The sequence below is a fragment of the Petralouisia muris genome (assembly GCF_004793545.1).
GTDB classification, from domain to species: Bacteria; Bacillota; Clostridia; order Lachnospirales; family Lachnospiraceae; genus Petralouisia; species Petralouisia muris.
Map to the genome: position 1 here is coordinate 1 of NZ_SRYA01000041.1, position 43263 is coordinate 43263.

The following is a 43263-nucleotide window of genomic DNA, read 5'->3' on the forward strand; positions in this document are numbered from 1 at the left end:
AAAGATGGAAGGAAGAGATGGATTGTCCTGTATGGATTTTTGAAGGTATATGAAAGTAAGAGAATAATCCTCGATAGCTCAATGGTAGAGCACGCGGCTGTTAACCGCGGGGTTGTAGGTTCGAGCCCTACTCGGGGAGTTAAATATAAGTTTGCACGCGATAGTGTTTGCAGACTTTTTTGTTATATAGAATTTCAGGATAGTTAGGAAGTGTAGCAGTTGAAAGTACCTCAATTTAATTTAAAATGCTTAAAATCTTCAAGAGGTGGAGTTTGCCTTATGGGATTTGGAGTTATTATGATGGGATTTGGAATTTATCGCGGGGAGATATCCGTAGTATTAGAAAAAGCAGTAAATATTTGTATGGAGTGTATTGGAATTGGATAACGGTAAAGAGACAAATGAATGGAAACGTCACAAAATTCAGGTGCTTTGGGCATTGCTTACCAATAGTTATCTGATTGGTTTTTTCCAGGGCAGGATATATCGAGGAAAATTAAAGAATTTCTGTGTTCCGGGACTGAACTGCTATTCCTGTCCGGGAGCTATTGGTGCCTGTCCGATCGGGGCAATGCAGGCGGTAATCGGAAGCTGGAATTTTAAGTTTGCATTTTATGTAGCAGGATTTTTGATGTTTACAGGCGCATTGATGGGTAGGTTTGTCTGCGGTTGGCTCTGTCCTTTTGGGCTGATTCAGGATTTACTGCATAAAATTCCTTTTTATAAAAAAGTGGAAACATTTAAAGGGGATAAGTTGCTTCGGAAGCTGAAGTATGTGATTTTTACATTATTTGTAATATTCCTACCTATGCTTTGCGTTGATGTTTTGGGACAAGGAGCGCCTTATTTTTGCAAGCTGATTTGTCCGGCAGGTACATTAGAAGGTGGAATTCCTCTGGTATTTCTGAACAAATCCATGCAAAGCGCTGTTGGCTGGTTGTATGCCTGGAAAAATGTGCTGCTGACACTGATGATTTTTTTGTCTGTTATGATTTATCGTCCATTTTGTAAGTACATATGTCCCCTGGGGGCAATTTATTCTGTCTTTAATTCTACCTCTGTGTTTCGGTATCAGGTGGATAGAGAAGTCTGCACGGATTGCGGCATCTGTGCAAAAGCTTGTAAAATGCAAATCAATCCCGCAAAGAACGCCAACCATCCGGAATGTATTCGCTGCGGTGTGTGCAAAAAAGCCTGTCCTGTAAAGGCAATTAACTAGAGTATAATTTTTTATGAAAAGTTTAGTAAAAAAATGCTTGCATTTTGTAGAGAATTGTGATAATATTAATCCGTCGCTGAGATAACAGCGTGAGGGTAATAGAAGTTAGAATGGAAGTCAGGCTCCTTGGTCAAGCGGTTAAGACATCGCCCTTTCACGGCGGTAACACGGGTTCGATTCCCGTAGGAGTCAGTTCATAGTTAATAATATGCCGATGTGGCTCAATTGGCAGAGCAGCTGATTTGTAATCAGCAGGTTATCGGTTCGAGTCCGATCATCGGCTTGTGTTGATTCAATCAACTTGGACCTTTAGCTCAGTTGGTTAGAGCAACCGGCTCATAACCGGTCGGTCCTGGGTTCGAGTCCCCGAAGGTCCACGATATTAACTATGAGGTAATGGCCTAGTGGCTCAGTTGGTTAGAGCGCCGCCCTGTCACGGCGGAGGTCGAGGGTTCGAGTCCCTTCTGGGTCGTTTACATTCAGCATATCTCGTTAATATTGATTTTGTGCTGAATGTGCAAAACATATATGGGATCTTAGCTCAGCTGGGAGAGCATCTGCCTTACAAGCAGAGGGTCACAGGTTCGAGCCCTGTAGGTCCCATTTGTGTCGGCGTGGCGGAACTGGCAGACGCGCAGGACTTAAAATCCTGTGGTGGCGACATCGTACCGGTTCGATTCCGGTCGCCGGCATTAGGTGAATGAAAATATTAGATAGTATCAGCAGATATAGTTCATCGGTAGAACGCCAGCTTCCCAAGCTGGAGAGGCGGGTTCGATTCCCGTTATCTGCTTTACAGGTAGGAGCCGTAGACTTAAGGATTTTTTAGTAAAATCACAGGTTTAGGGCTTTTTTAGACTATCTGTGATTTTTTATTTTTGCTTGATTTAAAAGGAGGAATTTAAAATGGTGAAGCACATCGTAATGTTTAAATTGAAAGAGACAGATGGAAAAAGTGCAATGGAGAATGCAAAAGAGGCACAGGCACGGGCGGAACAATTAGAGGATGCAATACCGTCCCTTGAAAAAATAGAAGCAGTATGCAATGCCCCTCAAGCGGACGAGAGCAATTATGAATTGGCTTTGATTTGTGATTTTAAGGATATGGAAGCTTTAAATGCATATCAGACACATCCGGCACATTTAAAATTCGGAGAATTTGTGAGTCAGATCAAAGAGAGCCGGACATGTATTGATTATGAATATTAATGTATTGAAGATTTTGGGTCAATAGACTGATGCCTATACGGCTTCTTTCCGAATCCGGATAGGCTCAGGTTTCTTTGAAATAAATGAAAAAAGTGTCTGCCAGAAGCAGCCAATTGGCCCGGAAAAGCTGCATGACCTGCCAGTATCCCATGCCTCGAAGCTGATATTCCTCTACCAGTTCAAATTTGGCAGAAAGGCTTCTCACATCTTCAAACCATACCTCATGGGTCAATCCTTCTGAAATATATTGAAAATAAGGCGACTGAGCCGTTTCATCAAATTGTATGAAAGCATTTTGTTCGATGGCGATCTGAATGGCCTGAACATTGCCAATGGTAGCGGCTTTGGAAGTGCCCGATATAAAAGGAAGTGTCCAGTCATATCCGTAATTGGGAATACCCAAATTAATTTTAGAAGCAGGTATTTTTGTCAAAGCGTATTCTACCACTTCCCGAACTTTATTTAGCGGCGCCACTGCCATAGGAGGACCATAAGTGTATCCCCATTCGTATGTCATTAGGAGGACAGAATCAGCCGCTTCTCCTAAGAGACCGTAATCTTTTCCCTCATAGAGCAGCCCGATTTGATTGTCTGAGGTTTTAGGAGCCAGTGCAACGGATACTGGAAATCCCAGTGCGTTGACGGCTGTCCGTATGTCACGTACAAAATTTACAAAGGGAATTTTGTCCTCAGCGAGAATGTATTCAAAGTCAATGTCTATCCCTTCAAATCCCCGTTCTGTGATCTGAGCAGTGAGGTTGGCAATTAATTGTTGTTTGGCAGTTTCGTTATTTACTATCTGAGAGATCAGGTAATTGCTGAATTGCCCGGTAGGCCCGAAAGGCGTTAATGTCAGGATGGGAGCTGTACCGGAGGCTTTTGCCATAGTAATCATAAAAGTATCATCTAAAAGGGGAGGGATCAATTCTCCTTCTGGGGTAAATCCATAAGAGAAAATAAATAAATCGGAAAGATAAGGCAGGGTTTGCTCCAATACCCATCTGCTGATAAAAGGATAGGCATATCCCCCGGCATATATACTCTTTTTTTCCCGGCCAAGGGAAGTGGGGGCTTCTGCAGACAGAAGAAGAGCCTGGCCGATTGCCAGCGGATAAGGATAGGGAAGTTGGTTATTGTAGATGATGGATTGGGCTGAAATGCCATATGCGTCGGCAATTGTATCCACTGTATCACCAGGGCGGACAATATAAATTTCCATAGATGCTGAATCCTTTTTTTTTAAGATATGAAAGAAGATATCAAAAAATTCCAAAGGAATATTATCTGGATGGAGGAGGACAGGAAATAGCCTCATGGAAAGATTTATTCTTGTTTTTTCCTATGAAAAATTTATAATAGATAGGAAGAAGTTTTTTGGAAGGAGATGGGGAAATTTATGGAAAAATTACTTTATGGCGCTGCATATTATGAAGAATATCTGCCTTATGACCGACTGGAACAGGATGTGGAAATGATGAAGGCGGCAGGAATTAATGTGGTGCGGATTGCAGAATCTACTTGGAGTACCTGCGAGCCCAAAGAGGGAGTATTTGATTTCTCCCATGTGACCCGGGTGATTGATGCAATGGAGCAGGCGGAGATTGATGTGATTGTGGGAACTCCTACCTATGCAGTGCCGGCCTGGATGGTGAAGAAACATCCAAAGGTTCTGGCGCTAACCAAGACAGGCAGGAATCTGTATGGGCCAAGGCAAAATATGGATATTACCAATACAGATTATCTGTTCTATGCAGAACGTGTAATTCGAAGACTGATGGAGCAAACGGCTCATAGGAAAAATGTCATAGGTTTCCAACTGGATAATGAGACGAAATCTTATGGGACGGCAGGAGAAAATGTCCAGAAAGCTTTTCAAGAGTATCTGAAAAAGGAATTTGAATATGATTTGGATCAGATGAATCATCAATTTGGCCTGGATTATTGGAGCAACCGGGTCAACAGCTGGGAAGAGTTCCCGGATGTGCGGGGAACAATCAATGGCAGCCTGGGCGCAGAATTTCAGAAATTTCAGAGAAAGCTGGTAACGGATTTTTTAAACTGGCAGGCAGAGATTGTGAAAGAATATAAGAGGGAAGATCAGTTTATTACCCATAATTTTGATTTTGAATGGCGGGGATATTCCTATGGGGTTCAGCCGGAAGTCAATCACTTTGAAGCTGCCAAATGTATGACCATTGCAGGGGCGGATATTTATCATCCTTCCCAGGATTTGCTGACAGGGGCGGAGATAGCTTTTGGCGGAGATTTGATCCGTTCTGTAAAAAGAGGAAATTATCTGATCCTGGAAACGGAAGCGCAGGGATTTCCGGGATGGACCCCTTATCCGGGGCAGCTTCGCCTGCAGGCATACAGCCACATCGCTTCCGGGGCCAATAGTGTGATGTATTGGCACTGGCATTCCCTCCATAATGCTGTGGAAACATACTGGAAAGGGCTTTTGAGCCATGATTTTGCAGAAAATGAAGCATATCGGGAGGCAAAAATAATTGGCAGAGAGTTTCGGGAGCTGGGAAGCCATCTGGTAAATCTGCAAAAGCAAAATCGGATTGCAATTTTAGTAAGCAATGAATCCTTAACTGGCCTGGAGTGGTTTCCAATTGATGCAGATCCGGCAAATCCGGGAAAAACCGGCTATAATGATGTGGTGCGCTGGCTGTATCACCGATTGTACCGTATGAATGCAGAGTGTGATTTTATCCATCCGGGTTGTGAGGATTTAGAACAATATGATTTGATTTTCGTGCCGGCACTCTATGCGGCGCCGGAATCCCTGCTGAAGCGGCTCAATGAGTATGTTGCAAAAGGCGGACATTTGCTGGCGACGTTTAAGTCTGGATTTGCTGATGAATATGTGAAGGTGCGTACGCAGGTTCAGCCGGCAGTTCTTGGGGAATGCCTGGGGGTAGAATATCATCAGTTTGCATTTCCCAGTAATGTCAGGCTGAAAAGTGAGTATTATCAGGCGCTGGAGGGACCGGTACATACGTTTATGGAGTTTTTGATTTCCAGGGGCGCCCAGGTGCTGGCTGCCTATGAGCATGAGGGATGGGATGGTTACGGAGCGGTTACTCGTAATCACTACGGAAAAGGGACGGCAACTTATCTGGGATGTATGACGGGAGAGAAAACACTGGATATTATTTTAGAGGATGCGCTGAAATGTGCTGGGATTTCAAGAGCAGCGGAAAGGTTTCCGGTAATTGTAAGGAAGGGCAGAAATGATTTCGGGAAAGAAATAGTGTTTTACCTGAATTATTCTCCCAAGGTACAGAAGGCTGTATGGCAGGGGAAAGATACCATTGATTCCTGTGCAGGAGTGGAAGCGGTGGATCTTATCAGCGGAGTGGAAATCAAGCCGGGAGAGGTATTGGAAATCGCTCCCTGGAACTTGCGGATTCTGGAAAATTCCGGAACGATTCTGTAATAATCAGAGACTTTAAAAAATTGCAGTGAGACAGTTGCAAATTGCCGAAAAAAAGAATAAAATCTAAATAGTATTTGCCAAAAAAGAGAGATTTATGCGAAAAGGACTCAATTGAGAAACGATGTGGAGGAAATGTATCATGGAAATGAGTAAGTTAAATACAGGACTGGTCTATACAAATGAAAAATGTATCGGATGTAATCATTGTATTTCAGCATGTCCGGTTTTTGAAGCAAATTATTCATTGAAGCAGGATGGAAAAGACTTAATTTATGTCAATGGCGAAACCTGCGTCCACTGCGGTGCATGTATTGACGCCTGTCATCATCATGCAAGGGATTTTCGGGATGATACAGAGCAGTTTTTTGAAGATTTGGGAAAAGGAGAGGCCATCAGCCTTTTGGTGGCGCCTGCATTTATTGCTAACTATCCCAGAGAATATGGCAGGGTGCTTGGTTATTTGAAAAGACTTGGGGTGAAGCATGTGATCAGTGTCAGTTTTGGGGCGGATATTACTACCTGGGGGTATCTGAATTATATTACAAAGTATAACTTTACAGGGGGAATTTCCCAGCCGTGTCCGGCGATTGTGGACTATATTGAGAAATATGTTCCTGAGCTGATTCCTAAGATTGTCCCGGTGCACAGTCCGCTGATGTGTGCGGCTGTTTATGCGAAGAAATATATGAAAATGACAGACAAGCTGGCGTTCCTCAGTCCTTGCATTGCAAAGAAATCGGAGATTATGCGTTCGGATAACCGGCAGTATGTTTCCTATAATGTAACTTTTGCTCATCTGATGGACAGGTTAAAGGGCGTCAATCTGTCCGCTTATGATGCTGTGGATGAGTTGGAGTATGGCTTGGGAAGCGTCTACCCCCAGCCGGGAGGCTTGAAGGAGAATGTGGAGCATTTTCTGGGAAAGGACGTGCTGGTCCGGCAGATTGAAGGAGAAAGCCATGCATACCATTTTCTGAAAGAGTACGCCAGAAGAGTGAAAAGCGGCAAACAGCTTCCCTTTATGGTGGACGCCCTGAACTGTTCCAACGGATGTCTGCATGGAACAGGCGTGGAGCCAGAGACGGCAGAAAGTGACGATGTATTGTTTGAGATAAACAATCAGAGGAATAAAGCGAAATCCAGTAAGAGGAATAAGAAGAAAGATAAAACCAGTCCATGGGGAAAATGGATTTCTTATGAGAAACGTCTTGCCAACTTTAATGCGCAGTTTGCAGAATTGAAATTGGAAGATTTTATGTGTAAATATCAGGAGCAAAATAAGTCCGCTTCTGTCAATGACCATCAGTTGGAAGCAGGATTTGAAGAGATGAGGAAGGATACCGCAGAAAAACGTGAAATTGACTGCGGCGCCTGCGGTTATGAAAGCTGCCGTCAAATGGCAGAAGCTATCGCATTGGGACTAAACCGGAAAGAAAACTGTATGCATTATGAGAAACACGCATTACAGGAAGAACAGGAGAGGATGCAGGAGATTGCAGAACAGTTACAGGAGTCCCAGAAGCGAAAACAGGAATTGTATGAGGAAGTGATCAGTGATTTTCAGCAAATCAAAGTTTCCATGCAAGAATTGTCGGAGGGCAACCAGGCTTCAGCGGAGGATTCTACCCGGATTGCCCAGGCAGTGGGTTCGATGTCCGGATTTACGGAAATGCTGCGGCGCTCTATGGGACAGGTGTCGGACGCAGTGCAGGGATATGACGTGATGAATGAGGATATCATTAAAATATCCAATCAGACTGGTATGCTGGCGCTGAACGCCGGAATTGAAGCGGCAAGGAGCGGGGAGGCCGGAAGAGGCTTTGCAGTAATTGCCAACCGTGTGCGGGATTTGTCAGAACAGACCAAGGAAGCCGTTTTGGCCGGTAAGGAACAGAGCGCAATTCTGATTCCTGCGATTCAGAAGCTGGATCAGGAAACCAGTCAGTTTGTGCAGAATATTGAGAGCATCAACGATGGAACCTCTGCCCTTGCAGCAAGCAGTGAACAGATCGCCGCACAGACAGAAATGGTGAACGAGATTGTGAACCGTCTGGCGGAGAAGATGAAAGAGGTTGTGGATTAAGAGGAATTGCATTGTGAGGAACCTAACATGAAAGAAAAACTTTATACCATCCCCATTCAGGACGCATTTGCACAGGATTGTGAATGTCCGGTCTGTGCCATGTACCAGAAATTAGAAGATAATGCCATTCATTATACCATAGGCCCGGGAGCCAGTTACATGGAAGAGGATATCAGGGCTCAGACGGATGAACAGGGCTTCTGCCAAAAACATTTGAAAGACCTGTACGCCTATCCCAATAAAATAGGACTGGCAATGATGCTGAAAACCCATATGGACAAGACCATAAAGGAACTGGAAAAGGCTGCAGAAGCGCCGCTGCCCGGGCCGAATTCCATGTTTAAGAAAAACGCCAAGCCCTCCTCCCCGGTGATTGATTTTATTGAGAAGCAGGAGAAAAAATGCTTTGTGTGCGGATATATTACCCAGACCTTTGAGAGCTATATGATGACAATTTTTTATCTGTATGAACGAGAAGAGGATTTCCGGCAGCAGTTCGCACAGTCTAAGGGATTTTGTACCAGCCATTACAAAAGTCTGTTTTGCCTGGCTCCAAAATATTTGAATAAAAAGTATTTAGAACCATTCCTTCGGAAACTGAATGAAATATATTTGGAGAATTTTAAACGGGTCCGGGATGATGTGGAGTGGTTTATCTGTAAAAACGACTATCGGTATCAGGAGGAGCCCTGGAAAAATGCAAGAGATTCTCTGCAGAGAGCCCTGACAAAAACCGGAAGCATAATTGTTCAGGAGGAAGGGTAAGGAGATACAGAAGAGAAGACTTTCCTGAAAATGATGTTTTTCAGGCCGCAGGAAAGGATGGAAGTTGTCAGGAAAAAGCAGGGATACATATGGTGAAGGCAAGGAACTGTGCAATGTTATTTTATCAGATTGCCCAGTTCCTTTTTAGAAATCACAAGAAAGAAACAGCGATAAAAGCGCTGACAGCATGGTTGAGAGCTTACATGCATCCCGGCTGATTGAGAAGCTGGCGCATCTGGCAGACGCCTTTTTGCTGGGAGCTGATAATTGCATCCAGCACAGGCTTGAGCTGGGGGCAGATATCGTATTGCAATGTAGTTTTGGACATTTCAATGGCGCCCATATGATGGGGGATCATTTCCCGAATAAAATCAGGATTTATCTGATTGGTGTCTGGGGCGCATGACATTCTGGAAAACATATACTGCATAATCTGATCCATTCTGCGCTGATACAGGCATAAATCCTGGCTGCAGTTTTTGCGGAGACCGCAGGAGCATTGGATTTCCTGCATATGTTCAATGCTTTTGGTCTGTTCTGCAATAATATTGCATGCAATCTCCTGTAAGGGAATATAGGTGGTGTATTGCAGCAGGTTCTGTGACATTTCGATGGCTGCCTGGTGATGGGGAATCATCTGCATAATAAAATTGCTGGAAATGCTGCTCACCAGTTCTGCTGAGGTCATTTCCTGAATCATTTCGTCCAGAATACAGTGAAAAGTATTCAGATAATTTTTAGCGACATTGCTTAATTTACATGATGTCTGCATAGGAAAGCTCCTTGTAAATGATATCCGTTACTTTAGTATATGCAGAAAAAGCAGAGTGTTGCGGGAAGGAGAGGGAAAAAGAGGAAGAGAGCTTTAGACGTCATAAGTAAAATGTGTTGGAATAAAATCAGGAGCCAAAGAAACGCTGCCGTTGGCTCCTGATTTTACATTTTATAAAATATTGATTTGCAGTCTGCTTTTTTGCATCTGAGCCAGAGAAATTTTATTCCTCAAGTTCCTTCTTTACCTCATCCACAAGCGCAGCAGTGATAATGGCCATCGAATAAGCTTCATCTGCGGTACATCCTCTGGACAGGTCGTTGATAGGAGAATTCAGACCCAGCAGGATTGGGCCGTAAGCTGCAAAATTACCCATACGCTGTGCAATCTTATAACCAATATTGCCGGCGTTGATATCCGGGAAAATAAATACATTGGCATGTCCGGCCACTTCATCGTCCGGGCACTTGGTACGCGCCACACGGGGCGAAACAGCGGCGTCAAACTGCATTTCGCCGGAAATCGGAAGATCCGGCCGTTTTGCCTTGGATTTGCGGGCAGCGTTGCGCATCTTGTCCACATCTTCTCCTGCACCGGAACCAAGGGTAGAATAGCTTAAGAACGCCACTCTCGGCTCAATACCAAACAACTGGCTGCAGTCTGCAGCTCCGATGGCAATGTCAACCAACTCGTCCTCAGTTGGCTTGATGTTGATGGAGCAGTCAGCCATGGCAATCACTTCATTTTCACCGGTAGCGGAAGGGCGCACCAGAATGAAGCAGGAAGATACGATGTTCTTTCCGGGCCGTGTTTTAATTAGTTGCAGCGCCGGCCTTACGGTGTCTGCGGTGGTGTAAGTTGCCCCTCCTAACAGACAGTCTGCATAGCCCATTTTTACCAGCATTGTGCCGAAATAATTGCCCTGTTTTAAGATTTTGCGGGCTTCTTCCATTTTCATGTTCTTGCTTTTCCTGAGTTCGCACAATGTTTCTGCCATTTCATCAATGCTTTCAAAATTCTCAGGGTCGATGATTTCTGCGCCGCGGATGTTGTAGCCGTATTCCTCAGCGGCGTCCTCTACTTCTGTTTTGCTGCCTACCAGTACGGGAGTCAGGAAATAAGAAGCCAGAAGACGTGACGCTGCCTCTAAAATCCGGGGATCGCTGCCCTCTGTAAATACAATTCTTTTCGGGTTCTTCTTCAGTTTGTCAATCATCATACCAAAACCCTGCATGTTTCTATCCATAGTGTAATTCCTCCTTAAAAAATATTTTAAAATATTACTGATTATTAATGTAACATGTTTTTCAAATTTTTCAACTGCTTTGTGTGTATAAAAACAAATACAGTGCGAAATTTTATGCTTTTTTTAAAAAACATCAGAGATTTTTGAAAAAAATAGGGAATAAGCATGGATTGTCAAAAAATTAACAAGAGAATTTCATAAAAAATTTATATTTTTTTCATTGTATTTTACCGGAAGGATGATTATAATGAATAAAAACTGACTGGTCGGTCAGTAAAGAAAAGAAACAGGAGGATAAAAAAATGCTGTCAAGATTCAGCGTGAAAAAGCCCTACACCGTAGTTGTGGGAATTGTATTGGTGATTATTCTCGGCGTGGTGTCTTTAAGTAAGATGAGTACGGATTTGCTGCCGAGTATAAATCTGCCCTATGCAATTGTAATAACTACATATCCCGGGGCCAGCCCAGAGCAGGTGGAGAATGTGGTAACTCAGCCTGTGGAAGCGGCTATGGCAAGTACTTCAAATATTAAAAATATCAGTTCGAATTCTTCCAATAATATGTCAATGGTAATCCTGGAATTTGAACAGACTGCTAATATGGATTCTATTACAGTGGAAATGCGTGAGAGTTTAGATCAGATCAAAGGATACTGGCCGGATACGGTGGGAAATCCTATCATTATGAAGCTGAATCCGGACATGATGCCCATTATGATTGCGGCTGTGGAAGTGGAAGGGATGGACAGTCTGGCCATCAGCGATTATTCAGAGAAAGAGCTGATTCCGGAACTGGAAAGCGTGGAAGGCGTCGCCTCTGTTACCGGCACAGGATTAATTGAGGAATCTATACGGGTGACCTTAAGCCAGGAGAAGATCGATGCCATTAATGCGAAGATTACTGCGTCTTTGGATGATAAATTTGCAGACGCGGAAGAAGAGATGAATTCTGCGGAAGGCGAAATAAGCAGCGGAAAAGATAAATTAGACAGCGGCAAGCAGGAAATGGCAAATCAGCTCAGCGACGCCCAGAACCAGTTGAATGATAAGAAAATTGAACTGTTTCAGACAGAGACAGATTTGAACAACAAGCTGGAAGAGCTGCGGGAGACAAAGAGCAGTACAGAGCAGGGAATTGAATCTTTAAAGGAACTTAAGAAACAAGTAGATTCTCTGGTGGATGGCAAAAAGAAGCTGACAGACGGAATTGCAGAATTACAGAAACAAATTGAGACGCTGGAGGGTCAGGCAGGCCAGCTTGAGAGCGGTCTTGCCCAGGCACAGGAAGGCTTGGGGCAGATACAGCAGGCCCTGCAGCAGGCCAGAGAGGGTCAGCAGAAGGTACAGCAGGCCCTGCAGCAGGCTCAGGCGGCTCAGCTTCAGGAACAGGCGGCTCAGTTACAGGCTCAGGCAGAGCAGCTTCAGGCTCAGATTGCCCAGTTAGAAGAGCAGCAGAGCCAGCTTCAGGCCCAGATTGCCCAATTGGAGGAGCAGAAAGGGAAGCTGGAGGAAGGTCTGGGACAGATGCGTCAGCAGCTTGCACAGCTTCAGGAACAGCTTACCCAGGTGGAGAACGGTCTTGCAGCAGTGAAAAGTGAACTGGCGGCTCAGGAAGGCAGTACCCTGAAGGCGGATGCTTCCGACAAGCAGCTAGTGTCCTATATTTCCAAATCTATTACCCAGGCAGAACAGGGGCTTGTTCAGATTAATGGGGGAATTGCAGCCATTGAGACAGGTCTGCAGAGCGTGGCAGAAGGAAAGACAACCATTAATGAAACGCTGGCAACGCTGAATCAGAGCCAGATTACCGGCTCTGTGGATATGGGAAGCGCTGCGGCTCAGCTTGCAAGTGGGGAAGAGAAGCTGAAGGAATCGAAAGAAACCTTTGAAGACGCCAAGAAAGAAGCATATGATTCTGCGGATCTGAACAATATTCTTACAATGGAAACCCTGACCAATATCCTGACAGCCCAAAATTTCTCCATGCCTGCCGGTTATATTACCGATGAGGGAGAACGGTATATGGTGCGTGTAGGGGATGCGGTGGACAGCGTGGATGCATTGAAGGATATGGTGCTGATGGATCTTGGCATGGACGGCGTGGATGTAATTCATATGTCGGATGTGGCAGATATTGTGGTTGTGGATAATTCAGAGGAGTCTTACGCCAAATTAAACGGCCAGCCGGGAGTGATGCTGTCCATCGAAAAGCAGACCGGTTATTCCACCGGAGATGTGGCGAAACGAATTTATGATAAATTTGAAAGCATGAAAAAGAGCCATGAGAATTTGGAAGTGTCTGTTTTGATGGATCAGGGCATTTACATAGACATGATTGTGGATTCCGTGGTGAATAACATGATTTTTGGCGCAGGCCTTGCGATTCTTATTCTGCTTTTGTTTTTAAAGGATATCAGACCTACGCTGGTCATTGCAGTGTCCATTCCCATATCAGTAATTTTTGCAGTGGTGCTGATGTATTTCAGCGGCGTTACGCTGAATATGATTTCCCTGTCGGGCCTTGCCCTTGGAATCGGTATGCTGGTGGATAACTCCATTGTGGTAATTGAAAACGTTTACCGTATGAGGAATGAGGGGTTATCTGCCAGGAAAGCAGCTGTGGAAGGGGCCAAGCAGGTGAGCGGGGCCATTGCAGCTTCAACGCTGACTACTGTGTGCGTATTTGCGCCTATTGTATTTACCGAAGGAATTACCCGTCAGCTTTTTGTGGATATGGGACTTACTATTGCCTACTCCCTTCTTGCCAGCCTGCTGATTGCATTGACCTTTGTGCCGATGATGGGGGCAGGGCTGCTGAAAAAGACCAAGGATATCAAGCATCCCTGGTTTGACAGATTCCAGGAAGCGTATGGGGCAGTGCTGGAGAAGCTGCTTCATGTGAAACCGCTGGTGCTGCTGGTGATGGTGGCATTACTCATTGTCAGCGCCAGGGCTTCCATGTCAAAGGGAACTGCATTTATGCCGAATATGGAAAGCACGCAGATGTCCGTAACTATTACGCCGCCGGAGGATGCGGAATTTGAGGATGCCTGCAGGCTGGCGGATGAGGTGACAGAGCAGATCCAGACCATTGAGGATGTGGATTCCATCGGCGCTATGGCAGGGGGAAGCGGCATCGCCGCAAGCATGATGGGAGGCGGAAGCAGTAATGATATCAGCCTTTATATTATTTTAAAAGAAGATAAGAAGTTAACCAACGATGAGATTGCAAAGCAGATTACAGAGTTAACTCAGGATATGGAAGGGGAAATCAGCGTCAGCAGCTCTAATATGGATATGGGAGCGCTGGCAGGAGAGGGAATCTCCATACGGATTAAGGGACGTGACTTGGATAAGCTTCAGGAACTTGCCAAAGAGGTTGCCGGCATTGTGGAAAACGTCGAGGGAACCTCTGAAGTTTCAGACGGTATGGAAGAGACAGAAAAAGAATTCCGTATTACCGTAGACAAGGAAAAGGCGGCAAAATACGGCATGACTGTGGCGCAGATTTATCAGCTTGTGTATGAGCAGATGGAAAATGAAACCTCAGATGACACCATTTCCACAGACATCAAGGATTACGAGGTCTATCTGGAAAGCGTGGAACAAAAGGAGGCTTCCTTAGAATCCCTGAGAAAATTAACTTTTACTTATACGGACAAGGAAGACGGGGAGGAACGGGAGATTTCTGTTTCGGAGGTTGCAGAATTTGAAGAGATGGAAAGCCTTACCTCCATCAGCCGTGACGGCCAGGAACGGTATGTAACGGTAAGCGCTGCCATTGCAGATGGCTATAATGTAGGCCTGGTGGGAAATGATGTGGAGCAGGCCCTGAAGGATTACGAAGCGCCGGAAGGCTATTCCTTAGAGATGACAGGAGAAAATGAAACCATTAATGAGGCGATGGAGCAGCTGATGCTGATGCTGATTCTGGCAATTGCATTTATTTATCTGATTATGGTGGCACAGTTCCAGTCGCTGAAAGCGCCCTTTATTATTTTGTTTACGATACCGCTTGCACTGACCGGAGGATTTCTGGCATTGTTCTTTACAGGCAATGAAATCAGCATTATTTCCATGATTGGATTTATTATGCTGGTGGGAATTATTGTAAACAATGGTATTGTAATGGTGGAATATATCAATCAGCTCAGGAAGGAAGGCATAGAGAAGCGGGAGGCGATTGTAACGGCAGGAAAGACCCGTATGCGGCCGATTCTGATGACAGCCATGACTACGATTCTTGCGATGGTTACCATGGCTTTCGGAAATGACATGGGTTCTGATATGTCAAGGCCCATGGCGATTGTAACCATCGGCGGAATGATTTACGGAACGGTGATGACGCTGGTAGTGGTGCCCTGTATTTATGATTTGTTTTACAGTAATAAGAGCATGGTAGAGGAAGAGATATAATGAAAAAGGGAAACGGTAAAACAGAAGACGCCTGCCTGGAGCTGGAGCAGAAATATCCTCCCAAGGTAAAGGCGATGTATGAGGCGGTGCTGGAGCTGTTTGCTTCCGGGCGGGAGCTTGGCACCCTGAAGGTATCAGAGATTACAGCGCTGGCAGGGATTGGAAAAGGGACTGCCTATGAATATTTCTCCACAAAAGAAGAAATGATTGTGGGCGCCATACAATACGAGGCGGAACGGCATATTTCCACTATTTTTGAATTGATTGAGAACGGGCAGAGTTTTCAGGAAATTATTTTTCAAGGGTTGGAAATGTTGGAGGACACCTGCAAAAAATACGATGGTTTTGTGTTGTTGGAAAAGATTATGCGGGATCGTACCATAACCGGAAGCAGTCTGCTGGATGAACTGGAAAAACGGAAGAAAAACTGCTGTTCGGCAAAGCACCTTACAGATCGGCTGTTTCAGCTTGCGGAGGAAAAAGGCCTGATTCGGGAGAGGAACGCCTTTCAGGTATGGAGCGCCATATTGTCCCAGTTTGCGATTTATGCATTTTATCTGACTCATCCGTCTGTGTTTGACCAGGCAGACCGGGAAGCGGCAAGGAATTTTGTCTATGGAAATATTATAAAGCTTCTGAATTGAAGTCAAATTTTTCGAAAAAAATTTTTCAGGCTACTTGACATTTTTGCCATTAGATTTTACAATGGACGAAAAATCATGTGAAGCAAAGGTAATGAGAAAGAGGAGTACGCAGAAGACTCCTGTCAGAGAGGGAAGCCCACAGGCTGGAAGGCTGCCCTGGGATAAGATCTGCGGAAGGTAGCTTTTGAACCGGAGGACTGAACGGAATCTTTTTCAGTAAGTTTTCCCGGCCCATCCCCGTTACAGGATAGAAAGATATGCTTTTTGACCCGGATAGAGCAATGCGCCGATACAGTATCCTGCTGTTTTGCACAGAGGATATTTACAGGCGGTTTTCCGAAAACAGCATGAATAAAGGTGGTACCGCGATAAGTCGCCCTTTACCGATAAGGTAAAGGGCGTTATTTTTTGAAAAGGAGAACAATTATGAGTAAAGAATTAGCCAAAACTTACGATCCAAAATCCATTGAAGACCGTCTCTACCGCAAATGGGAAGAGAATAAATATTTCCACGCTCAAGTGGACCGCAGCAAAAAGCCTTTCACCATTGTGATGCCTCCGCCCAATATTACCGGACAGCTTCATATGGGACACGCTCTGGACAATACCATGCAGGATATTTTAATCCGTTACAAGAGGATGCAGGGCTACAATGCGCTGTGGCAGCCGGGGACGGATCACGCGTCTATTTCCACGGAAGTAAAGGTGATTGAATCCTTAAAGGCCCAGGGCATTGACAAGAAAGATCTGGGACGGGAAGGATTTTTAGAAAAAGTCTGGGAATGGAAGGAAGAATACGGCGGAAGGATTGTAAAACAGCTAAAAAAAATGGGTTCTTCCGCGGACTGGGACAGAGAGCGTTTTACCATGGACGAGGGATGCTCCCGGGCAGTGCAGGAAGTCTTCATCAAATTATATGAGAAGGGCCTGATTTACAAAGGCTCCCGGATTGTAAACTGGTGTCCGGTATGTAAGACCTCCATTTCTGACGCCGAGGTGGAGCATGAGGAACAGGACGGGTTTTTCTGGCATATTAATTATCCGGTAAAAGGAGAAGAGGGAAGGTTTGTGGAAATTGCCACTACCAGGCCGGAAACCTTGCTGGGGGATACGGCAGTGGCAGTGAATCCTGAGGATGAACGGTATCAGGATATTATCGGCAAGACGCTGATTATTCCACTGGTAGGCCGGGAGATTCCTGTAGTGGCTGACCACTATGTAGATAAGGAATTCGGAACCGGATGCGTAAAAATTACCCCGGCCCATGATCCCAATGACTTCGAGGTGGGCAAGCGCCATAACCTGCCGGAAATCAATGTTTTGAATGATGACGCTACCGTCAATCAAAACGGAGGAAAATACGCAGGGATGGATCGTTACGAAGCCAGAAAACTTATGGTAAAGGAATTGGAGGAACAGGGACTCTTAGTAAAGGTGGTGCCCCACTCCCACAATGTGGGAACCCATGACCGCTGCAATACCACAGTGGAGCCTATGGTAAAACAGCAGTGGTTTGTGAAGATGGATGAACTGATTCAGCCGGCGGCAGAGGCAGTCAGAAAAGGCGATATCAAACTTTTGCCGGAGCGGATGGAAAAGATATATTTTAACTGGACAGATAACATCAGAGACTGGTGCATCTCCAGACAGCTCTGGTGGGGACATCGGATTCCGGCTTATTACTGCGCAGACTGCGGGGAGCTTGTGGTTGCCAGGGAAAATCCGGGAACATGCCCCAAATGCGGCTGCACCCATATGACGCAGGATGAGGATACTCTGGATACTTGGTTTTCTTCTGCATTGTGGCCTTTTTCCACTTTAGGCTGGCCGGATAAGACAGAGGAATTAGACTATTTCTATCCCAATGATGTGCTGGTAACTGGCTATGATATTATTTTCTTCTGGGTCATCCGCATGATTTTTTCCGGGTATGAGCAGATGGGCAGCAAGCCCTTCCACACAGTACTGTTTCATGGGTTGATCCGGGATTCCCAGGGCAGGAAGATGAGCAAGTCCCTGGGAAACGGAATTGATCCCCTGGAAGTCATTGAAAAATACGGCGCAGATGCGCTGCGTCTGACTTTGATTACTGGAAACGCACCAGGAAATGATATGCGATTTTATTGGGAGAGAGTGGAATCTTCCAGGAACTTTGCTAATAAAATATGGAATGCATCCCGTTTTATTATGATGAATCTGGAGGAAGGAAAGCTCAAAGAACCTGATTTGTCTGAGCTGGCAGTGGAAGATCAATGGATTTTATCCAAAGTGAACCAATTGGCGAAAGACGTTACGGAAAATATGGATAAATTTGAGCTTGGAATTGCAGTTCAAAAAGTTTATGATTTTATCTGGGATGAATTCTGTGACTGGTATATAGAAATTGCCAAGACAAGAACCTTTAAGAAAGAAGAGAATCCGGAATCTGCCCAGGTGGCAATGTGGACCCTTAAGACGGTTCTGATTCAGGCATTGAAATTGCTGCACCCCTATATGCCGTTTATTACGGAAGAGATTTTCTGCACGCTTCAGGAAGAAGAGGAAACCATTATGCTGTCTCAGTGGCCCCAGTACAGAGAAGATTGGAAGTTCTCAAAGGCGGAAGAGGCGCTGGAGCATGTAAAGGATCTGGTAAAAGGAATCCGCAATACAAGAGCGGAGATGGAAGTTCCCCCCAGTAAAAAGGCGAAAGTATTTATTGTAACGGAAGAGGCGGCTCTTTCCGATACCTTTGAAACCATGCAGAACGCTTACTGTATGTTAGCCGGAGCCAGTGAGATTCACGTGCAGCAAAACAGGGACGGAATTGGGGAAGATGCGGTTTCTGTGGTAATCCCAGGGGCGGCAGTGTATCTGCCGCTGGAGGATCTGGTGGATTTTGAAAAGGAGAAGGAGCGTCTTCTCAAAGAAAAGGAGCGCCTTGGCAAGGAACTCGCCCGTTCCAGGGGCATGCTGTCAAATGAGAAGTTTATGAGCAAAGCGCCAAAAGAAAAAGTGCAGGAGGAAAAGGAGAAACTGGAAAAATATGAGAAAATGATGGCGCAGGTCCAGGAGCGTTTAGCGCAGATGTCCTAGAACTAAATTCCTGGGAAATATTTATTCCTGTATTTTGAATAAATATGTTGAAATAAGACGCAAAAATTGTTATTATAGTATATATAACTTTATTTCGCAATAAATTCCAGGCAAGGGGGAATCTGTAATGACAGCTTTAACGAAGAATGAACCGCAGGTAAGAGTCAGTCATGACAACATGCAGGCGTATCTATACTTACCGGATCCCGTATTGGAAACTTATGAAGAAAGTGATATCGATGAAGCGCTGCAGAAAAGCGGTGTAGTATATGGGGTTCTGAAAGATAAGATTCAGCAAATGATAGAGAGAAGAATGTACAATCGAGAAGTGCTGATTGCCCAGGGAGATATTCCTAAAGATGGCGTGAATGGTTACTATGAGTACAAATTTGACGTGAATTTCAGCAAGAAGCCGAAAGTGCGTCCTGACGGTTCCGTAGACTATTGGAGCATTAAAATGGTAGAAATTGTTACGGAAGGCCAGGAGATCGCAGTATATCATAAGTCAATTCCCGGGGAAGACGGAATGACGGTAAAAGGAAGGCCGGTGCTGGCTAAGCGGGGAAGAGATCTGGTTCCGTTGCGGGGCAAAGGATTTGAGCGTTCCGAAGACGGTTTGAGTTATACTTCGCTGATGGACGGCAAGATTGAGATGAATAATGATCGTATCACGATTTTGCCGGTATATGAGGTGAACGGCGATGTGGACCTTTCTATCGGGAACATTGATTTCCGCGGGGACGTGATTATTCATGGCGGCATATGCAGCGGAGTATCCGTGAAAGCTACCGGAACTATCACGGTGGACGGCGTTGTAGAAGGCGCAAAGATTGAAGCGGGTAGGGATATTGTACTTAGAAGCGGCGTAATGGGAGCCTCCAGGGCAGTCATTACCACAAGAGGAAACATTTCAGCAAAGTTTTTTGAGTATGCCAGAGTGCATGCCAATGGCTCTATCCAGGCGGATGTGTTTTTGAACTGCCAGGTATCCTGCGGGGAGAACATTCTGCTGGATGGGAAGAAAGCAAGCATTGTAGGCGGAGAAGTAGGTGCCATTCAGGGAATTGTGGTACATACGCTGGGCAGTGACGGGGAGGTCAGAACTCAGGTGAGAATCGGGAATGACGCCTCTGTGAGACGGCGGATTGGCGTACTGCGCAATAAGATTGAAGTAGAAAAGGCAAACCTTGAGAAAATTGAGGATGCCCTGAAGCTTCTGAAAGATTTAAAGAATGATCCCAGAAGGACAGATCTTCTGCGGGTGAAGATCCGGGATACGGCATTGCTGGCAGAGGATACCGCAGAGCTGGAGAAGCTGGAGGATCAGCTGGAACGGGCCAAGGGCGGCAGTATTCGAGTGAACGGTCATGTATATCCAGGAGTGCGGGTTGAGATTGACGATCTGGAGGTACATGTGAAGGAGGAGCAGATCCGTTTGGAATTTATCAGACAGATGGATAAGATTATTATGTGTTCTCTTTAGTGCCCAGGTTAGTATAGCTGGAATATCATGCGGCGGATGTTAGGGAGACGCTGATATCAGCAGAATTGGGAACAACGATAGTTATGTTGCAGCATACAGCAGCCATTTCTTGAAAGAGATGGCTGCTTTTTAGAGCATGTTGGCTGCAGTAAGCGAGGGTACAAGCTGATTTCATCGATTATTGTCGAGCGAAAGTTTTGAAATATAGAAAAAATATCTGGATTTCAGGGATAGGCTATATTATAATGGGTGGAGTACAAAGAGGTGCAGCCAGAAATGAAAACTTATGAGGAAACAGTAAATGGGATTTTGGAAATTCCAAAGTTTACCAGTAAAAATACATTGGATCACACTAGAGAGTTTCTGGGCCGGCTGGGAAATCCCCAGAAAAGATTTAAGGTGATTCATGTGGCGGGAAGCAATGGAAAGGGCAGCGTATGCGCTTTTCTTGCCAGTGTGCTTCAGCAGGCCGGGAAGAAAACAGGACTTTTTACGTCTCCCCATCTGGTAAATATGGAAGAGCGGTTTCAGATTAATGGGAGGCCATGCAATCGGCAGGAATTTGTGCAGGCGGCAGAGAAGGCGGCAGCGGCAGCGGCAGGGATGGTGCAGGACGGCCTGCCTCATCCTACCTTTTTTGAATATGTGTTTGCCGTGGGAATGGTGATTTTCGCAGCGCAGCAGGTAGAATATGCTGTACTGGAAACCGGAATGGGAGGAAGGCTGGATGCTACGAATATTACAGAGCATCCTTTGATTACTGTAATTACCTCTATCAGCCTGGAGCATACAGAAATTTTGGGTGATACATTAGAGAAAATTGCAGCGGAGAAGGCAGGAATTTTAAAGCCGTACGTTCCGGTGGCCTATGATGCTTCTGTGCTGGAGACGGCAGCTGTAATTGAAGAAAAAGCAGATGCTCTGCATTGCCGGAAATATCCGGTCAGGGCTGAGAAAATTAAAATTTTATTAAACACAGGAAAAAAGATTGATTTTTCTTATGATTCTGGTTATGATGTTACTGAACTTTCCATTCCTTTCGGAGCGCCGTATCAGGCAGGAAATGCAGCATTGGCGCTTACAGCATTGGAATATTTAAGGGAGACAGAGGGAATTTCAGAGCAGGCAGTCAGAGCCGGCATGGCCGGGGTAAGCTGGAAGGGCAGAATGCAGGAAGTGCAGCAGGACGTATATTTTGACGGAGCGCATAATCTGTCAGGAATTGAAAGATTTTTGGAAGCGGTGAGGCAGATTACAGAGGAATCTGCTGTTTTGCTGTTTTCTATGGTGAAGGAGAAGGATTATATTCATGCTGCCCAGCTGCTTTTGACAGAAGGAAGCTGGGAGGAAATTGTAATTACAACTGTCCCTGGAACACGGGGAGCTGCCTGCAGGGAGTTAGGCGATGCATTCCGGCAATTTGCCGGAGACAGCCGTGATGTTCCGGATACAGAGGATGGGCGAGAGCGTGTGGTAAGCAGCCCTGTTCCGTCAGCAGAGGGCGGTCAGAACCATTACGTCAAGAGGACAGGGACTGTAAAGATCACAGAGATAGAGGATAGGAAGCAGGCATTTGCACATGCACTGGAAGCCAGAAAGCCAGGGCAGAAGCTTTTTTGTGCAGGGTCTTTGTATCTTATCGGTGAATTGGAGCAGATAACAGGAGGTATGCAGAATGATTAATTTTGAAGAAGAATTGAAGAAATTTAAGCCCAGCCTGGAGGTAGAAGAGGCAGAGGACGCCATATATGACAGGGATTTGACTGATATGACCGATATCATGCAGGAGATTCTCAGGGAAGCAAGGCAGCAGAGATAAGGAAATATATTGAAGATAAGAAAGGAACTCTATGGATTCTTATAATAAAATTATTCGTGTGTCCAATGCATTGTATAATGATGGATTGGAAAAAGCAAAGGTGCGGGATTTGTCTGGTGCAATTCAGTCCCTTCGGAAGAGTCTGCAGTATTATAAAGCCAATACCCAGGCAAGGAATCTGCTGGGGCTGATTTATTACGAAATGGGAGAAGTGGTGGACGCATTAAGCGAGTGGGTCTTAAGCCGCAGCCTGGAGCCCAAAGGAAATCCTGCGGAAAAATATCTGGAAGAAATACAGTCGAACCGTTCCCAGTTAAATGCAGTCAATCAGACCATTAAGAAGTATAATCAGGCTCTTTTATACTGCCAGCAGGACAGCAGAGATCTCGCCATAATACAGTTAAAAAAAGTGCTTTCCATGAACCCGGGACTGGTGAAGGGATATCAGCTTCTGGCGCTGCTTTATATGGAGGAAGGCAAATACGAACTGGCTAGAAAAGAGTTATGGGCTGCTACGGAGATTGACACGAATAACGGCACGACCCTTCGGTATCTTCGGGAAGTAAATATTTGTCTGCAGGAAAGCCACTCAAAGCTTGGGCGCAAGGAGAAAGAGGAGTCCGCTTCTTATCAGAGCGGCAATGATACCATTATACAGCCCACCAATTTCAAAGATAATTCAGCGGTTATGACCATTTTAAATCTTGTGATTGGCGTGGGAATCGGAGTGCTGATTACCTGTTTTCTGGTTATTCCCGGAATCCAGCAGAATGCTGTGTCCCAGGCTAAGAAGGCGGAGCTGGAGGCAAATGATTCTTTAACCACCCGCAATCAGGAGATTAAGAGCCTGGAGAATCAGATTCAAGAATTGGAGAAACAGATCAAGGAGCAGGAGAATGATTCTAAGGACGCCCAGAAAATTGTGGACAGTTATGAACAGTTGATTGTGGCCTATGATGCCTTTGCCCAGCAGAATATTCAGGGGGCAGGAGATACCATTGCCAATGTGGATCCCAAGCTGCTGGGGACTCAGGCTAAGGCAATCTATGACAGTTTAAATACTCAGGTGAATGAACAGTATATCAATGCAGTTTATGCACAGGCAGAGCAGGATTACCGCAGCAATCGTTTCCCGGAGGCTGTTACAGGTCTGGAAAAGGTAGTGCAGGCAGAAGAAGATTATAATGATGGATACGCCATTTATTATCTTGCCCAGTCTTACCGCCAGACCGGAGATATGGAGAATGCACAGAAGTATTATCAAAGAATGGTGGAGCTTCATCCGGGCACTTCCCGGGCCAGAAGGTCTCAGCAATATTTGGATGAAATGGCGGCACAGCAGCCGCAGTAATGTCGGTTCTTATTAGAAATAGCACAGCAGCTGCAGGAATGCCTGCCTTTATCAGAAATGACTGTGCAGCAATAAAAATGAATAGAGGATTATACAAAAGACGTCTGGAATACAAGGCGTCTTTTTTTATATCAAGGGAAGCGAAAGGAAGGAAAATTATGGAGCACAGATTTGAAAAAGAGTATGGATGCCTTGTGATAAGGATGCCCAGAGAGCTGGATCATCATCAGGCGGAAATTTTAAAGGAGGAGGCAGATGGGCTGATTCTGAAATATCCGGTGCGCAGCCTGGTATTTGATTTTGCAGATACCTGTTTTATGGACAGTTCCGGCATCGGAGTGGTGATTGGAAGATGCAAAAATGTGCGCTTTTCCGGCGGATATGTCAAGGCAGTTCATTTGAATCAGCAGATACAGCGGATTTTCAGGCTGTCTGGCCTGCAGAAAATTATGGAAGTGGAACAGGAAGAAGAATAAGGAGGATTCTATGGAACAGGTAAAAAATGAAATGAAAATGGAATTTCTGGCATCTTCGATGAATGAGGGATTTGCCAGAATTACGGTGGGGGCCTTTGTAGCGGAGCTGAATCCGACGGTGGACGAGCTTGCGGACATTAAGACAGCCGTCAGCGAAGCGGTTACCAATTGTATTATCCACGGATATGAGCAGAAAGAGGGCAGCATCTGGATTCAGTGCAGTACGGATGAACAGCAGGTGGAAATTTCCGTAGTGGATACCGGAAAGGGAATCAGAGATGTGGAACAGGCCAGGGAGCCATTGTTTACCACGAAGCCTGAGCTGGAGCGGTCAGGCATGGGATTTGCATTTATGGAGGCGTTTATGGATGAGGTGGAAGTGGTCTCCCAGCCGGGCCAGGGAACCTGTGTTACCATGCGCAAAACCATTGGAAAAGGGTAGGACATGCTATGCATGGGGAAGATATGCGTAGACTGCTAAAAGAGGCGCAGCAGGGAGACAGAGACGCAAGGGAACAGATGATTCAGAATAATATGGGGCTGGTCTGGAGCATTGTACATAGGTTTGCCAATCGGGGTTATGAATTGGAGGATTTATTCCAGGTGGGAAGCATTGGGCTGATGAAGGCCGTTGACAACTTTGATCTGTCTTTTGAAGTAAAATTCTCTACCTATGCAGTTCCCATGATTACCGGGGAAATCAGGCGGTTTCTGCGTGATGACGGCATGATCAAGGTCAGCAGAAGCCTGAAGGAAAATGGCGCAAAGGTCAGACAGGCCAGGGAAAAGCTTCTGGCAGAGCTTGGACATGAACCTAATTTGCAGGAAATTTCAGATGAGACCGGATTTCCCAAAGAAGAGATTGTCATGGCGCTGGAGGCAAATGAAGAGGTGGAGTCTATTGATAAAACTTATAAGCCTGAGGAAGGAAAAGAGTCCTGCCTGGCAGACCGGATTCCCCAGAAAAAGGACAGCCATGAGGCGTTGCTGAATCATATGCTGTTAGAGCAGCTTTTGGCGGAGCTTGGAGATACGGAGCGGCGACTGATTGAGCTTCGGTATTTTAAAGACAAAACCCAGACCCAGGTGGCCGGGGAGCTGGGCATCAGCCAGGTGCAGGTCAGCAGGTTGGAAAAACGGATTCTGCTGGGAATGCGGAATCGGATCAGGTAGGCCAAAGGGGCGCGCTGCCTGCAGCCAGGCACAGGATATCCGGAATAGGCAGTTTATGGCAGCTTGGAATGGGAATCAGGATATATTCTGTGCTTTTTCCGATATTCAGAAGGAGAAATATTAAAATATTTTTTGAAACATTTCGTAAAAGAAAGCTGATCGTCAAAACCAAGAGAGCTGGCAATTACAGAGATATTTAATTCTGTTGTTGTCAGAAGACGGCCGGCTTTTTTTAGTTTTAAATTCATCAAATATTGCTTTGGCGATACGTCATATTTTTCATGAAAAATTCTGGTAAGGTAATTGGGGTGTACGCCATAAGCTTTTGCCACGTCCTGAAGCTTGATTTTTTCAGCGTAATTGTTGTCCAGGTAAAATTTGATTTCATCAGCAATAGAAATTTTACCCCAGCTGCTTTCCTGAAAGTGTACATCCTGAAAAATCATGGACATGATCTGGTAAAGAATTCCGTTTGCCCGAAAGTATTGGCTGGTGTCTGTCCCCTGAATCGAGAGGATATCAAAAATATGTTCTTTATACTTCAAGGCGTCCAGATTATGTATGATGTAGATATCATCCGATGAGGTCATCAGCTGATACAAATACATCTGGGAATTGATTCCCAGAAAATTAATCCAGGCATAGTGCCAGGGATTTTCTCTGGAAGCTTCATAATAACAAACTTTTCCGGCAGGAATGAGGAAGGCGTCTCCGGCGTTTAAATGAAAAATATGCTCATTGATGTGTACTTCCCCCTTTCCGCAGAGCACAAAATGAATCATATGGTAAGAACGGATCTTGGGACCATAGCTGTAGCCGGGAGTGCATTCTTCATAACCAGCACTGTAGAGTGACAAATCTGAGTTTGACTTATACATGAGTGAATGGTGAGTCTCTTTATATTCTTTCATAAATCCATTGTATCATAAAAAGTTAGTTTTTTCCATATTTTTTTCTCCTAATACCATAGAAATCAAAGCTGAAAAATTGTTTAATATAGTCATAAAGAACTGATGGGAAAGGAGAAAGGAGGAAAAATGAATCAGAGAATCAGGCAGCAATATCATTTGGAGCCCGACAAAGGGCTGTTGAACGATCCCAATGGATTGTCTTGGTTTCGGGGAAAATTCCATGTATTTTTTCAGTGGAACCCTCTGAAAAAGGATCATTCCTATAAGGAGTGGGGGCTGTTTACTTCCAGTGATCTGATAAACTGGAGATTTGAAGGGGGCGCAATTATTCCAGAACAGGATTTTGAAAAAAATGGCGTATACTCCGGGAGCGGATATGTGATTGGAGACAGCTTATATTTGTTTTATACAGGAAATTGCAAAACAGGCGGACAAAGGAAAAGCAGTCAGTGCCTTGCGGTAACCAGGGATGGAAAAAGTTATCAGAAGGCAGGTGTCATTATAGAAACGCCGGAGGAATATACAGAACATTTTCGGGATCCCAAAGTGTTCCAGGGAAAAGATAAAAACTATTACATGGTAATTGGCGGACAGCAAAAAAACGGAAGAGGCGCAATTGCCCTCTGCAGCTCGCAGGATGGAAGAAAATGGGAGTACCGGCATATGCTGGCAGTTTCAGAAAATTATGAAATGATTGAATGTCCGGATTTATTTGAATTGGATGGAAGAACCGTTCTGCTTTATAATCCCCAGAAGCGCAATAATGAAACAGACGAAGATATATGCAGTTTTTCCGCATATAAACTGGAAGAGTTTGAGGAAGGAACGGGGAGATTTCAGGATGTCAGCCTGGATGTTGGATACAGGAATATGGATGCAGGGTTTGATTTTTATGCGCCTCAGACTTTTGTAAGTCCTGACGGGAGAAGAATTCTATTTGGATGGATGTCAAGAATGGATGGAGAGCAGGAAAGAGTATTTTCTGAGACGGAACCGAATATTCACTGTTTGACCATGCCCAGGGAATTGTTTCTGGAAGGTGAATTACTGTGCCAGAGACCGGTGAGGGAAATGTATGGCCTGTTGGGCCGGGAACTTAACGTAACGTACGAAAATGAATCCTGGAGAGCCAGTCTGCCGGAGCGTACTTTTTTTATGAAGCTTCAGGTGGCAGGGGAAAATCAGAATCTGCAGATAGAATTTCATCAGGGAGAGGCAGGGCTGGAATATCTGCAGAATGAGAAGAAATTAATTTTCTTTCGAAAAAACTGGGTGGATCATTCACTGGAAAGCAGAACAGAATCTGTGGAAGGTCTGCGTGAGATAGAAATCTGGTCCGATCATTCCAGCATGGAAATTTTTGTGAATGGCGGAAAAACAGTGTTTTCTGCCCGCATGTTTCCCCAGAGCGGGCAGCCGGAGATTACAGTAAAAGGAAACTTATCTGAAGAAAAGATGCAGATATGCAATATTATGAAACCGGAAAAAAAGGAGGAGCCGTGATGAGCGAAAAAGAACTTGCAAAAAAAATTGTGGAGCTTGTGGGCCAAACAGAGAATATTGTATCTGTCAGACACTGTGCCACAAGATTAAGAATTGTAGTGTCTGATAAAGAAAAAATTGAAGAAAAAGCGATAGAGGATTTGGATAAAGTAAAGGGGTCTTTCTTTAATTCCGGACAATACCAGATTATTCTGGGAACTGGACTGGTGAACCGGGTTTATGATGAAGTGATCAAAATAACCGGAGAACCAGAGGCGGCAGGAACCGGAGAAAAGAAAGAGACTATGGTATATGGAAACCGTTTTCAAAGGGCAGTCCGTATGTTTTCGGATGTGTTTGTACCGGTTATTCCGGTTCTTGTTGCCACTGGGTTATTTATGGGATTGCGGGGCTTGCTGACGCAGGAAGCAGTGTTAAGTATATTTGGACTGACGCCGGAAAATATTCCCCAGTCACTTTTGCTGTATACACAGATTCTTACAGATACCGCTTTTGCATTTTTGCCTGCCTTGGTATGTTGGTCTACGTTCCGCAATTTCGGCGGAAGTCCGGTGATTGGAATTGTGCTGGGTCTTATGCTGGTAAGTCCAAGTCTGCCAAGCGCCTATGCAGTTGGTGCAGGAGAAGCGGAACCCCTTGTATTTTTCGGAATTATCAAAGTGGCAGGATATCAGGGATCCGTACTTCCGGCGTTTGCAACAGGGATTCTGGCAGCCAATTTTGAAAAGTGGCTCCGCAAACATATTCCGGATTCCGTTGACTTGATTGTAACGCCGTTTCTGACCATGCTGTTTGGAATTACGATTGCGCTTTTTGGCATCGGGCCTGTGCTGCACTATGTAGAAAATGGCGTTTTGTGGCTGGTAGAACATTTGCTGTTTCTGCCAATGGGAATCGGAGGATTCCTGTATGGATGTTTTGGGCAGCTTCTTGGAATCTTTGGCATTCATCATATTTTAAACTTTTTGGAGATCAGTATGCTGGCGTCTGACGGATGGAATTATCTGAACCCGATCGGAACCTGCGGCAATGTGGCGCAGGCAGGAGCGGTGCTGGCAGTGGCCATTAAGGCGTCTTCCAATAAGATGAAACAGGTGTCCTATCCGGCGTGTTTTTCTGCACTGCTTGGAATTACAGAGCCTGCCGTGTTTGGCGTAAACTTAAAATTTGTAAAGCCATTCCTGATGTCCATGATTGGCGGCGGAGTCGGCGGCTTTTTGGCCTCCATCTTGAACCTGCGTGCAACGGGTATGTCCATTACGGGCATTCCGGGAACCTTACTGTACTTAAATGAGCAGCTTCCCCTTTATCTGATCGTCAATGTGATTTCCTTTGCAGTAGCCTTTGGGCTTACCTGGTTCTTAGGATTCAGCAAAGATATGGAGAATTCATAATGAGCATTCAATTTTCAGATGACGGGCTGATTGTACATATCAGCAACAAATTCATCAGCTATGTAATGGAAGCGGTGGATGGAAAATATCTGGTTTTGCGGTATTTTGGAAAAGCAGTCCGCAGGTACCACGGCGCCGGTGAGCCATTCTATTATAAAAGGGGGTATACCACAGAGCATCCATGCAGTATACCGAATGTATCATTTGATGATTTTCCTTTTGAATACCCGGCGCGGGGGTATGGCGATTACCGGATTCCAGCTTTTGCAGTAACGCAGGATTCTGGAATTGAGTTTGTAAAACTGATGTTTCAAGGCTTTCGGGTCCTGGAAGAAAAACCGGAACTTACAGGGCTTCCGGCAGCCTTTGCCAAAAAGGGCGAAACAGAAACGCTGGAAGTCACCTGCGAAGACGGGATTGCCGGAATCCGGGTGCGCCTGTATTATACAATTTTTGAAGACAGAGGCGTCATAGCCCGCAGCCAGAAGGTGGAAAACATTGGAAATCAGGCGTTAAAGCTCCAGAATGTCCAGAGCTTTTCTCTGGAGCTTCCGGCAAAGGAATATGATGTACTTTCTTTATATGGAACCCATGCCGGGGAAGGAAATGTCAGCCGTTCTTTGCTGTCTCATGGAGTTTGGCGGATTGAGAGCGTTCGAGGAAGCTCCAGTCCCCAGCAGCAGCCCTTTTTCGCATTGATGGATCCCCATTCTACGGAATACAGCGGAGAGGTATATGGGTTTCAGTTAATTTACAGCGGCAATTTTCTGGCACAGGCGGAAAAGGATCAGTTTGGCAATGTACGTGCGCAGATTGGGATTCATCCAGATACTTTTTGCTGGGAATTAAATCCGGGAGAAGCTTTCCAGGCGCCGGAAGCAATTTTGAATTACATTTCAGAGGGACTGAATGGAATGAGCCAGAATTTTCATTGGCTGTATCAGTATCATCTGATGCCTTCCGGCTTTACACACAGAGAGCGCCCTGTACTGTTAAATTCCTGGGAGGCCATGTACTATGATGTGAGCCTTGGGAAGCTGGAGGAACAGGCAGAACAGGCAAAGGAACTGGGCGCAGAACTGTTTGTGCTGGACGATGGATGGTTCCGGGCAGATAACAGCAGCCGGACCTCTATGGGAGACTGGGAATGCAATCAGCAAAAGCTGCCGGGAGGAATCGCAGCGGCAGCAGAGCTTATTCACAGCAAGGGAATGCAGTTTGGCTTGTGGTTTGAGCCGGAAGCAGTCTGCAGGGACAGTAATCTGTACCGGGAACATCCAGATTGGGCGCTTCAGATCCCTGGCTATGAAATCACAGAGGGACGGCATGAATACATTCTGGACTTGTCTCAGAAAAAGGTAAGGGAATATGTGATTTCTGTGCTGGATGCTTATCTGGAAGGCGGACAGATTGATTATGTAAAATGGGACATGAACCGCCCATTTACAGAGGTAAATTCCCTGGCTCTCCCCAAAGAGAGAAAGGGAGAAATCAGCCACAGGTATATTCTGGGATTGTATGAAATCCTGGATACCATTACGAAACGTTATCCTAAAATGCTGCTGGAGGGCTGTTCCAGCGGCGGCGCCAGATTTGATCCAGGAATGTTATATTATGCAGCTCAAAACTGGAGCAGTGACAATACAGATGCTTTTGACAGAACCAGGATACAGGCAGGCTTCTCGCTGATGTATCCGCCAATCGCTATGGGCGCCCATGTGAGTATTACGCCAAATCACCAGACGGGAAGAACGGTATCTCTCAATACCAGATATCAGGTGGCAAGATTATTTAATATGGGGTATGAGTTGGATCTGAGCAAGTGCTCCAGTGAGGAAAAATCTGAGATTGCAAGGCAGATTGAGGAATATAAGAAGGAGAGAGGATGGCTGCAGCGTGCATCTTTTTACAGAAATGAGGCGCCCAATGAGAATTATGCCATATGGTCATCGGTCAGAGAGGATCAAGAGGAATGTCTTGCAATGATTTTTCAGAAATTGTACCGGCCTCTTTGCAGCCGCGGGAGATTTCGGCTGGCCGGCCTGAATCCGGAATATGATTATGTTGAAAGCGGCAGCAAAAAGAGTTATGGCGGGGATGAACTGATGGAGACAGGAATCAGCATACCTTTGGCAAAAGAAGATTTTTATGTATTTATGTTTCATTTTATCCGAGAAAAATAAGGAGGATGCCTTGCAGCAGAAATTATTATGGCAGGTAGTGAGAGAAAGGCAGTAAAGCTGCTTGTAAGCGATCTGGATGGAACGCTGCTGAATGAAAAGAGTAAAATATCAAGGGAAACGGCAGAGACAGTAAGAAAGGCTCAGAACGCAGGCATAAGGTTTGCAGCGGCCACAGGCAGATCCTGGAGTACGGCTTGTGAAATATTCCAAAACGCAGGTATTTTTGTTCCTTGCATTCTGCTCAACGGTGCAGAATTTAGAAATCAGGCAGGAGATGTGATTTTTCAGGAAGCCATAACAGCCGCAGCAGCCCGGGAAGTAATAGAAATGATACGAAAAAGGAGTCTTGATCTTGAAGTTATCACGGATAAAGGAGAATTTTCCACAAATACACAGAAATGTCAAAAGGCATTAGAGTTTTCGGAGTTTGAGAGAAGAAAAGATGCGGATATAAAAGTTTTTAAAATATTTGCATTTTCAAAGACTCCTGAAGAGGTGAAAAACTGCAAAAAAGAACTGATGTTATGGACAAAATTATCCGTGACGTCTTCTGCGGAATGGAATATTGAAATCACATCCGAAAAAGCGCAGAAAGGCAGAATGCTGGAAAAAGTGATGGAATTCTATCAGATTTCTAAGGAAGAAGTGGTAGTGTTTGGAGACGGCTGCAACGATGAAAGCATGTTTCGGATGTTTCCCCATTCATGCGCAATGAAAAATGCAGAGCCTTTGATCTGTGAGCTTGCAGAAAAGGTCATAGACAGTAATAGGAATCATGGAGTGGCAAAAGAGATTAATAAAATTATTCAAGGAGGCGTATAGCTATGTTGTTTTTTAAAAAGAAAGAAAAAGAAGAGCCAGTGAAGGAGCTGAAGGCATTTGTTTCAGGAAAGGTAATTCCGGTAACTGAGGTTTCCGATCAGGTGTTTTCCTCAAAGGCATTGGGAGATGGAGTGGCGATAGAACCAATAGAAGAGACGATAACAGCCCCATGTGCAGGAACGGTTTCCATGATTGCGGAGGATTCCAACCATGCCATTGGCATGACTTTGAATAATGGCGCGGAAATCCTTATGCACATCGGCCTGGATACAGTAAATTTAAATGGCGAAGGATTTCATGTATTTGTAAAAGTTGGAGATAAGGTCAATCAGGGGGATAAGCTGATGGAATTTGATAAAGCGCTGATAGAATCCAGAGGATTGGAGACGGCCTGTATTCTGGTTGTCACAAACGCAGATGATTATCCGGATGCGGAATATATAAGCGGAATGAACGCAGTGCAAAATGAGACGGACATCTGCAGATTTTCCAGCTGATCGATCATTGGAAAAGGGGCTGTCGGAAAATGAAATTCAGGCACCGTATATGATTTGGGTTTTAAGGGTCTCATGCCATATATTGTGTACAAATTTCATTTTTCGACAGTCAATAATACCGTGAAGAGGTCTGAATGTTACGCTGCAGGAGAAAGGCCGGGTTTCTGGCATACAATGATTTTATGGGATATTTATGGAGAAATTCTCCCAGATTCCCACCGGAATATCTTCTCCGAAGGAATATTGTTCCACCAGTTCCTGCTCTATCTGATATACGGATATCATTTTTTTGGTCGGATCCACGATCCAGTATTCCCGGACGCCTGCGGTGCAGTATTTTAAAAGCTTTACCATATAGTCTTTGGATTTGCTGCTGGGAGAAACGATTTCAATTACCCAGTCCGGGGCTCCGTGGCAGCCTTTTTCATCCAGCTTGGAAGTGTCGCAAATAACAGAAAGATCCGGTTCCACATAATTGATACTGTCTTTGTTGAGAAATACGGCAAACGGAGAGGCGTAAACTTCACAGGTTCCATGGGCTTTTTTTATATGGTTGTAAATAGTGCTGTAGAGATAGCCGGAAATTTGCTGATGTGTCCTGCCAGGAGGAGCCATATAGTAAATCTGTCCGTCAATCAGTTCAGCCCGCTTTCCCTCGGGCAGCGCATAAATATCGTCAATTGTGTAGATAAATTCATTATTTAATGCATCCATAGAATCACCTTCTTTTTCTTTTATTATACACGTTTTTTATTTTGATTGCTATATTCAAATTTCCTTTTATCAATGAATAAATTCTGGATAGGATGGCATACTACTTCCAAAGATGGAAAAAGGATGTGAGAATATGAATCGTAGTCATAGTACCATTTATCGGATTTGCCTTCTGGCAGTTGTGATTCTCACCATTGCAGGAGGTATTTTCTATTATGTGAATTACGTGGAAAATCAGACCACGGTAACGGAAGGAACCCTTGTGAAACGTAAGGGTAAGGAGTGCAAAGCCGTTATGGAAGGGTTTGAGGACGAAACAGCCAAAGAGCCGGCAGGATGGACAATCCAAAATAGCGCTGAAGAACAAACAGGCATGGGAGAGACGGCGGTAGAAAGTTTTCGGCCTTTTGAAAATCCTGTAAAATGTGCATAGGACGGAGGGACATATGGCAAGTTCAGACACAGTATATCTGAAAATTGAGCAGAACGTGCTGGTGCGGGAGCCTTCTGTGGCTTTGAAGGATATTGCAAAAATCACTTCCACCAACCAGCCTCTGATTAATAAGTTAAAAACCATGAAGGTGTACGCCTTTCACACTCCGGCAAACCAGAGCAGGAAGAAAAAGCAGGCGGAAGTTTTTTCCGTAATGAAAATTATTGAATTAATTGGACAGGAATTTCCCAATGTGGATATCCAGAATATCGGGGAAAAGGATTTTGTTCTGGAATATGAACCGAAGCAGGAGCCGAAGTGGCTGCTCTATCTGAAAACCGCAGTTTTATGTGTGCTGATATTTTTCGGCTCTGCATTTACGATTATGACCTTTAATAATGATGTGGGAGTGGGAGAAGTTTTTGCAGATTTCTATCAGCAGGTGATGGGTACCGAATCCAATGGATTTACCCTGTTGGAGATCTGCTACTCCATTGGATTGTTTTTGGGAATTATGATATTTTTCAATCATGTAGGGCATAAAAAAATTACCCATGATCCCACTCCGATCCAGGTGGAAATGCGTACCTATGAAAAAGATGTAGATTCTACATTTATTGAAAACTGTGGAAGAAAAGGAACCAGTAATGATGTGGATTAAACAGGTATTTTTGGGCTTTATCGGGCTGGCAAGCGGCTCTGCAATTTCTGCGGGGGTATTCAGCTTTATTATTTCGATTGGGGTGGTTCCCCGGATTATTGGAAAAAGCCGGACTGCAGCAGATATTATTGCTTATGAGAATGCGGTAATCTTAGGCGGGGCAGTGGGCAATATTTTTTCCCTGTTTCATGTTCAGGCGCCTCTGGGAATCTTGGGCGTATTGGTATTCGGTCTGTCTGCCGGAGTTTTTACCGGCTGCCTGGCTGTGGCCCTGGCGGAAATTCTGAATACATTTCCCATTATGTTCCGGCGGTTTGGCGTTAAGGAAGGCTTAAGCCTTATACTGTTTTTTATGGCATTGGGCAAGGCGTTGGGCGCATTATATTTTTATGCAAACCATATGCAGAAAATGTAGGATAGACGGTAAATCAGAAGAAAGCGAGGTAAGGTTATGGCAGAGGAAACCATGGAACAGAAAGAAAAGAAAAATCAGGAATATAATGAGTATGTGAAGCAGGTAACCCCCACACATTCCCTTCCGACAAATATGATAAAAGCATTTATTACAGGCGGTATTATCTGTATTCTGGGGCAGCTGATCCTGAATCTTGCGGTTGATACATTCGGGCTGGATCAGGATACGGCAGGAAGCTGGTGCAGCATGATTCTGGTGCTTTTGAGCGTGCTTTTAACAGGCTTTAATATTTATCCCTCCATTGCCAACTGGGGCGGCGCAGGGGCGCTGGTGCCCATTACAGGGTTTGCAAATTCGGTGGCGGCTCCGGCCATCGAGTTTCAGAAGGAGGGGCAGGTTTTTGGAATAGGGTGTAAGATTTTTACCATTGCCGGGCCAGTGATTTTGTATGGGATCTTTACCAGCTGGGCGTTGGGGCTGATTTATTGGGGCGGGAAGATGATGGGGATTTTTTAACAATACGGTTAATTATGTAACACTATTATAAAATTATATCACTGGAAATAAAATTTGGAGGTATAAAAATTTATTTTTTGTCTATACTACTTCTAAACGCAGAAAGAAAAGGTAATAAAGAATGGAAAATAAATATGATATGCCAATTGGCCTCAGCTTTCAGTTAGGGCTCAATGAAAAGGCGCTTTCCATCTATGCAAAGATGGATGAGGAAGAGAAAAAACAGGTGGTGGAGGCTGCCAGGAACGTGACTTCCAAGGCAGAAATGCAGCAGCTTGTATCTGAACTGGAGCATAATTTTGTGTAACGAGAAAGAAGTCCGTTGGGAGACGCCAGTATGGGCAGGGAGAATGAAAGAGAAAAACCGGCACAGCCGTTTTGGGGCTGTGCTGGTTTTTGGCATACCCGATGGACGCATATTAACGGGAAATAGCGTTGATGGAAGTGAAGTGTCAAAAGCTGCTCCAGATCTTTGGATGTTCCTGCCCGCAGTGCGTACAGGAGTTCCGCATGTGCGGGAACAATGTTGGGAGCGGTTCCGCCAGAATTTAAGTAGGCATAATGCATTCGGGTATCTGTTGGCACATGTTCCCTTAAATAATTTACCCCTACATTCATCAGTTCACAGGCATCCAGAGCGCTTCTGCCGTTCTGGGGATCAGCGGATGCATGGGAACTTTTTCCTGTGAAGCAATAGATGACTTTGATATTTGTAAGGGACTTATTCCAGACGCCGCTTTGAGAAAACGGATGCCAGGTAAAAGCAAAATCAACTCCTTTAAAACAGCCTGCACGTAGCATAAATGCCTTTCCTGCACCGCTTTCTTCCGCAGGACAGCCATAATACATAATCGTGCCGCATAACGGTGTCAGCACTGACCAAAATAAAACAATAAACTGACGAAACTTAAGATAAATTCTTTTTTAAGGATTTTCGGTATTCGATCGGGGACATATTGTAATACGCTTGAAACTTCTTATAGAAAAAGCCTTGATTCTTATAGCCTACCTTTTGGGTTATCTCTGAGATTGGCGCACTGGTATTTCTTTTTTGATATAGGCGCTTAAAGAATTCGGGTGGAATCCAAAAAGTTCAGCGGCTGAATGCAGGGTAACTGTTCGGTAATTGGATTCCAGGTGTCGGAGGATCAGAAGAAGCAGCTTTGACGCTTAAAAAATTTATAAAAAACCTCCATTTTATGGGAAGATGCGAGATAATAGAATTAGATAACAACTTATTTTTTCGCGCCACCAAAAAGAGAGGAGGTTTTTCCATGAAGCAAGAATAAAAATCAGAAGAAAAGAAGCCAGGGAGCACCTGGCACAGTTTAATCTTGCCTGTGAATTAACTAAGCTAATCCGGCATTTTTCCCAGTTCTTCTTCCATTATTGAAACAACTCCCTGACCCCAGAAATCAGAGTTACATTACATACCCTGGCGTGATCCTTCTTATGACCCGTATTCTTTCGTCTTTATTTTGCATCAGCAGTATGCGGAAAACAAGTGAAGAATTTAATTCGGAAGTCATAATTAGAAATATCTGGACGCTGTGCGGGGAGGAACCAGTGGTCGATGAACTGCCTTATTGGGAGAACATCAACCGGTATCTGGAAAGGCTGGAACCGAAGAGTTGGAGAAAAAGATGCAGATACGATTTATATAGGAAAGCATAGAGAAAGGTGGTGGTGAAATAATAAGTGAAAACAAAAATAGAAAAAAAGGAGTGCAGGGATTTTTTTGTTCAAAAACGATGAAGGTACGAATATGGTATGCAAAAATAGAATTTCATGTACTCTGAGAGAATAAGTGTAAATTTAAGCGTCAGAGCTGCTATTCTATAATATGGCTTGAGAAAACCACTCTGATACAGTATAATAGGGTGTCAGGGAGGTATCTTAATGAAGAAAATATTTATCGTTGAAGATGATTTTACCATACAGGCACAGCTCAAGACCCTTTTATCTGGAAATGGATATGAGGTTTTTGCTGTTACAGACTTTTCCCAGACAATCCGGCAGATAAAAGCGTTTGTTCCACATTTAGTTATTTTGGATATAAAGCTGCCAGGAAACAATGGCTTTGAAATATGTTCGGAGATTCGCACTTTTTCAGATATTCCTATTGTTTTTGTGACAAGCAGCAACACAGATATGGACGAACTGAACAGCATTATGCTGGGTGGCGACGCTTTTATTACAAAGCCCTACAACACTGCAATCCTGCTTGCCAAAATTGCTGCACTTTTAAAACGGGCATACCCTTCTCCGCAAGCAGAATTTTTTACATGGAACGGGGCAGCTCTGCATCCTGCAAGCAGTGTAATAGAATACAACGGGCAAAAGGCAGAATTGACAAAAAATGAATTGAAAATCCTATACTATCTTTTTAAGAACGCTGGAAAAATCTGCTCCCGAAATGACATTGTGGACTTTCTTTGGGATAATCAACTATATGTTGATGATAATGCCCTGAGTGTCAATGTTGCCCGTATTCGTGATAAACTCAATAAAATCGGACTTACTGATTTTGTTAAGACAAAACACAGACAAGGATATACATTATGAGTGGAAAACTATATCTAAAAAATCAAATACCAGCTATTTTTGTAAATATTATGGGTATGCTGGCGCTTGTCTTGTTTTTATTTGCAAATGGAAACCAGTTTCAAACTGTTCTGTTTATCTTTATAGTCTGGTTTATTATTTTAACCACTTATCTATCGGTTGTTTATTATGTGCGAAAGAGGTATTTGAATCAATTACTGGATATGACAGAACAGTTAGAAGAACGGTATCTAATACCGGAAATTATGACGATACCGAAGAAAGCAGACGAGCAGGTTTTTTATCAGATTATGAAGATGGCAGAAAAATCCATGCTTGAAAAAATAGGCGCAATACAGAATGAGCGAAAAGAATATAAAGAATACATTGAGCAGTGGATACATGAAGTCAAAACACCGATTACAGCAATAAAGCTGCTTTGTGAGAATAACCGTTCTCCCTTTGCCAGAGAGATACTGGCAGAGTTAGAGCATATCAATCAATATACGGAACAGACGCTTTATTATGCCAGAAGTGAACATACAGAGAAAGACTATTCTGTCCGTGAGACAAACTTATGTGATGTTGTGCATAGTGCAGTCGCAGACAATAAATATCTCCTGCGCCAAAGTAACATGACGATTACGATAGATGATATAGAAAACAGGGTTTATACTGATGATAAATGGGTTCGGTTCATCTTAAATCAGATTATCGGCAATGCGATAAAATATCGTATCGAACAGCCTGTTTTACACTTTTCTGCGATAAAGACAAATGACAGGGTTGTTTTGTCTGTCATCGATAATGGGATAGGTATTCCTAAAAGTGATTTACCTCGTATTTTTGAAAAAGGGTTTACTGGCAGGAACGGGCGGATTGGAAAAAATTCTACGGGAATGGGTTTGTATCTCTGCAAGCGTCTTTGTGATAAATTGGGAATAGGGCTTACTGCTCATTCTGAAAACAAAGGCACAACGATTGCGCTTTCTTTTCAGATGAATGATTTTGTTATCAGAGTGCAGGGGTGATATGCCCTGCACTTCTTACATTTTTGTAAGAACTTCGTAAGAAAACTTGATACAAAAAATGAAAAGCACCCTTTACAATAGAGGCATAAAACAGTAAGGAGGCTTATCAAATGAACACAATTTTGAAGCTGGAGCATATCCAGAAATACTATGGCAATGGCGGAAATATTACCAAAGCCATTAGGGATATTAGCTTTTCCGTTGAAGCCGGGGAATTTCTCGGCATTATGGGGGCATCCGGTTCTGGAAAAACAACGCTGCTTAACTGTATTTCCACCATTGATACAGTAAGTGCGGGGCACATTTTTTTAGAGGGAACGGATGTGACAGAAATCAAGCCAAAATCCCTTGCCCGTTTTCGCAGAGAAAATTTGGGGTTTGTATTTCAAGATTTCAATTTATTAGATACATTGACAATTTCAGAAAACATTGCGCTGGCACTGGCAATCAATCACACACCTGCCGGGAGTGTAGAACCCCGTATTCTGGAAATAGCCGAGAAGCTGAATATCAGTGACATTCTAAACAAATATCCCTATCAGGTATCAGGTGGGCAAAAGCAGCGCTGCGCCTGTGCAAGAGCGATTGTCAACAATCCCAGACTCTTATTAGCAGATGAACCCACAGGGGCGTTAGACAGCCATTCATCACAAATGCTGTTGTCTACCATCCAAAGTATCAATGAGCAGCTTAGAGCAACCATTCTTATGGTAACGCATGACGCTTTTACCGCCAGCTATGCAAGCCGTATCCTCTTTTTGAAAGACGGGGAAATCTTTATGGAACTGCGTAAGGGTAATGACAGCAGAAACGCCTTTTTTGATAAAATACTGAATGTCCTTACTATCATTGGAGGAGGACAGAGCCATGTATGCTAAACTAATTTTCAGAAACGCAAAGCGGTCTGCAAAAGATTATTTGGTTTACATTGTCACAATGACAATCTGCGTTACCTTGTTTTATGCGTTTCTCTCCATTTCCAGCAGCTATTATAACCCGGATATAGGAAGTGAGTATGATTTTACTCTGTTAAGCGATGGAATGAAAGCGGTAATCTGCATGATAACATTGCTGTTGTTATTCTTGATACGATTTGTCAACCATTATATGCTCCGGCAGAAACAAAAAGAGTTTGCCATTCAATCTATTATGGGAATGGAACAAAAGACTATTGGAAGAATTTTCTTCGCAGAAACACTGATTATGGGAATGATTTCAATTTTGATTGGTATTTTTTTCGGCGTATTTTGTTCCCAGTTTATAACGGCAATGCTCCTTACTGCTTATGAAAAGTCTTATGAAATATCATGGACTTTATTCCCGGATACGGTTTTATGGACATTGTCATTTTTCGTTTTTAGTTTTTTAGTGGTAGGTATTTTCAATACCCGTACCATCCAGAAAACGAAAATTATTACTATGCTTTCCGCAGAGAAAGAGAACGAGCCAGAACCGGGAAATAGCCGTTGGATTTCTGTTGCAGTAATACTCTTTGAACTGATTACAGTATGGGCATTTATTACAGGAATACAAAAGGTTTGGTTTTATTATGACGCTCGCTTTGCGTTTCCGGTACGGCTCATGTATTGGGGAAACATTCTTTTTCCGTTGCTCACTTTGCTTTGGTCTGTATTTTGCCTAATCAAAAAAGAAAAAAAGAATATGCTTATTACTGGCTTGCTGATATGTTCTGCACTAAATGCTTTTGCAACAGCCAGTGTTGTGGCATTAGCAAATAAATATTATCTGCCTTTAGGTGCCGGAATGCTCAATCAATATCTTCTGTTTCTCTTGATTGATTTGCTTTTCTTCATTGGTGCATTGATTTATCTTGCCAGCAGCTTTATTGTCATATGGAAAGAAAAATCACCGGAACACCGATACCATGGGGAAGCACTGTTCTTTTACGGGCAGATTACTTCAAAATTAAATACGACCAGTAAAACAATGACATTGATTTGCATAACTCTTGTGCTTGCTATTTTCCTGTTTATTGCTGCGCCCATTTTAACGGGCTGGGCTTCCGGCTATTTGGGCGTACGCTCTATGTATGATGTGCAGGTATATTCAAGTTACAATCATGTGTATGAAGAAAAAAATCTGCCGCAGGACAATTATGAAATCATCACTGATTTTTTTGCAGCGCATGAAATAGATACGGCATATGATTGCACTTTTAGTTTGTACCTTCCGAAAAAAGCTGATTTTCACAATCGGATAAAGTATGATTTTCCTGTCGTGGCGATTTCTTTAAGTGACTATAATGCAATACGGAAAATGTTGGGATATGAGCAGATTTCTTTAGGAAAAAATGAATTTATAACACAATGGAAAACAATAGCAACGGAAGAAGAAAGAAATAGTTTTATTGCAGAACATACCAGCGTTGTAACAGATGGGGGAACGTTGAATATTTCCCAGCAGTCTTATTCCGAGGAAGCAATGGGAGAAACACTTTATAATGTCTATACAGATGTCCTTTATGTATTCCCGGATAAAATATGTGAGGAATTGCTGCCGGTTATAAGAAACCGTTATATTACAACAACAAAAAACATCACTTATGAAAACGCAAGGGAGCTGGAAAGGCTTTTTGCAGCAGAATACCCAGAGCAGGCAGAAAGCGGTGCCTTGTATGGTGTGCGTTTCAGCACGCTTCAAACAAATAGCGCAATCGCAAATAACTTTATTCTGCAAACAGGCATGATTTATGGTGCGGTTGTACTGATGGTAATTTGCCTTACAGTGCTTTCTTTACAGCAGCTTTTAGACGCAGGGCAATATAAATACCGCTTTTCTGTACTCCGAAAATTAGGTGTAGATGAGCAGCATATCAATAAACTTATCTTGAAACAGTTGCGTGTATGGTTTGGGCTTCCAATTATCGTAGCAATCATGGTAGCCGCTGTTGTGATTGGTTATTTTATCCAGACCATATCAGCCGAAGTATCTGCATATATAGGTTTTACCACATTGATGTTACAGATTGGGGCAACAGTGGGAATTTTGGCAATCTTATTGCTTTGCTATTTTATCAGCACGTGGGTTATCTTTAGATGTTCTGTTAATTCGTAGTGCAGCTTGCAGCAAAGACAGCCCAGAGAGTCAACGGTCAGGATGAACGGGCTACGCCCGCCGTTGACAGCCCCGTCTGTCTTTGCTGCCCGGTAATCAGGAGGGCGACAGCAAGCAGTGCTGCCGCCCTCTTACATTCCGTCACTATATGCGGTCAGACAATTATGCTAACCAGCGGGGAGCTTGCCGAAGCCCTGTACGTCTTGCCGGAGAAAAAAGAGAAATTATCCACCTTTATTTTTTCGAGAAATGCACACAGCAGGAAATCGGGGAACTATATGGACGCTGCCGGAGTACGGCATGGTATCACATACATAGTGCTTTGCTGATGTTAAGGGGAGAAATAGAGGAACTTTTACATGAGGAATCCTAAACTTGTGCCGTATGAAACCATTGTGAAAACACCAGCGGAGAGCCGGAAGCCGTGGACGAAGTTTTACGGCATTATGGCAAGCAAATCCGAATTGCTTCCTTTGAAAACGGACACGTCAATAAGGACACCGAGGACAATATAAAACAGCGGCTGATCACTGCCCTGTTCAAGTTTCGCTTTGATGAACAGCCATAAAGAACTGAATAACCGCTACCCATCACAGCCAATGTCATTAACTTTAGGAAAATTCTCCATTTTATGCAATATTTTATTTTTTCTACCAGTAACTCAAATTTTAATTTTACAAAAAACGGTTGACAAACTATCTAAAATCCAAGGAGGTGCCTATTTTGAAGTATTCTGATTCCGTTAAAGCCATTTTACTTGCAGCTATCGATGAATTAGCTGCAGATCCTGAAAAATATGCACAAAGACCCGGTAAGGATTTTACCCGCTACAGGAAACTGGGATTTCGCCAACTTTTGCTTATGTTCCTTACAATGCAAGGAGAATGCATCCGCGAAGAGCTCTACACTTATTTCGGACGATCTATAGATGCCCCTTCTAAAGCTGCCTATTATAAGCAGCTGCAGAAGCTTAAAACCTGCGCATTGAGACATCTGCTCTTCGCATTCAACAACAGGCTGAAAGACAATCTCTACAATGGCAAATGCCAGTTGATCGCTTGCGATGGTTCTGCTCTTGACATCTTCCGCAATCCAGATGCCCCGGACACATTCTTTAAACCAAATAACAAATCCCCAAAGGTGTCATACAATAATTACGCTCACGTTATTGAAAATGGTCAGCGTTTCCTGAACCGCTGTACAGATGTCAAGACTGGCTCTGCTTGGGCGCAGTCTTGAAAATATCCCTGAAATGGATGTACACGTAGAACGCATCCTTAGCAGATCCAAGGCAAAAAAACGCATGAGCCGCCCGGAAATTGCTGCAAACTACACAATGTCATTAACTTAAGGAAAAGAACAATACCGGATGTCTTTACACCCATTCAT

37 protein-coding genes, 8 tRNA genes and 4 pseudogenes are annotated in these 43263 nt (G+C 44.1%); 42 read left to right on the forward strand and 7 right to left on the reverse strand.

All coding sequences use genetic code 11. The annotated features are described in order from the left end of the window. The first annotated feature begins 67 nt into the window (after window positions 1-67). From E5329_RS17870 to E5329_RS17920, 11 genes are all read left to right on the forward strand, one after another. A tRNA-Asn gene (locus E5329_RS17870) sits at window positions 68-139 on the forward strand. 80 nt (window positions 140-219) lie between these two features. Next, a complete protein-coding gene (locus E5329_RS17875; RefSeq protein WP_135990794.1) occupies window positions 220-387 on the forward strand; it encodes a CD1871A family CXXC motif-containing protein in 168 nt (55 codons plus the stop codon). Continuing rightward, entirely contained in the window at window positions 380-1219 is an 840-nt protein-coding gene (locus tag E5329_RS17880) for a 4Fe-4S binding protein (RefSeq protein WP_168356677.1), read from the forward strand. Before E5329_RS17875 ends, E5329_RS17880 begins: the two co-directional genes overlap by 8 nt. A gap of 120 nt (window positions 1220-1339) precedes the next feature. Continuing rightward, window positions 1340-1411 (forward strand) — tRNA-Glu (locus E5329_RS17885). Between the two features lie 18 nt (window positions 1412-1429). Continuing rightward, window positions 1430-1502: transfer RNA gene (locus tag E5329_RS17890), tRNA-Thr, on the forward strand. A gap of 20 nt (window positions 1503-1522) precedes the next feature. Further along, window positions 1523-1596 (forward strand) — tRNA-Ile (locus E5329_RS17895). Between the two features lie 21 nt (window positions 1597-1617). Continuing rightward, window positions 1618-1691 (forward strand) — tRNA-Asp (locus E5329_RS17900). 58 nt (window positions 1692-1749) lie between these two features. Continuing rightward, window positions 1750-1822, forward strand: a tRNA-Val gene (locus tag E5329_RS17905). A 5-nt stretch (window positions 1823-1827) separates the two neighbouring features. Beyond that, a tRNA-Leu gene (locus E5329_RS17910) sits at window positions 1828-1911 on the forward strand. Between the two features lie 30 nt (window positions 1912-1941). Next, window positions 1942-2012: transfer RNA gene (locus tag E5329_RS17915), tRNA-Gly, on the forward strand. 113 nt (window positions 2013-2125) lie between these two features. After that, entirely contained in the window at window positions 2126-2428 is a 303-nt protein-coding gene (locus E5329_RS17920; protein ID WP_135990795.1) for a Dabb family protein, read from the forward strand. A 64-nt stretch (window positions 2429-2492) separates the two neighbouring features. Here the strand turns inward: E5329_RS17920 and E5329_RS17925 are convergent, their stop codons facing one another. Beyond that, window positions 2493-3647 carry a glycosyl hydrolase family 18 protein gene (locus E5329_RS17925; protein WP_135990796.1) on the reverse strand — a complete coding sequence of 385 codons (1155 nt, stop codon included), beginning with the start codon at window positions 3645-3647 and terminating at the stop codon, window positions 2493-2495. Between the two features lie 177 nt (window positions 3648-3824). On the opposite strand from E5329_RS17925, the gene E5329_RS17930 reads away from it, so the two are divergent. From E5329_RS17930 to E5329_RS17940, 3 genes are all read left to right on the forward strand, one after another. Beyond that, on the forward strand, window positions 3825-5873 hold the full coding sequence (locus E5329_RS17930) for a beta-galactosidase (protein ID WP_135990797.1): 2049 nt from the start codon (window positions 3825-3827) through the stop codon (window positions 5871-5873). Window positions 5874-6012: 139 nt separating this feature from the next. Continuing rightward, on the forward strand, window positions 6013-7956 hold the full coding sequence (locus tag E5329_RS17935) for a [Fe-Fe] hydrogenase large subunit C-terminal domain-containing protein (RefSeq protein ID WP_135990798.1): 1944 nt from the start codon (window positions 6013-6015) through the stop codon (window positions 7954-7956). 27 nt (window positions 7957-7983) lie between these two features. Further along, complete coding sequence (locus tag E5329_RS17940) at window positions 7984-8721, forward strand: DUF6062 family protein (RefSeq protein ID WP_135990799.1); 738 nt, start codon at window positions 7984-7986, stop codon at window positions 8719-8721. A 199-nt stretch (window positions 8722-8920) separates the two neighbouring features. Here the strand turns inward: E5329_RS17940 and E5329_RS17945 are convergent, their stop codons facing one another. Further along, a complete protein-coding gene (locus E5329_RS17945; protein WP_135990800.1) occupies window positions 8921-9493 on the reverse strand; it encodes a DUF305 domain-containing protein in 573 nt (190 codons plus the stop codon). 223 nt (window positions 9494-9716) lie between these two features. Continuing rightward, a complete protein-coding gene (pta, locus tag E5329_RS17950) occupies window positions 9717-10727 on the reverse strand; it encodes a phosphate acetyltransferase (protein WP_135990826.1) in 1011 nt (336 codons plus the stop codon). 314 nt (window positions 10728-11041) lie between these two features. On the opposite strand from pta, the gene E5329_RS17955 reads away from it, so the two are divergent. The 10 genes from E5329_RS17955 to E5329_RS17995 all read left to right on the forward strand — a co-directional run bounded on the left by E5329_RS17955 (window position 11042) and on the right by E5329_RS17995 (window position 25175). Then, the gene (locus E5329_RS17955; RefSeq protein ID WP_135990801.1) at window positions 11042-15154 is read left to right on the forward strand and encodes an efflux RND transporter permease subunit; all 4113 of its coding nucleotides are present in this window, start codon (window positions 11042-11044) and stop codon (window positions 15152-15154) included. Beyond that, window positions 15154-15798, forward strand: coding sequence for a TetR/AcrR family transcriptional regulator (locus E5329_RS17960; protein WP_135990802.1), 645 nt, complete (start codon window positions 15154-15156; stop codon window positions 15796-15798). The genes E5329_RS17955 and E5329_RS17960 overlap by 1 nt, the downstream gene beginning before the upstream one ends. A 426-nt stretch (window positions 15799-16224) precedes the next feature. Beyond that, a complete protein-coding gene (locus E5329_RS17965; protein WP_135990803.1) occupies window positions 16225-18873 on the forward strand; it encodes a valine--tRNA ligase in 2649 nt (882 codons plus the stop codon). Window positions 18874-19000: 127 nt separating this feature from the next. Continuing rightward, window positions 19001-20356: a DUF342 domain-containing protein gene (locus E5329_RS17970; protein ID WP_135990804.1), complete on the forward strand. Its 1356-nt coding sequence runs from the start codon at window positions 19001-19003 to the stop codon at window positions 20354-20356. A 276-nt stretch (window positions 20357-20632) separates the two neighbouring features. Then, window positions 20633-22039, forward strand: coding sequence for a bifunctional folylpolyglutamate synthase/dihydrofolate synthase (locus E5329_RS17975; protein ID WP_135990805.1), 1407 nt, complete (start codon window positions 20633-20635; stop codon window positions 22037-22039). Further along, a complete protein-coding gene (locus E5329_RS29900) occupies window positions 22032-22175 on the forward strand; it encodes a hypothetical protein (RefSeq protein WP_168356678.1) in 144 nt (47 codons plus the stop codon). The genes E5329_RS17975 and E5329_RS29900 overlap by 8 nt, the downstream gene beginning before the upstream one ends. 31 nt (window positions 22176-22206) lie before the next feature. Next, window positions 22207-23526 (forward strand): tetratricopeptide repeat protein, encoded by a 1320-nt coding sequence (locus E5329_RS17980; protein ID WP_135990806.1) that lies wholly within the window; start codon window positions 22207-22209, stop codon window positions 23524-23526. A gap of 158 nt (window positions 23527-23684) precedes the next feature. Next, on the forward strand, window positions 23685-24002 hold the full coding sequence (locus E5329_RS17985) for an STAS domain-containing protein (protein WP_135990807.1): 318 nt from the start codon (window positions 23685-23687) through the stop codon (window positions 24000-24002). Window positions 24003-24012: 10 nt separating this feature from the next. After that, the gene (gene spoIIAB, locus E5329_RS17990) at window positions 24013-24444 is read left to right on the forward strand and encodes an anti-sigma F factor (RefSeq protein ID WP_135990808.1); all 432 of its coding nucleotides are present in this window, start codon (window positions 24013-24015) and stop codon (window positions 24442-24444) included. Window positions 24445-24467: 23 nt separating this feature from the next. Further along, the gene (locus E5329_RS17995; protein WP_408634665.1) at window positions 24468-25175 is read left to right on the forward strand and encodes a SigF/SigG family RNA polymerase sporulation sigma factor; all 708 of its coding nucleotides are present in this window, start codon (window positions 24468-24470) and stop codon (window positions 25173-25175) included. A 53-nt stretch (window positions 25176-25228) separates the two neighbouring features. Here the strand turns inward: E5329_RS17995 and E5329_RS18000 are convergent, their stop codons facing one another. Further along, entirely contained in the window at window positions 25229-26053 is an 825-nt protein-coding gene (locus E5329_RS18000; protein WP_275443431.1) for an AraC family transcriptional regulator, read from the reverse strand. A gap of 159 nt (window positions 26054-26212) precedes the next feature. On the opposite strand from E5329_RS18000, the gene E5329_RS18005 reads away from it, so the two are divergent. From E5329_RS18005 to E5329_RS18025, 5 genes are read left to right on the forward strand one after another with little or no spacing between them, the layout of a single operon-like run. Then, a complete protein-coding gene (locus E5329_RS18005) occupies window positions 26213-27589 on the forward strand; it encodes a glycoside hydrolase family 32 protein (RefSeq protein WP_135990811.1) in 1377 nt (458 codons plus the stop codon). Next, window positions 27589-28983, forward strand: a complete 1395-nt coding sequence (locus E5329_RS18010) for a sucrose-specific PTS transporter subunit IIBC (RefSeq protein ID WP_135990812.1) — start codon at window positions 27589-27591, stop codon at window positions 28981-28983. Before E5329_RS18005 ends, E5329_RS18010 begins: the two co-directional genes overlap by 1 nt. Beyond that, window positions 28983-31166, forward strand: coding sequence for an alpha-galactosidase (locus tag E5329_RS18015; RefSeq protein ID WP_135990813.1), 2184 nt, complete (start codon window positions 28983-28985; stop codon window positions 31164-31166). Before E5329_RS18010 ends, E5329_RS18015 begins: the two co-directional genes overlap by 1 nt. Before the next feature lie 27 nt (window positions 31167-31193). Beyond that, on the forward strand, window positions 31194-31988 hold the full coding sequence (locus E5329_RS18020) for a Cof-type HAD-IIB family hydrolase (RefSeq protein WP_135990814.1): 795 nt from the start codon (window positions 31194-31196) through the stop codon (window positions 31986-31988). Window positions 31989-31990: 2 nt separating this feature from the next. Continuing rightward, complete coding sequence (locus E5329_RS18025; protein ID WP_135990815.1) at window positions 31991-32485, forward strand: PTS sugar transporter subunit IIA; 495 nt, start codon at window positions 31991-31993, stop codon at window positions 32483-32485. A 180-nt stretch (window positions 32486-32665) separates the two neighbouring features. Here E5329_RS18025 and E5329_RS18030 read toward each other — a convergent pair whose 3' ends face one another. Further along, entirely contained in the window at window positions 32666-33199 is a 534-nt protein-coding gene (locus tag E5329_RS18030) for a Uma2 family endonuclease (RefSeq protein ID WP_135990816.1), read from the reverse strand. A gap of 133 nt (window positions 33200-33332) precedes the next feature. On the opposite strand from E5329_RS18030, the gene E5329_RS18035 reads away from it, so the two are divergent. From E5329_RS18035 to E5329_RS30785, 5 genes are all read left to right on the forward strand, one after another. Continuing rightward, window positions 33333-33632, forward strand: a complete 300-nt coding sequence (locus tag E5329_RS18035) for a hypothetical protein (protein ID WP_135990817.1) — start codon at window positions 33333-33335, stop codon at window positions 33630-33632. Between the two features lie 13 nt (window positions 33633-33645). After that, the gene (locus tag E5329_RS18040) at window positions 33646-34293 is read left to right on the forward strand and encodes a stage V sporulation protein AA (protein WP_135990818.1); all 648 of its coding nucleotides are present in this window, start codon (window positions 33646-33648) and stop codon (window positions 34291-34293) included. After that, entirely contained in the window at window positions 34280-34708 is a 429-nt protein-coding gene (locus E5329_RS18045) for a stage V sporulation protein AB (protein WP_275443432.1), read from the forward strand. Before E5329_RS18040 ends, E5329_RS18045 begins: the two co-directional genes overlap by 14 nt. Window positions 34709-34744: 36 nt before the next feature. After that, complete coding sequence (locus E5329_RS18050; protein WP_135990819.1) at window positions 34745-35224, forward strand: SpoVA/SpoVAEb family sporulation membrane protein; 480 nt, start codon at window positions 34745-34747, stop codon at window positions 35222-35224. 121 nt (window positions 35225-35345) lie between these two features. Beyond that, the gene (locus E5329_RS30785) at window positions 35346-35531 is read left to right on the forward strand and encodes a hypothetical protein (protein WP_275443435.1); all 186 of its coding nucleotides are present in this window, start codon (window positions 35346-35348) and stop codon (window positions 35529-35531) included. 206 nt (window positions 35532-35737) lie between these two features. Here E5329_RS30785 and E5329_RS32585 read toward each other — a convergent pair. Both E5329_RS32585 and E5329_RS32590 read right to left on the reverse strand, forming a co-directional pair. Continuing rightward, window positions 35738-36073 (reverse strand): annotated as a pseudogene (locus E5329_RS32585) (amidohydrolase); the annotation flags it as partial. Window positions 36074-36131: 58 nt separating this feature from the next. Beyond that, window positions 36132-36308 carry a helix-turn-helix domain-containing protein gene (locus E5329_RS32590; protein ID WP_135990828.1) on the reverse strand — a complete coding sequence of 59 codons (177 nt, stop codon included), beginning with the start codon at window positions 36306-36308 and terminating at the stop codon, window positions 36132-36134. Window positions 36309-36715: 407 nt separating this feature from the next. Here E5329_RS32590 and E5329_RS18065 point away from each other — a divergent pair, with 407 nt between their 5' ends. The 8 genes and pseudogenes from E5329_RS18065 (at window position 36716) to E5329_RS18105 (ending at window position 43113) form a co-directional block, all read left to right on the forward strand. Continuing rightward, a complete protein-coding gene (locus E5329_RS18065) occupies window positions 36716-36898 on the forward strand; it encodes a hypothetical protein (RefSeq protein WP_275443433.1) in 183 nt (60 codons plus the stop codon). A 225-nt stretch (window positions 36899-37123) separates the two neighbouring features. Continuing rightward, a complete protein-coding gene (locus tag E5329_RS18070) occupies window positions 37124-37789 on the forward strand; it encodes a response regulator transcription factor (protein WP_135990821.1) in 666 nt (221 codons plus the stop codon). Beyond that, on the forward strand, window positions 37786-38799 hold the full coding sequence (locus E5329_RS18075; protein ID WP_135990822.1) for a sensor histidine kinase: 1014 nt from the start codon (window positions 37786-37788) through the stop codon (window positions 38797-38799). The genes E5329_RS18070 and E5329_RS18075 overlap by 4 nt, the downstream gene beginning before the upstream one ends. Before the next feature lie 110 nt (window positions 38800-38909). After that, entirely contained in the window at window positions 38910-39677 is a 768-nt protein-coding gene (locus tag E5329_RS18080) for an ABC transporter ATP-binding protein (protein WP_135990823.1), read from the forward strand. Between the two features lie 181 nt (window positions 39678-39858). Further along, window positions 39859-40191 (forward strand): annotated as a pseudogene (locus tag E5329_RS32595) (FtsX-like permease family protein); the annotation flags it as partial. A gap of 1817 nt (window positions 40192-42008) precedes the next feature. Then, a pseudogene (locus E5329_RS32230) lies at window positions 42009-42247 on the forward strand (RNA polymerase sigma factor); the annotation flags it as partial. After that, a pseudogene (locus E5329_RS18100) lies at window positions 42234-42442 on the forward strand (helix-turn-helix domain-containing protein). The pseudogenes E5329_RS32230 and E5329_RS18100, both read left to right, overlap by 14 nt. A 155-nt stretch (window positions 42443-42597) precedes the next feature. Next, window positions 42598-43113, forward strand: a complete 516-nt coding sequence (locus tag E5329_RS18105; protein WP_275443434.1) for a hypothetical protein — start codon at window positions 42598-42600, stop codon at window positions 43111-43113. Window positions 43114-43263 lie beyond the last annotated feature (150 nt).

Coding starts and splice junctions, on each gene's coding strand:
- E5329_RS17920 (WP_135990795.1), top strand. CDS start 2,126: ATGGTGAAGCACATCGTAATGTTTAAATTGAAAGAGACAGATGGAAAA.
- E5329_RS17925 (WP_135990796.1), bottom strand. CDS start 3,647: ATGGAAATTTATATTGTCCGCCCTGGTGATACAGTGGATACAATTGCC.
- E5329_RS17930 (WP_135990797.1), top strand. CDS start 3,825: ATGGAAAAATTACTTTATGGCGCTGCATATTATGAAGAATATCTGCCT.
- E5329_RS17935 (WP_135990798.1), top strand. CDS start 6,013: ATGGAAATGAGTAAGTTAAATACAGGACTGGTCTATACAAATGAAAAA.
- E5329_RS17940 (WP_135990799.1), top strand. CDS start 7,984: ATGAAAGAAAAACTTTATACCATCCCCATTCAGGACGCATTTGCACAG.
- E5329_RS17945 (WP_135990800.1), bottom strand. CDS start 9,493: ATGCAGACATCATGTAAATTAAGCAATGTCGCTAAAAATTATCTGAAT.
- pta (WP_135990826.1), bottom strand. CDS start 10,727: ATGCAGGGTTTTGGTATGATGATTGACAAACTGAAGAAGAACCCGAAA.
- E5329_RS17955 (WP_135990801.1), top strand. CDS start 11,042: ATGCTGTCAAGATTCAGCGTGAAAAAGCCCTACACCGTAGTTGTGGGA.
- E5329_RS17960 (WP_135990802.1), top strand. CDS start 15,154: ATGAAAAAGGGAAACGGTAAAACAGAAGACGCCTGCCTGGAGCTGGAG.
- E5329_RS17965 (WP_135990803.1), top strand. CDS start 16,225: ATGAGTAAAGAATTAGCCAAAACTTACGATCCAAAATCCATTGAAGAC.
- E5329_RS17970 (WP_135990804.1), top strand. CDS start 19,001: ATGACAGCTTTAACGAAGAATGAACCGCAGGTAAGAGTCAGTCATGAC.
- E5329_RS17975 (WP_135990805.1), top strand. CDS start 20,633: ATGAAAACTTATGAGGAAACAGTAAATGGGATTTTGGAAATTCCAAAG.
- E5329_RS29900 (WP_168356678.1), top strand. CDS start 22,032: ATGATTAATTTTGAAGAAGAATTGAAGAAATTTAAGCCCAGCCTGGAG.
- E5329_RS17980 (WP_135990806.1), top strand. CDS start 22,207: ATGGATTCTTATAATAAAATTATTCGTGTGTCCAATGCATTGTATAAT.
- E5329_RS17985 (WP_135990807.1), top strand. CDS start 23,685: ATGGAGCACAGATTTGAAAAAGAGTATGGATGCCTTGTGATAAGGATG.
- spoIIAB (WP_135990808.1), top strand. CDS start 24,013: ATGGAACAGGTAAAAAATGAAATGAAAATGGAATTTCTGGCATCTTCG.
- E5329_RS17995 (WP_408634665.1), top strand. CDS start 24,468: ATGCGTAGACTGCTAAAAGAGGCGCAGCAGGGAGACAGAGACGCAAGG.
- E5329_RS18000 (WP_275443431.1), bottom strand. CDS start 26,053: ATGTATAAGTCAAACTCAGATTTGTCACTCTACAGTGCTGGTTATGAA.
- E5329_RS18005 (WP_135990811.1), top strand. CDS start 26,213: ATGAATCAGAGAATCAGGCAGCAATATCATTTGGAGCCCGACAAAGGG.
- E5329_RS18010 (WP_135990812.1), top strand. CDS start 27,589: ATGAGCGAAAAAGAACTTGCAAAAAAAATTGTGGAGCTTGTGGGCCAA.
- E5329_RS18015 (WP_135990813.1), top strand. CDS start 28,983: ATGAGCATTCAATTTTCAGATGACGGGCTGATTGTACATATCAGCAAC.
- E5329_RS18020 (WP_135990814.1), top strand. CDS start 31,194: ATGGCAGGTAGTGAGAGAAAGGCAGTAAAGCTGCTTGTAAGCGATCTG.
- E5329_RS18025 (WP_135990815.1), top strand. CDS start 31,991: ATGTTGTTTTTTAAAAAGAAAGAAAAAGAAGAGCCAGTGAAGGAGCTG.
- E5329_RS18030 (WP_135990816.1), bottom strand. CDS start 33,199: ATGGATGCATTAAATAATGAATTTATCTACACAATTGACGATATTTAT.
- E5329_RS18035 (WP_135990817.1), top strand. CDS start 33,333: ATGAATCGTAGTCATAGTACCATTTATCGGATTTGCCTTCTGGCAGTT.
- E5329_RS18040 (WP_135990818.1), top strand. CDS start 33,646: ATGGCAAGTTCAGACACAGTATATCTGAAAATTGAGCAGAACGTGCTG.
- E5329_RS18045 (WP_275443432.1), top strand. CDS start 34,280: ATGATGTGGATTAAACAGGTATTTTTGGGCTTTATCGGGCTGGCAAGC.
- E5329_RS18050 (WP_135990819.1), top strand. CDS start 34,745: ATGGCAGAGGAAACCATGGAACAGAAAGAAAAGAAAAATCAGGAATAT.
- E5329_RS30785 (WP_275443435.1), top strand. CDS start 35,346: ATGGAAAATAAATATGATATGCCAATTGGCCTCAGCTTTCAGTTAGGG.
- E5329_RS18065 (WP_275443433.1), top strand. CDS start 36,716: ATGCGGAAAACAAGTGAAGAATTTAATTCGGAAGTCATAATTAGAAAT.
- E5329_RS18070 (WP_135990821.1), top strand. CDS start 37,124: ATGAAGAAAATATTTATCGTTGAAGATGATTTTACCATACAGGCACAG.
- E5329_RS18075 (WP_135990822.1), top strand. CDS start 37,786: ATGAGTGGAAAACTATATCTAAAAAATCAAATACCAGCTATTTTTGTA.
- E5329_RS18080 (WP_135990823.1), top strand. CDS start 38,910: ATGAACACAATTTTGAAGCTGGAGCATATCCAGAAATACTATGGCAAT.